Genomic DNA, 57,671 nt, shown 5'->3' with positions numbered 1-57,671 from the left:
TTGTCCTGGAGCCTGCGCAGGTAGCGCAGCATGGCCGTCTCGGAGCGGTGGCGGTGGAAGACCGGGTGGGTGAGGTAGTCGCCGACCCGCGCCAGCGCGCCGGGCAGCGCGTCGTGCGCGGCGGCGTCCAGGTCGGCCAGCACGGTGCCGCTGACCTCGAAGGCGGCCAGGACCTGCTCCAGATGGAGGACCTCGGTCCTCTCGTCGCAGGTGACGCCCACGTGGTCGGCGTCGACCAGGCGCAGGTTGACGCCGTTCTCCCGGGCCGCGGCGACGACTCCGGCGGCATGCCCGGGCACACGGGCGAGCACGGTGTCGAAGAAGGTGTCGTGGACCACCTCGACGCCGCCCTGGCGCAGCCCCTCGGCGAGCACGACGGCGTGCCGGTGGATGCGGCGGCCGATCCTGCGCAGCCCCTCGGGGCCATGGTAGACGGCGTACATGCCGGCGATCACGGCGAGCAGCACCTGCGCGGTGCAGATGTTGCTGGTGGCCTTCTCGCGGCGGATGTGCTGCTCGCGGGTCTGCAGCGCGAGCCGGTAGGCGGGACGTCCCTCGACATCCTGGGAGACGCCGACCAGGCGGCCGGGCAGCTGGCGCTGGAGGCCGTCACGGACCGCCATGTAGGCGGCGTGCGGACCGCCGAAGCCGAGGGGGACGCCGAAGCGCTGCGAGGAGCCGACCGCGATGTCGGCGCCGAGCTCGCCCGGCGCGGCCAGGAGGGTGAGGGCGAGCAGGTCGGCGGCGGCGACCACCTGGGCACCGCGCGCGTGGGCGGCGTCGGCGATGGCGCGGAAGTCGCGAATCCTGCCGCTGGCGCCGGGGTACTGCACGAGCACGCCGAAGCAGTCGGGGAGCCCTCCGGTGAAGTCGCTCTCGACCAGCTCGATGCCGAGCGGCTCGGCGCGGGTGCGCAACACCGCCTTGGTCTGCGGCAGCGCGTCGGCGTCGACCACGAACACCTTCGACGAGGTGCGGCCCGCGCGGCGGGCCAGGGTCATCGCCTCGGCCGCGGCGGTGGCCTCGTCCAGCAGGGAGGCCCCTGCGACGTCGAGGGCGGTCAGGTCGGAGACGACGGTCTGGAAGTTGATCAGGGCCTCCAGCCGGCCCTGGGAGATCTCCGGCTGGTAGGGCGTGTACGCGGTGTACCAGCCGGGGTTCTCCAGGAGGTTGCGGCGGATGACACCCGGGGTGATCGTGTCGTGGTAGCCCAGGCCGATCATCGAGGTGAGCACGGTGTTGCGTCCGGCGAGGACCCGCAGCTCGGCGAGGGCCTCGGACTCCCCTGCCGCCGGGGGCAGACCCAGCCGGGCGAAGGAGCGGATCGCCTCGGGCACGGCCACCGCGACCAGGTCGGCGACGGAGGCGAATCCGACCGCCTCCAGCATGCGGGTCTGGTCGGCGTCGTCGGGCCCGATGTGACGGGTCGCGAACGGCGGAGGGGCGAGTTCGCTGAGCGATGACAGATCGGTCATGAGAAGCCTCTCGGGCGGGGTGGAGACCGGTGCTGGGCGCGGGCGTATGCCGGTTCTCCCCCTCTGTCATCACGACTGTCATCACGACGTGGTCGCTACCTGAGAGCTTCACCTGCCCTTGCCGGGAGGTTTGCACCGTCGGTGAGACGCACCTGGCGGGCGCGCCTGCTTTCCAGAGTTGCCTCGTCCGTGCGGTACAGGGTGCCTGAGAGATTCCGGGGAGGTTGCTCCTTCGGCGCCCCGATCGCGGTCGGGGTCTCTCCCGCACAGGGTCAGTGGCGAGTCCGAGTTTACCCGGTTCGTCGTGCTCTGCGACGACGGGCCAACTCATCGGCCTGATGATCGCCTAAAGGGCCCCCGCCCGACTCCGCGCGTTCGCCGGGAAGATCCGCGAGAGAGCCCTCCACCTCCTGCCACACCCGTCCCAGCGCGATACCGAAGACTCCCTGGCCGCCCTGGAGCAGGTCGATGACCTCGTCGGGCGAGGTGCACTCGTAGACGCTCACCCCGTCGCTCATCAGCGTGATCTGGGCCAGGTCGTTGACGCCACGCTCCCGTAGGTGCTGCACGGCGATGCGGATCTGCTGGAGGGAGACACCGGTGTCGAGAAGGCGCTTGACAACCTTGAGGACCAGAATGTCACGGAAGCCGTACAGCCGCTGGGAGCCGGAGCCGTGGGCGGCTCTCACGGTGGGCTCGACCAGGCCGGTACGTGCCCAGTAGTCGAGTTGCCGGTAGGTGATTCCTGCCGCCGAGCAGGCCGTCGGCCCCCTGTAGCCGATGTCGGCGGGCACTTTCACCGGTTGCCCGTCGAACAGCAGACCCTCTTCACCCGCGCGCTGACGTGCCGACTGGCGCCGTTCCGGGTCATCCTGGTCGGCGTTTCTACCCTCGCCGCTGCTGACCGCCACGCGGACCTCCGGCTTTCTCTCATCCCACGGCCTGATCTGGGGGTTTACGCACGACCGCAGGTTTCACTTGCACCGTAGGACTGGGGCCAAGTCCAGTCAACGACCCCACCCGGCGCGTCGTGAAGCGTAAATGCACCGAAATTCCTACCCCGCGCGGCCGAAGTCCTCGGGCGTGATCGTGTCAAGGAACTCCCTGAACTTCTCCACCTCGTCCTCCTGGTCGTCAGGGATGATCACCCCTGCCTCCTGTACCACGTCCTCACTCGCGAAGATACGTGCGCCGGTGCGAAGTGCCAAGGCGATCGAGTCGGAAGGACGCGCGCTCACCTCGACCCCGTTGGAGAACACGAGATCCGCGAAGAAGATGCCGTCACGTAAGGCGACGATGTTGACAGTGTTCAACCTGACTCCGAGCCCTTCGAGCACGTCCCGGAACAGGTCATGGGTAAGTGGCCGGGGTGGTGGTTCCTCGGCCTGGGCCATGGCGATCGCCGTGGCTTCCGTCATGCCGATCCAGATAGGTAGGTAACGCTCCCCATGCGTCTCTTTCAGCAGGACGATCGGCTGGTTGGAGGGCATTTCAACTCGAACGCCCACGACCTCCATCTGCAACACGGGCTGCTCCGTCTTCGCTGGATTCCGACCGGTTTGTTCAACGTAACACTCGTGGGGGTACGAGTGCCTGGTCAGGCTCTCACCGGCCCAGTGCCCCACGGACTCCGGAACGCAGCAACGAGGCGTGCAATTCCAGCAGGAGACCGGAGATCTCCCTCGCCGTCTCGTCCGCCTGGTCGATCGCGCCGGGACCGCGACGGCGCAGCAGCGGGGCGACGGCCTGTTCCACCAGCCCCGCCTCGCGTTCCGCGGCGGCCTTGACCGCCCGCAGGTGGCGGGCACGCAGGCCGAAGGCGGCCAGGGCGCCCACACTGCGGGCCACGACCAGTGCCTCGGCGTCGTAGTAGCGGGCCACGGCGGCCAGCAGACCGTAGTCCTCCAGCTCCGTGAGGGTCTCCTCGTCGAGCTCGGCGGCGGCGAGGAACTCCTCGCGGGTGAGGCGGACCTCGGGGGGCGCGTCGTCGGGGACGGCGCGCGGCCGGGCCGCCGGGCGCTCCTCGCGGTCGGCCGCCTCCAGATGGTCCTTGATCACGCGCAGCGGCAGGTAGCGATCACGCTGCTCGCTGAGGATGTAGCGGAGCCGCTCGACGTCGGCGTAGGTGAACTTGCGATAGCCGGAGGGACTGCGCTCCGGCTCGATCAGCCCCTCGCCCTCCAGGAAGCGAATCTTGGAGATGCTGACATCGGGGAACTCGCCCTGCAGGAGAGCGAGCACCTCCCCGATGCTCATGTGCGCACGAGCGGCCTGCGAGCTCATCATCCTCCAGCGGCGCCGCGGGTGAGGAAGACGAGGCGGAACTTGCCGATCTGTACCTCGTCCCCGCCGTACAGCGGGACCTCCTCGATGCGCTCACGATTGACGTACGTGCCGTTCAGGCTACCGACGTCGCGGACCGTGAAGACACCGCCGCCGCGCCGGTAGAACTCCACGTGACGGCGCGAGACCGTGATGTCGTCGAGGAAGATGTCGCTCTCGGGGTGGCGGCCCACGGTGGTGAGGTCGCTGTCGAGCAGGAACCGGCTGCCTGCGTTGGGGCCGCGCATCGCGACCAGCAACGCGGTGCCGGCGGGCAACTGCTCAACGGCCTGCCGCTCGGCGAGAAGCGTCTCACCGGTCTCCGCCTCGTAGGCCTCGATCCCGGAGAGGGAGATCGTCGATGTGCTGTCTCCGGGTGTGTCGGACCTGGTAAGCGGCGACCCGCATCGTGAACAGAAACGGGCATCCTCAGGATTGGCATGACCGCACTGCGTGCAGTAGACGCTCGGCATCGATCGGCTCGGCCTCCTACCGCGAAGACGCGGCAACGGTGCTCAGTGATGCGCGCCTCGCTTCTTCGCTTCTCAAGTGTTTTCTCAGACTGCGAATGCCGCAACATACAGTGATGAGGCGCGAAGGTCAAGGTTGACGCTGAACCGCGGGTACGGTCGGTGACAAAGTTACAGGGGACGCTGCCCCTGGTCCATGGCGCCGCGCGGTATTTGTCGTGCGGGCCGCCTCAACCACCGGCGGCCTCCTCCACCACCCGCGCCCAGCGCTCGATCAGGGTCTGGGCGGAGTCGACGTCGAACCCCTCGGCCCACAGGTGGGTCACCGCCTCGGTCGGGTCGGGCAGCACCAGGGTCCAGCTGCCGTCCTCCGCGACGACCCGCACCCCGTCGGTGGTGTCGATACGGTGGTGCTCGGCGGCCTCGATGACCGAGCGCATCACCGCCCCCTTGGCCGCCCACGGAGTCGGCACGGTACGGCGCAGCAGCTTGGCCTCGGGTATCCTGGCGTCGATCTGGCTGAGCGAGAGCCGGGTCCTGGCGACCAGTCCGAGCAGGCGCAGGAACACCGCCAGGCCGTCCACCGTGGGGCCGAACTCGGGCACGATGAAACCACCGCGCCCGTCGGCCGCGAAGATCATCTCCGGCCCCCTGGCGGCGGCGGTGAGCGCGTCGATCGCGGTGGACGTCCACTCGGCCTGGACCCCGTGGAACCTGCAGACCTGTTCGGCCACCCGGGTGGTGGTGACCGGCAGTGCCACCCTGCCGCCGCGGCGCTCGGCCGCGACCAGGTCGAGCACCACCAGCAGGGCGCGCTCCTCGCTGATCAGCTGGCCCATCTCGTCCACCAGCGCGACCCGCTCCCCCACCGGGTCGAAGCGCACGCCGAAGGCCGCCCTGGAGGAGCTGACGAGCTCTGACAGGCGCTGCAGGTCGCGGCGGCGCTCGGCGAGGGTCTCGGTGGGCGAGGCGTCGTCCAGCCGGTTGTTGACGGTCAGCACGTCCACCCCGACCCGGCCGAGCAGGCTGGGCAGCACCAGCGAGGAGGTGCCTCCCGCGCAGTCGACCACGACCTTCATGTCGGCGTCGCGGACCCCGTCGATGTCGACCAGGCGTAGCAGCTCGTGCGTGTAGTCCTCCACCGCCCTGGCGGGGAAGCTCAGCTCGGCGATCTCGCCGGGGAAGGCGCGGCGGAACTCCTGCCGGGAGAAGACCCGGTCCAGCCTGCGCTGGGCCGGCGGCGACAGGTCCGCGCCGTGCTCGTCCATGAAGACGATGTCGACGCTCTGCGGGTCGCCGGGGGTGGTGCGCAGCGCGATGCCGCCTACCGCGTTCTCCCTGGCGGTGTGGAAGCGTGCCACGGGGAGCGGGGAGGCCTCCAGGTCGAGCACGTTGATCGCGCTGGCGTTGAGGGCGCTGATCACGGCCCGCTTCAGTGCCCGCGCCGCGCGGGAGGAGTCGCGGGAGGTGATGACCGAGGCGCCCTTCTTCAGGGTGGTGGCGTAGGCGCTGGCGAGCCGCACGCACAGCTCGGGGGTGATCTCCACGTTGACCAGCCCCGAGACCCCACGGGGGCCGAACAGGTTGCGCTGGGCTCGCGGCTCCCAGATGACGCTGTTGTTGATCACCGCCCCGGCCTCGATGGTCTTGAACGGGTAGATCTTGACGCCGGAGGAGATGTACGCCTCGGCCTCGATGATGCACTCGTCGCCGATGACGGCACCCTCCTCGACCCTGGCCGCGGTCATCAGGTCGGTGTTCTTGCCGATCACACAGCCGCGCAGGTGGGCGCTGGGCCCGATGTAGACGTTGTCGTGGACGACCGCGCGGTGCAGGAAGGCCCCCTCCCTGACCACCGCGTTGCTGCCCAGCACGGTGTACTCGCGCAGCTCGGCCCCCGCCTCGACCTTGGCGTAGTCGCCGACGTAGAGCGGGCCCTTGAGGATGGCGTCGGTGTCGACCGAGGCTCCCTCGGCCACCCAGACGCCCGGCGAGACCTCGAAGGCGTCGATGTCGACCTTGACCCGGCCCGACAGGACGTCGGCCTGGGCCTTAAGGTAGCTCTCGTGGGTGCCGACGTCCTCCCAGTAGCCGTCGGCCACGTAGCCGTACAGCGGGGCTCCGCGCTCCAGCAGCCGGGGGAACACGTCTCCCGACCAGTCGACGGACTCTCCCGCCGCGATCTCGTCGAGGACCTCGGGCTCCATCACGTAGATGCCGGTGTTGACGGTGTCGGAGAAGACCTGGCCCCAGGTGGGCTTCTCCAGGAAGCGCTCCACCCGCCCCTGGTCGTCGACGATGACGATGCCGAACTCCAGCGGGTTGGGCACACGCTTGAGCCCGATCGTGACCATCGCGCCGTTCTCGCGGTGGAAGCGGATCATGTCCGTCAGGTCGATGTCCGTCAGCGCGTCGCCGGAGATGACCAGGAAGCGGTCGTCGCGCAGCCGGTCCGCGGCGTTCTTGACGCTGCCCGCGGTGCCGAGCGGTGTGTCCTCGGTGGCGTAGTACAGGCTCATGCCGAGTTCGTCGCCGTCGCCGAAGTAGTTGCGGACCAGGGCCGCCAGGAACTGCACGGTGACCACCGTCTCGGTGAAACCGTGCCGTTTCAGGAGGCGCAGCACGTGCTCCATGATCGGCCGATTGATCACGGGCAGGAGGGGCTTGGGCTGGTTCGCGGTCATCGGCCGGAGCCGTGTACCCTCCCCGCCCGCCATGACGACGGCCTTCACAGATCACCTCTTAAGGCGTTTGGCCTCGCTTGTCAGCTGACGCACCTGTACCCAATACAGCACTCCGGACCACCAGTACAGGCCTGTGCCCCAGATGGCCAGGGACCAGCCGACGATCCGGGCGGGATCGGCGTACCAGGCGTCGTGGTGGGCGAGGAAGAGCAGGGGGAAGGCGTAGAGGAGGTTGGCGGTGGCGGCCTTGCCGAGGAAGTGCACGGGCAACGCCGGGCCGTAGCCGAGGCGGCGCAGGATGACCGGGATGCCCAGCAGCATCACGTCGCGCAGCGGGACGGCCAGCGCCAGCCACCAGGGGATGATCTCGCGCATGGCGAGGCCGAACAGGGTGGCCAGGATGTAGAGCCGGTCGGCCAGCGGGTCGAGCAGGCGGCCGAGCCGGCTGGTCTGGTTCCAGGCGCGGGCGATCTTACCGTCGAGCCAGTCGGAGAACCCCGCCAGCATCAGCAGCGCGACGGCCCAGCCGTCGGCCTTCGGGCCCAGCACCAGCCAGAGGAAGACCGGCACCCCCAGGAGCCTGGCCAGGCTCAACGCGTTGGGAACCGTCCAGATTCGATCTTCGGCTCCCGATGCTTCCGGATTCACCGGTCTGTCTCCCTCCCCCGTACCTGATGCAGACCCTACCCGTGCGGGGCTCACACGGGCCGTACGGCCATCCGGCGAGGGCACGGGGCGGGGAGCACCAGGGGGCACCCAGGGGCGCGACAGGGCCCGGGGAGGCGGGAGGAGTGCTGGGAACCACGCCGCCGCGGCCGTGCCCTTCCGATCGACGGCGTCACCCGATCCGGGTGACGCCGTCCGGATCAGGAGCGGCGCACGGCGGCGCCGGGGGACCAGGCCCAGACGAGCACGGCGACGGTCATCCCGAACAGGGCCAGCCCGCTGGGGACGTGGGTGCCGAGCGCCTCCCAGCTGAAGTGCTGTGCCATACCGACCAGGAAGAGGCCGACACTGGCCGGCACCGGCCAGCCGGCGCCTCGCCCGGGACGCCAGAGCATGACGGCCACGACGACCTGCAGCAGTGCGATCAGATGCACCACCATCCCGGCCAGTACGTGGGTCTCGGCCAGCGCCTCCCCGCCGCGCACCGCCTGGCCGGCGAACGAGGCGGCGGCGATGAGGCCGACCGCCTGGGCGACGACCAGGATGCGCAGGCCGTACAGCAGGCCCGCGGGGACCGGGCGATCCTCCGCCGGTTTCCGCGGGGAGATGACCTCCTGCATGTGATGTGTCCTTACCTTGGATGACTGGTTCGGAACACATCGTGGCCGCGGGGCATCCACCCGGTCGTCACCCTGGAGGCTGACCTCGCCGTCCGTCTCCTGACGGATCCTCCGCACGGCGCGCGTTCACCCGTCGGGGTACCACCTCCCGCGCGGCCGGAAATCGTATCGGATGACGCGCGCGACGCCCCGGCGCACCCTTTACGCTTCACAGCATGACCAATGACACCACGCTCTTTCTTGGGCAGTGGATTCGCTCGCCGGGCACCGTCGGAGCGGTGGCGCCGAGCTCACGGCGGCTTGCCGAGGCGGTGGCCTCACCGGTCCCCCACCGGGGGGATCCGGTGATCGTCGAACTCGGCCCGGGCACCGGTGTGTTCACCGCGGAGATCCAGCGCAGGCTGGGAGGCCGGGGGCACCACATGGCCGTCGAGATCAACCCCAGGATGGCCGATTTCCTCGCCGCCAGAAACCCCGGGGTGGACGTCGTGACCGATGACGCGGCACGGCTGCCTCAACTGCTGCAGGAGCGTGGTCTCGCCAGGGCCGACGTGATCGTGAGCGGGCTCCCCTGGGCCGCGTTCTCCGAGGAGACACAGGGCCGCCTGCTGGACGCGGTCATCGCGATCATGGGTCCGCACACGGCCTTCACCACCTTCGCCTACAGCTTCGCCAAGCGCCTTCCTCCCGCGCGGCGTTTCAGGAAGCGCCTGATCGACACCTTCGAGGAGGTCGTCGCGGGCCGCACGGTGTGGGGCAACGTACCGCCCGCCTTCGTCTACCACACGCGCAGGCCGCGCCTGGACGCCGTCCAGCAGAACTGATCCCCGCCTCCCGGTGACCCTGGAGGCTTACCGAACTTCGTTCTACGATTGCGCGCGCAACTAGAATGGAGTTGGTCACCGTGGACTTCACACTTCCGGAGAGCGCCCTCGCCGTCCAACGCGGCGTCGGCGACATCTGCGCGCGCTACGACCTGGACTACTGGCAGCGGTGCGAGAGCGAGAAACGCTGGCCGGAGGAGGTCTGGCAGGATCTGGCCAGGGGCGGCTGGCTCGGCCTGGCCGTGCCCGAGGAGTACGGGGGCGGCGGTCAGGGCCTGCTGGAGCTGGCCGTGGCCACCGAGACCCTGTCGGCCTCCGGCTCGGCCGGCGGTTCGGCGTTCACCTACGTGCTCACCCCCGGGTTCGGCGCCATGACCCTGGCCAGGCACGGCAGCCCCTGGCAGCGCGACGAACTGCTGCCCGGGCTGGCCACCGGCGAGCTGGAGACCTGTTTCGCACTGACCGAGCCCGACGCCGGGTCCAACGCCCTGGGCATCTCCACCTCCGCCCGTCGCGACGGGGCGGAGTTCGTCGTCAACGGCCAGAAGATCTGGATCACCGGCGTGCAGCGTGCCACCTGGATGCTCCTGGTCACCCGGACCATCCCGGCCGCCGAGGCCAGGCCCCGCACCAACGGCCTGACCGTCCTGCTGGTGAACGTCCCCGAGGCCGTCGCGGCCGGCCGGCTCTCCTTCCAGCCGATCCCGAAGATGGGCGCCAATACCACCCCGTCCAACATGGTCTTCATAGACGACCTGCGGGTCCCGGAGAGGAACGTGGTCGGTGAGGTCGACCAGGGCGCGCTGGTGCTGTGGGACATCCTCAACCCCGAGCGCGTCCTGCTGGCCGCCTCCGCGCTCGGCGGCGCCGAGGTGGCGCTGCGGGTGGCCGTGCAGTACGCCAAGGAGCGCGAGGTGTTCGGCCGTCCGATCGGCGCCAACCAGGCCATCGCCTTCCCGCTCGCCCAGGTCAAGGCCAAGATTGAGCTGGCCAGGCTGATGCTGTACAAGGCCGCCTGGCTGTTCGACAGGCAGTTGCCCTGCGGCACCGAGGCCAACATCGCCAAGCTGACCGCCTCCCAGGCGGCCTGGGAGGCGGCCGACCACGCGTTCCAGACGCACGGCGGCATGGCCTACTCGCTGGAGTACCCGGTGGCCCGCCTGCTGGCCGACGCCCGCATCGGCAAAGTCGCTCCCGTCACCGAGGAGCTCCTGCTCAACTACCTGGCCACCCAGGTGCTCGGACTTCCCAGGAGCTTCTGACCTGATCGCCGGGTGCGCCCCGCCCGGCTCCGGAGCCGGGCGGGGCGCACCCCCTATTTGAAAGCCTCCGCGAGGCGGGCCGCGGCGTACTCGCGCGCCTCGGTCGCCTGGTCGAAGAATCCCGGCAGGCCGAAGAAGCCGTGGATCGCCCCCTCGTACCTCCTGACCTCGACCGGCACCCCGGCCGCGGCCAGCTGGGCGGCGTATTCCTCACCCTCGTCACAGAGCGGGTCGCACTCGGCGGTGATCACCGTCGCCGGGGCCAGACCGGCCTTGTCGGCCAGCCGGACGGGAGCCAGCCGGGGGTCGACCGGATCACCGCCGTACTGCGCGACGAACCAGGCCATCTCGTCGGCGCCGAGCCCGAAGCCGCCGGCGTAGGCGCGGTAACTCCCGGTGTCCATGGCCACGTCGGCTATCGGGTAGACGAGCAGTTGGTGGGCCAGCCCGAGCCCGGCGTCCCTGGCCTGCCAGGCGGCCACGGCGGCCAGGTTGCCCCCGGCGCTGTCGCCGCAGACCGCGATGCGCTCGGGGTCGACCCCGTAGACGCCGGGGCGGCCGAAGACGTCCTGGACGACGCTCCAGGCGTCGTCGGCCGCCGCGGGGAAGGGGTGGTCGGGGGCGAGCCGGTAGTCGACCGAGATCACCACCGCCCCGTTACGCACCGCGAGGTCACGGCCGAGGGCGTCGTTGCGGTCGACGCTGCCGAAGACCCAGCCTCCACCGTGAAAGTAGACGATCCCCGGGAGGGGGCGGTCGTCCTCCTCCGGCCGGTAGACGCGGACCGGCACGCCCGCGACGACGTCATCCCTGACCAGCGGTAGCGGGATGATCGGACCACGTTGCTCGGCGAAGGCGTCGAGGGCCCGCATCGCGACGATCACCTCGGGGGTGAGTGTGGAGAGCGGGACACCGAGGTCCGTCTGGAAAGTCTTCAGGTAGGCCTCGGCCTGCGGATGCAACGGCATGATCGGCACTTTACCCGCCGGGTCCGGTCGCCCGCGGGAGGCGTTGAGGTGTCGGTGTCGCCACGGCGGAGAGGGTCACACCTCCGGCGACCCGAAACTCCGGAATGACGGAAAACCTCTCGAACGGCGGATCCACCACTCAGAACGAACGTGATTATTATTCGCTTACTTTCCTCGAACCGGATTGTCTGGTCACACAAAATAACTCTCTAATTACGGATAGTTAGATTTCCCGCCATATTGTCGAGAAACGGTTGTGACGCCTACCTGGTGATGGAAGACTTGAATTTCGAGTGATCAGGTGAGCCGGGGCTACCGGTCGCTCGTCACCCGGAGCCGTCAGGGAGGTGGATCTGCGTGATCGGACTTTGAGCCGATCAATTAGGGTGGGTTCGTTAAATGTCTTTGAATCCGCGTCTCGTCAAGGAAAGCTTCGCCGTCGTCGAGCCCGTCGCGGACAAGGCCGCGGCATACTTCTACGGACGCCTGTTCGCCGAGAGCCCGCACCTGCGGACGATGTTCCCTCCGGCGATGGACGTACAGCGCGACCGCCTGTTCGGCGCACTGACCAGAATCGTCTGGAGCCTGGACAGCCCCGACAGCCTGGCCTCGTTCCTGGGTCAACTCGGCCGCGACCACCGGAAGTACGGCGTGCTCGCCGAGCACTACACCGCGATCGGCAACGCGCTCCTGGCCACGGTCAGGCGCTTCGCCGCCGAGATCTGGACCCCCGAGATAGAGGCGGCATGGACCGCCGCCTACACCGCCGCCGCCAATCTCATGATCGAATCAGCCGAGTCCGACGCGGGGGTGTCCCCCGCCTGGTGGCTGGCCGAGGTGATCGACCACGAACTCCGCACCCCGGACATCGCGGTGATCACCTTACGGCTCGACCAGGACCTGCCCTACCTGCCCGGCCAGTACGTCAGCGTGCAGACCGCACGCTGGCCACGCGTCTGGCGCACGTTCTCCATCGCGAACGCACCCCGGGACGACAACACGGTCCGCCTGCACGTCCGCGCGGTCTCCGGCGGCTGGGTCTCCACCACACTGGTTCAGCGCACCCGGGTCGGAGACAACCTGATGCTGGGGCCCCCGATCGGCACCATGGTTCCCACCGACTCCGGACGCGACATCCTGTGCGTGGCCGGCGGCACCGGCCTGGCACCGATCAAGGCCATCCTGGAGCATGTGATCGGCTCCGGGCGCCGCCCCAACATCCACCTGCTCCACGGCGCCCGCACCGCCGGGGAACTCTACGACCTGACCGACCTGCTCCGGATGGCGTCGGCTTTCCCGTGGCTGCGGGTACTCCCCGTGGTCTCCGGACAACCGGGGTACGACGGCATGCGGGGCCAGGTGGCCGAGGTGATGGAGCGGTTCCACTCCTGGTCCGACCACGAGGCCTACGTCTGCGGCCCGACCGCCATGGTCAACGAGACGGTCCACCGGCTCCAGCGGGGCGGAATGCCCCTGGCCCGGATCCACCGGGACATCGTGCAGGGCGAGCCTTGACCGACAATCAGGGTTAATCCCCCAAAGTGATCACGCAAATTCCGTAGAGCCCGGCGGGACACGGTATGGCATGGCAGCATGAGGCCCAATCCGAAAGGAGATGGTCATGCACGACTGCCCCCCTCACAGCCCGTGCCCCCTTCTCGACCACCACCCCCGTTCCCCGCACGTCCCCGCCAGAGCCGTCCGTCCGCACGAATCCGCCCCCGGTCCCCTCCACCGGCGGCGGGCCCTCCAGGGTCAGGGCCACGCCCGCCTCCGGCATGCGGCCGTGCCCGTCCCGCGCCACACGGCGCTCTGAACCGATGGCCAGACCCGTCACGCTGGTGACCTTCATGCTTCCCGCCCCCCTACGGCACTGGGCCGGCGAGAGCACCGAGGTCCGCGTCTTCGCCGTCGCCGATCATGAGGACGGCGACCCCACGCTGGGTTCCGCCCTCGACACGCTCCGCCGTACGCACCCGTCTCTGGAGCAGCGGCTCCGCGACGACTACGGGAGCATCCGCCGCCACATCAGCATGTTCGTCTGCGGTGAGAACGCCCGGCACCTCGGCGGCCTCGACTGCGCGCTGCCCCCGGGGGCCGAGATCCTCGTCCTGCCCACCCTCTCGCGCCGCCAGGAGACCACGAGCTGACCCGCCCGCGCCCCGGACCACGGTCCATGCGAGACCTCAGGCAGCGGGCCGAAGACCCGGCGGGCGACAGGACCTAGGGTGCGACCCTGCCGCCGGCCACGAAGGCCTCGTGCGTGAGGGGCATCAGCGTCGCCCAGGCGGCCTCCATCTTCTCCGCCACCATCTCGATCTCACGCTGCGGGAACGAGGGCACCTTGGCCTGCTCGTTCTTGGTGCGCAGGGAGAGGAAGTGCATGAGCGAACGGGCGTTGCAGGTGGCGTACATCGAGGAGAACAGCCCGACGGGCAGCACCGCCCTGGCCACCTCGCGGGCGATGCCGGCCTCCAGCATCTCCCGGTAGGCGGCGTAGGACTGCCGGTAGGACGCCTCCATCACCTCGGTAACGACCTTGTGCTGCTCGGCGCTGCCCTCGGCGAAGACGTACTTACCCGGCCGGCCTTCCTGAACCAGCTTCCGCTCCATCCCCGGAACATAGAAATTGGGCTGAAGCTCGCGGTAACGCCCGCTTTCTTCGTTATATGACCATCCGACCCTGTGGCGATGAAATTCACGGAAGACGAAGATCGGCGCGCTGACCAGGAAGGTCATCGAGTTGTGCTCGAAGGGGCTGCCATGCCGGTCGCGCATCAGGAAGTTGATCAGCCCCTTGGACCGCGCGGGATCCTTGCCGACCTCCTCCAGGGACTGTTCCCCCGCGGTCGAGACCCGCGCCGCCCAGAGCACGTCGGAGTCGGAGGCGCTGTGCTTGACCAACTCCACGGTCACGTCGTCAAGAAAACGTGCCTCTGCCTCATCGCCCGTCAACTGGATCCCCCTCGTCGCCTCGTCGGTCGCGCATATCGTAAACCGTAACGGCGTGGGGAGCCCCGCCGCCCCGAAGACGGGCACCGCTCACAGCCGGTAGATCCGGCGGGCGTTGCCTGAGCCGATCATCTGGGCCACCCGGACGGCGTCCGAGGCGCTCCACTCGCCGTCGGCCAGTCGCGCGGCGAGCGCCCCGGCTAGCCCTCGCCGGTAGTGCAGGGCTCCAAGGTGACAGGTCTCCGCCACGCCGTGGCCGCCGGAGCCGAACAACTGCTTGTGGAACGGTGCCAGTTCGAGCAGTTCCGCCATGACCGCGGCCGAGCCCGTGGCGCTGCGGGTCAGTGCCGCGCCCACGTCGACGTATACATGCGGGAGCACACCGGCGAGGTAGGCCGCCCGGCGGTGGAACGGGTGACAGTGCAGCAGGACGACGGGCACACCCACCGGCTGCACGGCCATGATGAAGCCGGTCATCGGTGCCGGCCCCGCGCCGTACCGGCCGGGGACCGCGCGGCCTTCGACGGCGTCGGAAGTCCCGAAAGCACCGGCATCCGCGCGACCGCCGTGAACCGCACGACCGCCGCGACCGGCATGGGCCCCCTGGCGCGCGCCGCCGTAGTGGGGGTGACCGGTGTGGAACTGCAGCGGCCGCCCGTACTCCCTGGCCACGTCGACGGCCGTCCAGAGCAGGTGGCGCAGGAGCACCTGATCGATGAGCCGCTCGCCCGGGCAGGCCAGCCGCCGGGTGGCCGCCGCGATCACCGCTCCCCGGCTCGGCCTGGCCGGGTCGAGATGGAGCCCGGATCTGTGGGCCGTGACCGACTTCAGCGCGACGGCGCGGACGGCCCGCGCGGCGAGGCTCTGGGCGAGGGCCGAGATGTAGGAGACCCCCGAGACCGCGGTCCTGGCCACCTCCTCCTCGGCCCGCTCGATGTGGACGACCCGCGCGGTGTCGGCGCCACCCGCCTGGCCCATCTCGGCCGGCGGCAGCACCTCGGGCCCGCCGAGGTCACCTTCGAGATCATTGTCGAGGCCGTCGAGATCACCGTCCAGGCCGTCGAAGCGGTCGAATCCGTCGAACAGGAAGGTGGCTATCCCCGCGGCGCCCAGCAGTCGCCGGTTCACCTCGGTGGCGCCCAACTCCGCCCTGCGGGCCAGGTACACGGCCGGCGGCACGTGCGGGGCGAGACCGAGGACGGGCGCGCACCAGCGACGGACCGCGGTGCCGACGGGGGTGTCGAAGTGGGTGGTGCCCGGGGGCGCCGGAGTTCCCGCGTCGCTGAGCAGCGTCTCGAACCGGGCCCTGGTCAGGTCGTCACGACGCACGCCGTGACAGTTCTGGTCGACCAGCGGCGCCAGCAACGCCTCCCGTACGGCGTCGGGTAACTCGACGGGCAGCACACCGTCCGACCTCATGCCCGCTCCTCCCCCGGTCGCGGGGGCGGCGGCCAGGTCCGGCCGTCACCCCTGCGGTCCCTACGACGGGGAGAACTCCGCGACTCCTCCGCTCCCCGAAGGGAGCGGCCTCTCGCCTCCCTCGGCCGAGGTGGGCGACGGCCGGGCCCTGGCCGTTTCGAACCCGAGAACCGTAGCGGAGAAGCGATTCATCTGCCGGGTGAACCCGGCGATCCCCTCGCTGAACATGATGGTCACCCGAGGTGAGGGCCGGGTTCGAAATACCGCTTCTTTACCCGGACGTGCGGCAGAGCCGGAGAACGTTGGCGATGATCTTCGCTCCCGCGCCTCCCTCCGCGGTGAGGATCGACTCGGGGTGGAACTGCACGGCGAAGCGGCGCCGCTGCACGTCCTCGATCGCCATCACCGCGCCGTCGGAGGTGAGCGCGGTGGCGGTGAAACCGGCGACACCCGACCGCTTGGCGTGGACCGAGTGGTAGCGCGCGGCGGTGAACTCCTCGGGGAGCCCGTCGAGCAGGGCGCTGTCGCCCAGCCGCCGGACCCGGCCACGCTTGCCGTGCTCGGGGTAGGACAGCAACTCCAGCGTGCCGCCCGCCTGCTCCACCATGCCCTGCAGTCCGAGGCAGACGCCGAACACCGGCAGGTCGCGCTCGTAGAGGGCGTCGATCAGGGCGGGGAGCCCGAAGTCGGAGGGCCAGCCGGGGCCCGGCGACAGCACCACCAGGGACGGCGCGATCTCGTCGATCATCGTGACGGGGAAGCCGTGCCGGAGCGTGACGACCTCGGCACCCTGCTGGCGGAAGTAGTCGGCGAGGGTGTTGACGAAGGAGTCCTCGCAGTCGACGAGCAGGATCTTCATCCCGCTCCCCGGCGGCGCCGCGGCCACCTGGGGCTCGGCCTGCTCCTGCGGGGTCACGCCGACCGCCGCCAGGGCGCCCAGCAGGGCACTGGCCTTGAGCTCGGTCTCCCGCTCCTCGGAGGCGGGGTCGGAGTCGAACAGCAGCGTGGCCCCGGCCCTGACGGTGGCGACCCCGCCGCGGATCTGCGCGGTGCGCAGGGTCAGGCCGGTGTTCATCGAGCCGTCGAAGCCGATGTAGCCGACCGCTCCGCCGTACCAGCGGCGGGTGGTGGCCTCGTGGTCCTCGATGAACTGCATGGCCCAGGTCTTGGGGGCACCGGTGACGGTGACGGCCCACATGTGGGTGAGGAAGGCGTCGAGCGCGTCGAACTCCGGCCGCAGCCGGCCCTCGATGTGGTCGACGGTGTGGATCAGCCTGGAGTACATCTCGATCTGGCGCCGCCCGATCACCTGGACCGTCCCCGGCACGCAGATGCGCGACTTGTCGTTGCGGTCCACGTCCGTGCACATGGTCAGCTCCGACTCCTCCTTGACGCTGGACAGGAGGGTGCGGATCGCGTCGGCGTCCTCGACCGGGTTGCTGCCCCTGGCGATGGTGCCGGAGATGGGGCAGGTCTCGACACGGTCGCCGCTGACCCGGACGTACATCTCCGGGGAGGCGCCGACCAGGTGCTCGCCCTCGCCGAGGTTGAACAGGAACTCGTACGGTGCCGGATTGACCTGGCGCAGCTCCCGGTAGAAGGCCGCCGGGTCGGCGCAGGGCGCGTGGAAGACCTGACCGGGAACGACCTCGAACAGGTCGCCACGGACGAACTTCTCCTTGGCCGCAGCCACCACCTGGGCGTAGGAGCCCTTCTCGGGGTCGGCCGGGAGCTCGGACGGCGCGGGGGGCAGCGGTACGACCTCCCCCTCACGGGCGAGCCCGTGGGTGGAGAGGCCGTCCACCGTGAACTCGTAGCGGAACTCCTTGCTGGTCTCCCGCTTGCGGTCGATCACCATCACCCGGTCGGGCAGGTGCAGCACGAGGTCGCGCTGGTCGGCGCCCCGCGGCAGGACCTGCCTGATCGGCTCGAACTGGAAGGCCAGGTCGTAGCCGAAGGAGCCGTACAGGCCCAGGTGCTCGTCCTCGCCCCTGAACACGGCGATGACCTCGCGGATCGCGGTGAAGACCGTGGGACGGCGGCTGCGCATCTCCTCGGGGAGGATGTCCTCGGACTCCGCCACGTGCACCTCGACGAAATCGCCTGTCGGCTCCTCGACGGGCTTGCCCGCCGCCAGCAGGCAGGACACGACGGCGGGCAGCACCACCCTGCCACGGGCGTTCAGCGCGCGGGCGGAGATCCTGCGTCCCCTGGCCACGATCTCCAGGCAGGGATCGACGTAGGCGAGGTGCCATCGGCTGTAGCGGCCGGGATACTCCATCCCGGAGGAGAGCACTCCACCACGGCGCTCGCCGAGCGTCGTGACGACGTCCTCAAGCACCGTCTCCGGCACGTCGGACGCGGTGACCTCGATCCCCACGCCGCCGGCGGTGGTATATCGGCTCGTCTCCACTGCGTTATCGCCCCTTTGATTTCCCTGATGCCCAGAGGGAGCGGACGCAGAAAAGGCCGCCTCCCTGGGCGGCCGTCTGTCTGCTCGCGAATGCGAAACCTGCGCCGCCTAGAAGCGGCGCCACCACCGAAGGGCAACCGGGTATCGCATGTCGCCACAGTACCGGCGACGACCGTGATCATGCAACGTGGCCGCGCGACGGCCTCGCCTCCGGGTCTCGGGCCGGGGCCGAGCGCGAGGATGGCGAGCCTCACAGCGATACGCCCTGGCCGTCAGAGCCATGTTCTGTTACCAGTTAGTAGGTATGGAGCGGCGTGAGGAGAGCACATGCCGACGATCACATGGCCGCGACCGGCCGCGCATCGGGTCGCGATCCAGCGCGACCTGCCGGTACCGATGCCCGACGGGGTCACGCTGCTGGCCGACCGCTACGTTCCGGCCGGCGCCGTGCGGCCGCCCACGATCCTGATCCGCTCGCCGTACGGAAGGCGCGGCGTGTTCGGGCTGGCCTTCGGCCGCGGCTTCGCGCGGCGCGGATTCCAGGTCGTGATCCAGAGCTGCCGGGGCGGGTTCGGCTCCGGCGGCCTGCTCGACCCGCTCGGCGACGAGCACGACGACGGCCTGGCCACGCTGTCCTGGCTGCGAGGCCAGACCTGGTACGGCGGGAACCTGGCCATGCACGGCCCCTCCTACCTGGGCTACACCCAGTGGGCGATCGCCCCTTTCGCCGGGCCCGACCTCAAGGCCATGGCCACCTCGGTGACCGCCTCCCAGTTCCGGGACGCCGCCTACGTGGGCGGGGCGTTCGCCCTGGAGTCGTCGCTGATGTGGACCACGCTGACCGCCGCCATCGACGGCCCTCTCTGCGGGGCGGGCGCGCTGCTCGCCCCGCGCAGGACGCGGCGCGCGGCCCTGTCGGGGCGCCCGCTCGGGGAGCTGGACAGGCTGTCCGCGGGCAGGGGCATGCCGTTCTTCCAGGATCTGCTGGCCCACCACGCCGAGCCCGCGGCCTACTGGGGCAGGCGTGACTTCTCCGCCTCGGTGGGCGGGGTGGAGGCCGCGGTCACCATGACCGGCGGCTGGTACGACGTCTTCCTGCCGTGGCAGATCAAGGACTACGCGGCGATGCGGGCCGCGGGGCGACGCCCGTACCTGACGGTCGGCCCCTGGTATCACGCGGACGTGCGGCACGGCCGGGTGGCAGGCGCCGAGGCGCTCGCCTGGTTTCGGGCGCACCTGCTCGGCGACCCTTCCGGGCTGCGCGAGCAACCGGTCCGGCTGTACGTGACGGGCGCGAACGAGTGGCGCGACTACCCCGACTGGCCGGTTCCCCGGATGCGGGAGCAGCGCTGGCACCTGCGGCCCGGCTTCGCACTCTCCCCCGGCGGCCCCGACGGCCCCTGCGACGCCGAACCCGGCCGTTTCCGCTACGACCCCGCGCACCCGACGCCCGCGCAGGGCGGCCCGGTCCTGCTCGGCAACTCCGGACCGCGCGACAACCGCAGGCTGGAGGCCCGGCGCGACGTGCTCGTCTACACCGGCCCCGAACTACGGCGGGACACCGAGATGATCGGCCCGGTCTCCGCCGAACTGTACGTCCGCACCGGCGGCGAGCACTGCGACGTGGTGGTCCGGGTCTGCGACGTGCATCCCGACGGCGCCTCCTACAACGTGTGCGAGGGCGTGCGCCGCCTGGTTCCCGGCGCTCCGGTCGCCGGGGATGACGGAATCCGCCGGGTCGGGGTGGACCTGTGGCCGATCGGCCACAGGTTCCGCCGCGGCCACCGGATCCGCCTGCACGTCGCCGGCGGCGCCTATCCCCGGATCGCCCGCAACCTCGGCACCGGCGAGCCCCTGGGCGCGGGCGGCACGATGGTCACGAACGACTACGAGATCTTCCACGACCCGGCCCACCCGTCCGCGGTCGTGCTCCCCCTCGTCCCGGACTGACCTCGCCCGGCCTCGCGTCACCCGCCGTCGCGGGCGCGCCGCGGCCGGGCTGATGACCGCCCGCCTTCAACGGGTCCCGCGACGGGACCTCGGAGACGACCTCGGCCCGGTTCCTCCCGGGAAGCCGGTGAGGGTCCCGGCCCGCGCACTAGGGTCGGGGGATGCGCGCGGCCAGGTTGATGTCGTTGGTGCTGCTGCTCCAGGCTCGGGGCCGGATGACCGCGATGGAGCTCTCCCGGGAGCTGGAGGTCTCCGAGCGGACCGTCCACCGTGACGTGCTCGCCCTGTCGGAGGCCGGCGTGCCGGTCTACGCCGACCGGGGGCGGGGCGGTGGCTACCGGCTGCTGGACGGATACCGCACCCGCCTCACCGGGCTGGACCGCGCCGAGGCCGAGGCGCTGTTCCTGTCGGGCGTGCCCGAGGCGCTGCGGGAGATGGGACTGGGCGAGGTGGCCGCCACGGCGCGGCTGAAGGCCTCCGCCGCGCTCTCCCCCGGCCTGCGGGACGCCCCCGCGACCGCCGCGCAACGCTTCCACCTGGACGCCCCCGGCTGGTTCGCGAGCGAGCGGCCTCCCCCTACCGCACTGGCGCCGCTGGCCAGGGCCGTGTGGGGCGACCACCCGGTCACCGCCCGCTACCGGCGCGCCGCCCGCTCCCGCCCGGCCGAACAGACCGGGCAGACCGGAGAGGCCGGGGCCGCCCGGCGGCCTCTGGAGCCGTACGGGCTGGTGCTGAAGGCGGGGGTCTGGTACCTGGCGACCCGGTCCGCGATCTATCGGGTCGACCGCTTCGACGAGGTCGAACTCCAATCCGACCTGCGCTTCGAGCGGGACGGCGCCTTCGACCTGGCCGCGTTCTGGAGCGAGAAGTCGGCACGGTTCGCGAACTCCCTGCTCACCACGGACGTCACCGTGAGGCTCAGCCCCGCCGCCCTTCACCGGCTCCCCTCCGTAGCCGATCGGGCCGCCCTCGACGAGGCGCTGGCCTCCGCCGGCGAGCCCGACGGGCAGGGGTGGGTCACGCTCCGCCTGCCCGTCGAGTCGCTGGAGGTCGCCTACGATCAGATCCTCCGCTTCGGCCCGGAGGCCGAGGTCCTCGGCCCGCCCGACCTCCGTACCCACGTCGCCGGTGCCGCCGCCCGCATGCACGACCTGTACGGCTCCTCGGGCGGCGGGTCAGCCGGGTGACCGCTCTCGGCGCCGGTCAGCGGTAGCCGGCGGCGTCGGCGGGCCTGCCCTTGCTCTCGACCTCCTCTGCCGTGCTTTCGCCGCTCATCAACGCGGGTGCCGGACGGGGCCGGTGCTGCCGCGCGGGGTCAGGGTGGCGGGGCGGTCCTCCACCGAGAGGTCGACCGGTTCTCCGGCGATCAGCGCGAGCAGCTGACGGGCGGCGCGGGCTCCGTAGGCGGGGATGTCCCGGGTGAGCGCGGTCAGCGGCGGGCGCACGACCTGCGAGAGCGGGGAGTCGTCCCAGGCGACGATCGACAGGTCGGCCGGAACGTCCAGAACCATCTCCTGCGCCACCGACAGCCCGGCCACGGCCATTATGTCGTTGTCGTAGACGATGGCGGTGGGCCGCCGGGGCGAGCTGAGCAGCCGCCTGGTCATCCTGGCCCCCTCCTCGCCGGTGTAGTCGGTGTGGACGATCAGATGCTCGACGCGCTCCGGGCCCGCGTCCTGGCACGCCTGAACGAAGGCCTGGTCGCGCAGCGTGGTGTGCACGAGCCTGGGCAGCCCCGCGACCCTGGCGACGCTCCGGTGCCCCAGCGCCACCAGATACTCCACGGTCTCCCGGATGGCCAGGCCGTCGTCCGACCAGACCGCGCTCAGCGGACCCGCCTGCGAGGGGTGTCCGATCACCACGACCGGCATGTTCAGTGACCGCATCGCCTCCACCCGGGCGTCGTCGAGGTGCAGGTCCACCAGAAAGGCGCCGTCGACGCGCCCCTCCCCCCACCAGCGCCGGTACACCTCGATCTCCTGCGCGTGGTCGGTGACCACCTGCAGCATCAGCGCGTAGGACCGGCCCGCGAACTCGGCCTCGATACCGCTGATCAGCTCCATGAAGAACGGTTCCATGCCCAGGGTGCGGGCCGGACGGAACAGCGCGAGGCCGATGGTGCGGGCTCGGGCACCGTTGAGGGCGCGCGCCGCGCTGTTGGGCTGCCAGCCAAGTTCCTTGGAGATCGCGAGGATGTTGGCGCGGGTGGCCTCCGAGACCCCTGACTGCCCGTTGAGCGCGTAGGAGACGGCGCCCTTGGACACGCCGGCACGACGGGCGATATCAGCGATCGTCGGACGTTTCACAGTTCCCCCTGATGAACCGGTTCTTATTAGACAAAGGATAGCGGGTCGGCTCACTGGGGAAAGAAAGGGGATGCTCTTGCTCCCACCCCGGTGGGACGCGTCAACCCTCCGCTGCCAGCAGGTTCCATGAACGAACCGGAGCCGGAGGAGAAAAGGGCAGCACGCCGGTGATGCGACGCCGACACCACCGCCGCCTCGCGCGTAACTTCCCAGTAACTTACTCGGTTCAGTTCACGGGCTCCGCTATTCGGGATCACTCGCGGACAGAACTGCAGAATCGTGGGCAAACATCGTCCACCTTTCAAGTTAACCGATCAATGGAGGTTGACGCCCGTACGGAAAGACCCGGTCGGCGCGCCCCCTCCATCCCCTCAGGAGGGGGCGGGGCGCGACGCGCCGTCTGCCCGCCCCCACTCTCCTGTGATAAGTAATGAGTTACTCGAAGAGGCGAGGAGAACATGGCGAACAACAGCGAGTTCGAGCTACGCGGGATCAACCATCTCGCACTGGTGTGCTCGGACATGAAGCAGACGATCGACTTCTACTCCGGCGTCCTGGGCATGCCCCTGATCAAGACGATCGAGCTGCCGATGGGATGGGGACAGCACTTCTTCTTCGACTGCGGTGGGGGAAACGCGCTGGCGTTCTTCTGGTTCCCCGACGCACCCGAGGGGATTCCCGGCGTCTCGGCGCCGAAGAACCTGCCGGACCGGGGCGAGATGCTCTCCGCGGTCGGCTCGATGAACCACATCGCCCTCGATGTCGCCCCGGACAAGATAGAGGAGTACCGCGACAGGCTCATCGCCAAGGGCGTGGACGTCGGGGTGATCCTCAACCACGACGACAGCGAGTTCGGGGTGGCGCCCACCATGGGAGAGGGCGTGTTCGTCAGATCGATCTACTTCAAGGATCCTGACGGCATCCTGGTGGAGTTCGCCGCCTGGACCAGGGAACTGGGCCTGCCCACCGACGTCCGGCACGAGCCGAGAACCGCCGCGGAAAGGACCGTGTGATGCCGCGCCTGCGCCAGGTCCCCCGCGCGGAGGCCACGGACCCGCTGACGCTCTTCTTCTACGACCGGCTGTTCGGCCCGGACAGGGACCCGGTGGCCGAGCCGGGCACCGCGACCGGCTCCCCCGGCGACTGGTGGACCGTCTTCGCACTGGACCCGGTCATCCTGCGGCACTGCGTGAAGGGCTTCCAGCTGTACCGGGAGAGCAAGATAGACCCGGTGCTGCGCGAACTCGGCCAGTCGCGGGCCGGCTGGGCCCGGGGCAGCCAGTTCGTCTTCTCACAGCACTGCAAGCAGATGCGGGCGCTGGGGGTGCCCGAGGAGAAGGTCCAGGCGGTCGCGCACTGGCAGGTCAGCCCGCACTTCAACGAGCTGGAGCGGGCCGTGCTGGCCTACACCGACGGCCTGGTGCTCGACGGCGGCCGGGTGCACGACGAGATATTCGCGGTTCTGAAGGCGCACCTGCCGGACGAGCAGATCCTGGAGCTGACCTACATCACCTGCCTTTACGAAATGCACGCGACCATGTCAAGGGCACTCCGCCTGGAGTTCGACGACCGGCCGGAACCCGTCGTCGAAGCGGAGGCCCCCGAGGGGTACGGTGCCCGTGACATCGCCGACGACATCGCCGGGCCGGGCTGACCTACCGTTCGTCGCGCCAACCGTTCCACTCGGCGCTCGATGGCCCGCAAGAAACGTCCAGGTAATTACGCTGCCGGTCAACCGATGGGGATGATCCTGCTCGGACGTCCCCTCTCCAGCCACAGGAGACCGCGTTGACCACACCGAACGGGGACCGAAGCGATCGCAGCCCGTGGAACTGGCTGCTTATCGTGCCGATCATCCTACCTTTACTTCCATTTCTCTACAATTCCGATGAACCCCGGCTTTTTGGCTTTCCGCTCTTCTACTGGCTCCAGCTCGCCTTCATCGCGGCCGGCGTGACCTGCACCTCGATCGTCTACCAGATGACCAAGCGGCGGTGACCGGATGGACGCACACCTGACCGAGATCATCATCTTCACCGTACTGTTCCTGCTCGTCAGCGGCATGGGGTTCGTGGCGGCGCGCTGGCGCCGCCCGGACAGCCTGGCCAGCCTCGACGAGTGGGGCCTGGGCGGCCGCAGCTTCGGCTCGTGGGTCACCTGGTTCCTGGTCGGCGGCGACCTCTACACCGCCTACACCTTCGTGGCCGTGCCCGCCCTGCTCTGGGGCGCGGGCGCGACAGGCTTCTTCGCGGTGCCCTACACGATCGTGGTCTACCCGATCGTCTTCCTGGTACTGGTCCGCCTCTGGTCGGTCTCGCACGTGCACGGCTTCGTGACCCCCGCCGACTTCGTCCGGGCCAGGTTCGGCTCGCCCACGCTGGCGCTGCTGGTCGCGATCACCGGCATCGTCGCGACGATGCCCTACATCGCGCTCCAGCTCGTCGGCATCGAGGCGGTGCTGAAGTCGATGGGCGTGACCGGCCACCTGCCGATCATCATCGCGTTCGCGATCCTGGCCGCGTACACCTACCAGTCGGGCCTGCGCGCCCCGGCGCTGATCGCGTTCGTCAAGGACACGCTGATCTACGTCGTGATCCTGGTGGCGATCATCGCGATCCCCGCCCAGCTGGAGGGCGGCTGGTCGGGGATCTTCGACGCCGCCCAGGCCAAGTTCGACGCCAGTCCCGCACCCGGTGACGGCATCCTGCTCAACGCCAACAACCAGCTGCAGTACGTCACGCTGGCCCTGGGGTCGGCGCTCGCGCTCTTCCTCTACCCGCACAGCATCACCGGCGTGCTCGCCTCCCGGAACCGCGGCGTGATCAAGCGGAATATGTCCGCGCTCCCGGCCTACAGCCTGCTGCTCGGCCTGATCGCGCTGCTCGGCTTCATGGCCATCGCGGCCGGGATCAAGCCCATCGGCACGGACAACAACACGATCGTGCCGCAGCTGTTCGACCGGATGTTCCCCGACTGGTTCACCGGCGTCGCCTACGCCGCGATCGGCATCGGCGCGCTGGTCCCCGCGGCGATCATGTCCATCGCCGCGGCGAACCTGTTCACTCGCAACATCTACAAGGAGTACCTGAAGCCGAACGCCACCGACGCCGACGAGGCCCGGGTTTCCAAGATCACCTCGCTGCTCGTCAAGGTCGGCGCGGTGCTGTGCATCCTGTTCCTGGACACCGGCTTCTCCATCGACCTGCAGCTCATCGGCGGCGTCATCATCCTGCAGACGCTCCCTTCCGTGGCGCTCGGCCTCTACACCCGCTGGTTCCACCGTGGCGGCCTGATCGCCGGATGGGCGGCCGGCATGGGGGCCGGGATGCTCATGCTCTACAACATCGGCAACCCGGTCACCGGCAAGCTGCACTTCGCCGGGTCGGCGTTCCCGCTGGAGAAGCTGGGTCTTGACACCAAGATGACGATCTACGCGGGCATCGTCGCGCTGGCGGTCAACCTGGCCGTCGCCGCGCTCGGCACGGTCATCGCGCGCTCCACCAAGGTGGCCGAGGGCGATGACGCCACCCTGCCCGACCACTACCTCGCCGACGAGGGCGATCCCAGGATCAAGGACAAGGACAAGGACAAGGACAAGGACCTGGACCTCACCGCCCACTGACGTCCCCACGCCCGCGTCATCCGCCGGCCGGGGCGCGAAGTTGCGCGATCAGCGCCTCCGCGTCTCGGACGAGCACGGCGCGCACCGCGGCGTCGGTCACCTTGCGCGGGTCGCGGGCGTGTTTCCCGAACTGCTCCAGGGACTTGACGGCGTTCTTCGTCTTGCCATTGTCCGCGTGCTTCCTGGCCTCCTGGAGCTGGTCGTTCAACGAGCCGCCCGTCACCAGGCCGGCCGCCTTGAAACCGTCGAGGAGCTGCTGAAGGTCGGCGAAGGAGGTCGTGACCTCGAACGCGACGGTCTGTTTCGTGACGTGGCCCGCCTTGTCCTTCGCGGTGACGGTCAGCGTGTTCGCGCCGAGCGCCAGCCGCCACAGGTCGACCGGCTTGCCGGAGGTGACCTGCAGGTCACCGATGGCCGCCGTCACGCTCGCCACCCCCGAGGTCGCGTCCGACGCCGGGAAGACGGGGGTGAGGGACGCGGAGTCACCGTACTCACCGGCCTCCACCCCGCTCACGGACAGGACCGGGGCGGTCTTGTCGATCCGCACCGTGACCTTGCCGACCTGCGAGACGTTGCCCGCGTTGTCGGTCGCCCGGTAGAACACCTCGACGGCACCCTCGGCACTCAGCGTGACCGGGTTGTTGGCGTTCGACCACGTGGTACCACCGTTGAGCGAGTACTGCCGGCTCGCCACCGTGCCGTTGTCGGTCGCGGTGACCGTCAGTGTGACGTTGCCGGTGTACCAGCCGTTCTCTCCGCCCGGCTGGGCAGGGGCGAGCGTGGCCGACACGGTCGGGGGCGTCTCGTCCCCGACCCCGGCACCCTGGAAGGTGAACCCGTCGACCTCCACGCCGCCGGTCGAGGTGACGTAGAGCTTCCCGCTGCCGGTCGGAGCATCGGTGAGCGCGGTGTCCACGTTCTGCCAGCCCACTCCGGCGGGCACGGTCACGGTGGCGAACGGATCCGCCGTCGCCGAGTCCCACCGCAGGGACAGCGTTCCCGCACCGGAGGCGCGGGTCCGCACGCCGGTGATGCCGGCGAAGTTCACCGGGTCGTACGCGATCCAGTCCCCGGCGTCGAACGACGTGATCTTCGCCAGGCCGGACGCGCTCTCGTCCTCCACCCTCGTGACACCGCTGCTCGCGTCCGCGTGCTCGGCCTGCAGTTGCTTGGGGTTGAGGATGAGCGTGGCGTCGCCGAGCGCCCCGGGGATGTCGCCGGCGCCGTTGTCCCGGTAGCTCACCACGACGACGCCGAAGATGTTCTCGGTCTCGCCGTGCTCGGGGGCGTCGGCCGGCGTCGGCCACGCGCCTGAGCATCCCGTGCCGAGGGTCTCCGGATGCGCGCGCACGTCGTGGCCGAGCCCGAAGGTCCACTGCACCCGGCCGCACACGGGGTTGTCTCCGTCCTCCTTGTCGGAGACCCTGACCTGGAAGGGCACCGCGTCGCCCCAGTCGAAGAAGGCGCCGTTGCCCGGCGTCTGGATGGTCACCTCGGGCGCGGTGTTGCCCACGGTGATCTCGGTCGAGGTGAGCCCGAACCTGCCCTGCGCGTCGGTCACCCGGAGCCGGGCGGCGTACTGCCCGAGCACGGTGTAGGTGTGCGAGGCCGTGACGCCGGTGGCGTCGAAGGTCCCGTTGCCGTCGAAGTCCCACTCTTGACCTCCTCCCTGGCCTGAAGGCCGGGGATTCTCCCGTCGCGTCGCGGTTAAGCGGCGCGCGGGGGTTGACGCTTCACAGACCGGGTAACCCCGAGGTCTCCACGTCCTGACACCGCTGATCCGTCGGCGTTGTCGATATTGATCGCGGCGTTGGTGTCGGCGTGGCCGACCCACCCACACCCGGGATTGACGCAGGCGAACACGGTTCCGTTACGGCTGGCCGCATCACGGTACGGCTTGGGCGGCCTGGGCGGGCAGCACCGCCAGGAACGGGAAGTCCGCGCGGGCTTGACGGATCGCCTGGTCGGCCTGGGCCAGGGTCGGCCTTTTACCGGAGAAATGCGTCCAATAGGCGTGCAGGCAGTTCCACACGGTGATCGCGGCGGACGCCTGCTCATCCAAGATCGCAGACTGAGCGCGGGTCAGCTCCAGGCGGGCTTTGTGTCCGCGCTGCCGCTTGACCGTCCCCTGCCCGCTCATGACCGTGATCCTATCTGATCCAGCATTGGGTTATGGCTGAATACAGCGATATAAGGACTGGCAGGCACTGTGTTTTCCTGCTCCACGCCCACTTGGTTTTCGTGACCAAGTTCCGGCATCGGGTGTTCACCGACCCCCACCTGATCCGCATGGAAGAAATCATGAGGGATGTGTGCGCCGACTTCGAGACCGAGCTGGCGGAGTTCAACGGCGGGAACGACCACGTCCACCTGCTGGTCAACTTCCCGCCCAAGGTTGCCCTGTCCAAGCTCGTCAACTCGCTGAAGGGTGTGGCGTCCCGGCGGATGCGACAAGAGTTCCCCGAGTTGGCCGCCCACTACTACCGGGCGAACAAACTCTGGTCGGGCTCCTACTTCGCCGGGAGCGTCGGCGGCGCACCGTTGTCGATCGTGCGCCAGTACATCGAGCAGCAAAACCGCCCGGTCCAGAGCACACTCGCGCCCTAGCGAGCACTCACACGCGAGCCTTCACCCCCGGGCTGAAGCCCGGAACACTAGCCCGCATTCCGGTAGCGGCTTCATGGGCGTGTGCGGGCGCGGGCGCGGCGACCAGCACCACCGAGGGGAGCAACAGAGCGGCGAGTGCCCTGCCGACCGTCATGCGGGTACGCTTCAATTTCCTGAGCCTCTTCTTCAGGGGGGTGTCAGGACAGGGCGGACCGCCACTCGCGCCGCGGCAACGGCAGCGATCACGTGGCGGTCCGCCGAACCTCTCGGGTTCTTCGGGCGGGGCGTCAGTGGCGACCGCGGCGCAGGGCGGCCATGTTCTTGTAGCTGAGATCGGCGTACTGCAGCGAGCGGCCCGGCTCCGCCGTTCCTCCGGGCGCGTTGTCCTGCTCGTACATCGGGTTGTGGCGCTTCTCTATGTCCAGCTTGGCGAAGAAGGTGCTGTAGTCGATGTCCCCGGTGCCGAACGGCACCATGTCGTAGCCGTTGGCGGTGGCCTCGTTGGCCTTGCCGTCCTTGGCGTGGAACAGCGGGAAGCGCTTCTCGTTCTGCCGCACGAGCCTCAGGGGGTCGAAGATGTCGGTCTCGGTGGAGCCGTTGCGCGCGGTGTAGGTGCGGTGCTTGAACCGGGCCACGTGCGCCCAGAAGATGTCCATCTCGAGATAGACGTGCCTGCGGCTGGTGATCTTGAGGAAGTACTCCAGCTTCCGGACGCCCGACGAGCGGGTGGGCCGGCCCAGCTCATCGAGCGGGCCCTCGTCGAGAAGGAAGCCGTACGCCGCGTCGTGGTTGTGCGTGTACAACTTGAGACCGGCGGCCGAGGCGATCGAGCCGAGGCCGTTCCATTTCTGGGCGGCGACATCCCAGTCAGCCTGGTAGGCGCTGTTGGTCGGGTCGCCGCCGGTGCCCACGTGCTCCATGCCGAGGATGTCGGCGATCTCCAGGGTCCGCTTGAAGCGATCGAGGTCGGCCTCGGTGAGTGGCCAGGAGCCGGGGATGAAACCGTGGTTGCCCTGTGCCTTGAGCCCGTTGTCGTCGAGCCACCGGCGCAGCAGCCGGGCGCCCTCGACGGTCTCCAGGTCGGCCCCGCCCTCGGCGTTCGCGTGCTGGCGGTAGCCCGCGAACTCCACCTGCTTGTAGCCGATCCGCGAGAGCTCCTCGAACACGCGCCGGAAACCGGCGGGCAGGTTCGTCGCCGGGTCGCGGGAGATCACGTCGCGGACGGTGTAGAGGATGATGCCCCGCTTGGCCTCCGGCACCAGCACGTTCTTGTCGCCGGGAGACGCGTACGCGGCCGACGCGAGCGGGCCGACCGCCGACATGGCGGCCACCGCGGTGACTCCCGTCGTGGCCGCGAGGAACTGGCGACGGTTCAACCCGAGCCTGCGGCGCAACGCGCCGGCGACCTCGTCGATCTCTTCTTCGTGTGCGCTCATCTTTTCCTACTTCCGTGTGGGTGGATGGAGCCCCGTGATCCCCGATGCCTCGACCGAGTGACCACCGATCCCTTTCCGCCGCAGGTCGGCGGTATCGCCCGGCAGATCACCTCCCCGCGGGGACCTGCCGTGGATGCCGCCGACCGACTCACTTCGCCCTCTCGATGCCATGCAGAGAACTTGGCGTGGAAGTTACGCGTCTTTTACCCATTTAGGAAGCACTTTTGTCGTGATCTCTTGAACTTTCTGTTACTCACGACCAAAGTCGCCCCAGCGCACGATCTTGATCATCAGGGCCCGAACGCCCCAAACCCGGGGAGTCTTCCCAGGTAGTCCTGGATGGCCACCCTCCAGGACGCCGAACCCTGCTCCGGTTCGGATGAACCCGAGCAGGTTGATCCGGCAGGCGCCCGCGACCGCTCACATCAACGACACGCGGATCGACCTGCGGCGAAGCGTCGCGCAACCCAGCCGGACGAGAGCTTTGCTTGAAAGCCTCGCGACTTTCGCCCACAATCGGCAGAAGCATCGGGCGACACACGGCCGGCGGGCACCTTGCCGACGGGTCGGACCGAGGCATGACCAGGCCGAGTTCAGAACCGAGACCGTCAGGGGCGGGGCGGGCCGTCAGGGGTCGCGGTGTAGCCGGGGTTCGCCACGGCCAGTTTGTCCCGTACGGTCGCCACCAAGGAGTCGAGAAGATCCGGGCCGTCCAGCCCCTCGCGGATCGCGGCGGCGAGCTCGGCGTCCGAGGCGAAGCCGAGCTCGCCGAGGCGCACGTGGTGGGCGGCGTGCTGCGCGGGGCCGAGTTCGAGCTCCCGCTCGACCATGCTCAGCACGTTGACCGCCACCCGGGCGTGGAAACGGACCCGGCCCTCGACGACCGGGAGCACATCGCTCTCCAGAAAGTCACGGACCGCGGCGACGAGCCGAGCCGCGGACGGCACGTCATGGGGCATGCCCTGCGACATAAGGAACTCCTTATCCGTTGACGCGGCAACGAATCTCCGGTGAGATCATTCCATGAGCTTCGCGGTTCCCGACAGCGTCCGGCCGATTCGTGACGCCGTCCACGCGTTCATGACCGAACGGGTGGAGCCGGCGGAGGCCGTACTCCACGAGGCCGGGCCCGAGGCCGCCTCGCTCCTGCGCGAGCTGCAGGCACAGGCGAAGAAGGAAGGACTGTGGGCCCTCGGGCACCCCCGCGAGCTGGGCGGCGGCGGATTGCCCTTCCTCGACTACGTGTACGTGAACGAGGTGCAGGGCCGCAGCGAGTTCGGGCAGTTGGCACTCGGCACGTTCACCCTGCAGGACTCGCTGATGCTGCGCCTGCACGCCAACCCCGAGCAGCGCGAGCGATTTCTCGCCCCGCTGGTCCGGGCGGAGATCTGGCCGAGTTTCGCGATGACCGAGCCGAACGTCTCCAGCAGCGATCCCACCCAGCTCCAGACCACGGCGGTGCTGGACGGCGACGAGTGGGTGATCAACGGCCACAAGTGGTTCACCACCGGGGCGGACCGGGCCGCGTACACGACGGTGATGTGCCGTACCGAGCCGGACGCCGCCCCGCACCTGGCGTTCTCCATGATCCTGGTACCGACCGACACACCCGGCTACACCATCGTGCGCGACACGCCGGTGCTGGGCATCGACGGCGGTCACTGCGAGGTCCGCTACTCCGACGTGCGGGTGCCCGCCTCCAACCTGCTCGGGCCGCGTGGCCAGGGCTTTGTCATCGCCCAGCAGCGGCTGGGCCCCGGCCGGATCTTCCACTGCATGCGCTGGCTGGGCCAGGCCCAGCGGGCCTTCGACCTGATGTGCCGCCGCCTGCACGAGCGCAGCGCCTTCGGCCGGCCACTGGCGGACAGGCAGCTGATGCGCCAGCACGTGTTCGACTCCTACACCGAGATCCAGTCGGCCCGGCTGCTGACGTTGAGCGCGGCGGAGGCCCTCGACCGGGGTGAGCAGGCGCGGGTGGAGATCGGAGTGGCCAAGGTGGCCGGGGCACGGATGCTGCACAACGTGACCGACCGGGCCATCCAGGTGTACGGTGCCGCGGGGCTGACCCCGGACACCCCGCTGGACCGGATGTACCGGCATGCCCGGGCCGGTCGCGTCTACGACGGTCCCGACGAGGTGCACATCGACTCGGTGGGCCGCCGGATCCTGGGCGAGTACGTGGCGGGGGGCAACTGGGAGTTCGGCCTTCGATGATCGACGACCTCGTCTCGGATGTGTTCGGGCCAGGCTCGGCCATCACCTCGCGGGCCCGGCTACCGGGCGGTGCGTCGCGGGAGACGTGGGCTCTGGACGTCATCGTTCCTGGCGGCGTCACGCATGAGCTGATCCTGCGCCTGGACTCTCCGGGCACCGTCCCGGATTCGGGAATCGGATCGGCCGGGATCGGTCTGGCCGGGGAGGCGCGGCTGATGCGGGCGGCCGGGGCGGCCGGCGTTCCCGTGCCCCGAGTGCTGGCGGCCGGAGAGTCGTACATCCTGATGAGCCGGGTGGACGGGGAGACGATCCCGCGCAGGATCCTCCGCGACGACGCCTTCACGGACGCCCGGCCGCTACTGGCCGCCCAGTGCGGCGAGATCCTGGCCGCGATCCATCGCATGCCGCTGGTCTCGCTCACGCCCAGGATCGAGCTCGGAGTTTCGGCAGGCGCGCAGCCGATCGAGCCGGACGATCCGCTCCGATCGTGGCGGGACATACTGGATCTCACCGGCAGCGCGCACCCGGTCTTCGAGCTGGCCTTCCGCCGCCTTTCCGGCTGCCGCCCCGCGAGCGAGCGGGTGACCGTCGTGCACGGCGACTTCCGGAACGGCAACCTCGTCATCGGCCCCGACGGGGTCCGATCGGTGCTCGACTGGGAGCTCGCCCACGCCGGCGATCCGATGGAGGACCTCGGCTGGTTGTGCGTGAAGTCCTGGCGGTTCGGATCGCCGCTGCCGGTGGGCGGGTTCGGGGAGTACGAGCGGCTCGTCCAGTCCTACGAGCGGGCGAGCGGGTATCCCGTCGACCGCGACGCGCTGCGCTGGTGGGAGACGTTCGGTGTGCTGAAGTGGGGGATCATCTGCGTCACGCAGACCCTGCGCCACCTTGAGGGCGGCGCCCGATCCGTGGAACTGGCCGCGATCGGCCGCCGTGTCTGCGAGACCGAATGGGATCTCCTGGAGGCACTGTCCTGAACCGAGACGCCATCTCCGGGGATAGGCCGAGGTTCCTCGCAGCGCTCGCTTTCGAAACCATCCATGGGGGCGCGAGGAGCCCCCACCGGCCGACCAGAACCCCGGTCTTTCGGAAGACTCCCTGGAAAACACGAAGGCCCCCACCAAAAGGTGAGGGCCCTCAATAAAGATTGTCCGGCGGCGACCTACTCTCCCACACCGTCCCCGGTGCAGTACCATCGGCGCTGAAGAGCTTAACTTCCGGGTTCGGAATGTAACCGGGTGTTTCCCCTTCGCCATAACCGCCGTAACACTATGAAACACACAAACCACTGTTTGCTGTCTCAGAATTGCCTAGTGGACGCGAGCAAGACCTTGATCTGGCGCTGCTCCGGACCCGGCGAAGGGACAGAGCGCTGCACAGATCAAGCATGTTGCTTTGTGGTCAAGTCCTCGGCCTATTAGTACTGGTCAGCTCCACACATTACTGCGCTTCCACCTCCAGCCTATCAACCCGGTCGTCTACCGGGAGCCTTACCCACTCTCGTGGTGGGAGACCTCATCTCAAGGCGAGCTTCCCGCTTAGATGCTTTCAGCGGTTATCCCTTCCGAACGTAGCCAACCAGCCGTGCTCCTGGCGGAACAACTGGCACACCAGAGGTTCGTCCGTCCCGGTCCTCTCGTACTAGGGACAGCTCCTTTCAAGTCTCCTGCGCGCGCAGCGGATAGGGACCGAACTGTCTCGCGACGTTCTAAACCCAGCTCGCGTGCCGCTTTAATGGGCGAACAGCCCAACCCTTGGGACCTACTCCAGCCCCAGGATGCGACGAGCCGACATCGAGGTGCCAAACCATCCCGTCGATATGGACTCTTGGGGAAGATCAGCCTGTTATCCCCGGGGTACCTTTTAGCCGTTGAGCGACGGCGCTTCCACATGCCACCGCCGGATCACTAGTCCCAGCTTTCGCTCCTGCTCGACCCGTCGGTCTCACAGTCAAGCTCCCTTGTGCACTTACACTCGACACCTGATTGCCAACCAGGCTGAGGGAACCTTTGGGCGCCTCCGTTACTCTTTAGGAGGCAACCGCCCCAGTTAAACTACCCACCAGACACTGTCCCTGATCCGGATCACGGACCGAAGTTAGACGTTCAAAACGACCAGAGTGGTATTTCACCAATGACTCCACCACCACTAGCGTGATAGCTTCACCGTCTCCCACCTATCCTACACAAGACGTTCCAAACGCCAATGTCAAGCTATAGTGAAGGTCCCGGGGTCTTTCCGTCCTGCTGCGCGTAACGAGCATCTTTACTCGTAGTGCAATTTCGCCGGGTCTGCGGTTGAGACAGCGGGGAAGTCGTTACGCCATTCGTGCAGGTCGGAACTTACCCGACAAGGAATTTCGCTACCTTAGGATGGTTATAGTTACCACCGCCGTTTACTGGCGCTTAAGTTCTCAGCTTCGCGGAGTAAACCCCACTAACCGGTCCCCTTAACGTTCCAGCACCGGGCAGGCGTCAGTCCGTATACATCGTCTTACGACTTCGCACGGACCTGTGTTTTTAGTAAACAGTCGCTTCCCCCTGGCCTCTGCGACCCCCACCAGCTCAGAACGCAAAGGTTCGTCACCAGCGAAGGCCCCCCTTCTCCCGAAGTTACGGGGGCAATTTGCCGAGTTCCTTAACCACAGTTCACCCGATCGCCTTAGTATTCTCTACCTGACCACCTGAGTCGGTTTAGGGTACGGGCCGCCACGACACTCACTAGAGGCTTTTCTCGGCAGCATAGGATCACCCACTTCGCCACAATCGGCTCGGCATCACATCTCAGACTTAATGTGCTGCGGATTTGCCTACAACACGTCCTACATGCTTACCCCAGGACTACCATCGCCTGGGCTGGGCTACCTTCCTGCGTCACCCCATCGCTTACCTACTACCAGTTCAGGCCAGGCGTTCAGCCTCACCCACACCCCGAAGGGCGTTAGGGGCTTAAGGACCCTTAGTATCACTGGATTCAGTATTGGCGCATCGTAGCGGGTACGGGAATATCAACCCGTTGTCCATCGACTACGCCTGTCGGCCTCGCCTTAGGTCCCGACTTACCCTGGGCGGATTAGCCTGCCCCAGGAACCCTTGGTCATCCGGCGCAGAAGTTTCTCACTTCTGATTCGCTACTCATGCCTGCATTCTCACTCGCACAGCCTCCACAGCTGGATCACTCCGCTGCTTCACCGGCCGCACGACGCTCCCCTACCCATCCACACACCTAAACCACAAAGGCTCAGTTATACGTGTGAATGCCACGACTTCGGCGGTGTACTTGAGCCCCGCTACATTGTCGGCGCAGAATCACTTGACCAGTGAGCTATTACGCACTCTTTCAAGGGTGGCTGCTTCTAAGCCAACCTCCTGGTTGTCACTGCGACTCCACATCCTTTCCCACTTAGCACACGCTTAGGGGCCTTAGTCGGTGGTCTGGGCTGTTTCCCTCTCGACTACGGAGCTTATCCCCCGCAGTCTCACTGCTGCGCTCTCACTTACCGGCATTCGGAGTTTGGCTGACGTCAGTAACCTTGTCGGGCCCATTAGCCATCCAGTGCTCTACCTCCGGCAAGAAACACGCAACGCTGCACCTAAATGCATTTCGGGGAGAACCAGCTATCACGGAGTTTGATTGGCCTTTCACCCCTAAACACAGGTCATCCCCCAGGTTTTCAACCCTGGTGGGTTCGGTCCTCCACGCGGTCTTACCCGCGCTTCAACCTGCCCATGCCTAGATCACTCCGCTTCGGGTCTACAGCATGCGACTCAAACGCCCTATTCAGACTCGCTTTCGCTACGGCTCCCCCACACGGGTTAACCTCGCCACACACCATAACTCGCAGGCTCATTCTTCAAAAGGCACGCAGTCACATCACAAACACTCCGAAGAATGTTTACGCTCCTACGGCTTGTAGGCACACGGTTTCAGGTACTATTTCACGACCCCTCACCGGGGCGCTTTTCACCTTTCCCTCACGGTACTTGTTCACTATCGGTCATCAGGGAGTATTTAGGCTTACCAGGTGGTCCTGGCAGATTCACACAGGATTTCTCGGGCCCCGTGCTACTTGGGATCCCCTCCAACAGTCCAACCAATTTCGCCTACCCGACTCTCACGGTCTACGGCGCCACTTCCCAGAAGCTTCGGCTATCGGAAGGATTTCTTACTGTCTACGGTCTCGGCAGAAACCGTCAGAGGGTCCCACAACCCCGTAAACGCAACGCCTGCCGGCTATCACACGCCTACGGTTTAGCCTGATCCGCTTTCGCTCACCACTACTCACGGAATCACTAATTTGTTTTCTCTTCCTACGGGTACTGAGATGTTTCACTTCCCCGCGTTACCACCAACCGCCCTATACATTCAGGCGGAGGCAACACCACATGACTGGTGCTAGGTTTCCCCATTCGGACATCCCCGGATCAAAGTCTGGTTGGCGACTCCCCGGGGCTTAACGCAGCCTCCCACGTCCTTCATCGGCTCCTGATGCCAAGGCATCCACCGTGTGCCCTAAAAAACTTGGCCACAAAGATGCTCGCGTCCACTATGCAAATCTCAAACAACAAACAGCGACCAAACCCGCCCCGCCACCAACACCCGGCTCCGAAGAACCAGACCGGTATGACAGGAGGATGGTCCCGCATGAGGCTCCAACAGACAGCAAGCCCGCCACAGGCGGGCCCGCCATGATGTCCGTTTCCTCAGGACCCAACAGTGTGTCCAACCAGACCCAGCCCCCGAAACCCCGTTCCCACTCCCTCTCACGAGGGCGGTACTAGCAGTCCCGGCCGACAGACCCGGTTGAGTAGCCAGTGCTCCACTAATGAGCGCGCCGTGTGCAGAACGTACGCCTGCAGACACGACATGAACCACGACCACCCGAAGATGACCGCAGCCGATGCTCCTTAGAAAGGAGGTGATCCAGCCGCACCTTCCGGTACGGCTACCTTGTTACGACTTCGTCCCAATCGCCAGCCCCACCTTCGACCGCTCCCCCCAGACAAGCTGGTTGGGCCACGGGCTTCGGGTGTTGCCGACTTTCGTGACGTGACGGGCGGTGTGTACAAGGCCCGGGAACGTATTCACCGCAGCGTTGCTGATCTGCGATTACTAGCGACTCCGACTTCATGGGGTCGAGTTGCAGACCCCAATCCGAACTGAGACCGGCTTTTAGGGATTCGCTCCACCTCACGGTATCGCAACCCTCTGTACCGGCCATTGTAGCATGTTTGCAGCCCAAGACATAAGGGGCATGATGACTTGACGTCATCCCCACCTTCCTCCGAGTTGACCCCGGCAGTCTCCAATGAGTCCCCACCACCCCCGAAGGAGCGTGCTGGCAACATTGAACAAGGGTTGCGCTCGTTGCGGGACTTAACCCAACATCTCACGACACGAGCTGACGACAGCCATGCACCACCTGTCACCCAGTCCGAAGAGGCACCCATCTCTGAGTGTTTCCGGGCGATGTCAAGCCTTGGTAAGGTTCTTCGCGTTGCGTCGAATTAAGCAACATGCTCCGCCGCTTGTGCGGGCCCCCGTCAATTCCTTTGAGTTTTAGCCTTGCGGCCGTACTCCCCAGGCGGGGCGCTTAATGCGTTAGCTACGGCGCGGAAACCGTGGAAGGTCCCCACACCTAGCGCCCAACGTTTACAGCGTGGACTACCAGGGTATCTAATCCTGTTCGCTCCCCACGCTTTCGCTCCTCAGCGTCAGGTAAGGCCCAGAGAACCGCCTTCGCCACCGGTGTTCCTCCTGATATCTGCGCATTTCACCGCTACACCAGGAATTCCGTTCTCCCCTACCTACCTCTAGCCAGCCCGTATCGAATGCAGACCTGGAGTTAAGCCCCAAGCTTTCACACCCGACGTGACAAGCCACCTACGAGCTCTTTACGCCCAATAATTCCGGACAACGCTTGCGCCCTACGTATTACCGCGGCTGCTGGCACGTAGTTAGCCGGCGCTTCTTCTGCAGGTACACGTCAACTTCGTCCCTGCTGAAAGAGGTTTACAACCCGAAGGCCGTCATCCCCCACGCGGCGTCGCTGCGTCAGGCTTTCGCCCATTGCGCAATATTCCCCACTGCTGCCTCCCGTAGGAGTCTGGGCCGTGTCTCAGTCCCAGTGTGGCCGGTCGCCCTCTCAGGCCGGCTACCCGTCGTCGCCTTGGTAGGCCGTTACCCCACCAACAAGCTGATAGGCCGCGAGTCCATCCCCAACCGAAAAGACTTTCCACACCCACCCGATGCCGGGAGGTGTCGTATCCGGTATTAGACCCAGTTTCCCGGGCTTATCCCAGAGTCAGGGGCAGGTTACTCACGTGTTACTCACCCGTTCGCCGCTCGAGTACCCCGAAGGGCCTTTCCGCTCGACTTGCATGTGTTAAGCACGCCGCCAGCGTTCGTCCTGAGCCAGGATCAAACTCTCCAAACAATGTCTGAACAGTTGCTCCCGGCTGAAAGCACCCATCTCACATGATGGATGTTCAACCAAAGGAATCCGTCCCCCACCCCGATGAAAGGGCAGGTTGGACAGGGTTGTGCTTCATGCACTGGCTTTTAACACACTGTTGAGTTCTCAAGAAACGGACGCGTACACCGTCGTCCCGACCAGTTTCGGCCGGAGAACCAGGGGCGGTTCGTTTTGTTCTGTTCTTTCGTTGTGCCGTTATTCTTTCAGGCCCGCTTTTTCGTGTCAAACCGGCTCGTTTTGAAACGATTGACTTGATCTTGCGGGTCTTGCTGGAATTCGGCGGCTCCGTTTCCAGAGCAACCCTTCTAACCTACTCGACCGTCTGATTCATGTCGAATCAGACCCCTTTGGAGATAGATATCCCCTTGAGGCGAAGATCGCTAGAGAGGTTCCCGAGGCCCCGGCGCCACCGCCGTCTCCCTCGGGTCTGGTGAACTGTACGAACCTCGTCCCGCATCGTCAAATCGGCCACGCCACCAGAGAAAACCGATGGATCACCGTCTTCCTGCCCTGGCAGGTGCTCCAGAAGGCACGGTTCGGTCCGTAGCGAATAGCCCGTGGCAGGCGACGTCAGCGGGAGAGCGTGGCCGACATCGTCGCCACGATGACGCTGACCAGCCCCTCGACGACTTCGGCCCGGTCCACCTCGGGATGCTCCAGCCACCAGTCACCGGTGGCCTGAACCATACCGACGAAGGCGTGACCCAGTACCTGGGCGCGAACCGGATCGGGCACCGCCATCTCGGCGGCGATCACCGTGCCGAGTTCCTCACCGAGGCTGCGCACGATGGCGGTCATCTGGGAGTGGGTCCGGCTGTCCTCCGCACCGGCCCGGTAGAAGAGGAACCGGTAGAGGTTCAGGTTGGCCGCGATCATCTCCAGATAGGCGTCGATCGTCGCCCGGGCGCGACTGCGCAGGTCGGCCCTGGCCCGGTCGAACTCCGGGCGCAGCAGGCCGACCACGGTACGGACATGCCGGTTCGCCAGGGCCTGGTAGAGCCCGCTCTTGTCACCGAAGTGCCGGTAGAGGATGGGCTTGGTGACCCCCGCCTCGGCGGCGATCGACGCCATGGACGCCTCGGGTCCCTCACGCCGGATCACCCGGTCCGCGGCGTCAAGCAGCGCTCGACGCCGATCCGGATCCCGTCCGCCCACCGATGCTCCCCTCACACGGAGAGGAACAGCATAGGCCGGGAGCCCCAGCCGAAAGCGCCGTCAGCTTCTCGGCCCTGAAAGGGACCGAGCTTGCAGCTCCTCGCCATACCTGGCAGATACGGTTCAGGCCGCGTCGTCGGCAGCGTGACACACTGCCCGGCGACCGATATTGATCGCCGCGAAGTAATCCGCCGGGCCAGCGAGCCCGCACAAAACACAACAGAACTCATCCCTGGTGGGACGGTTCCGTTTGTCGAGGTGACCGCACCCGGGGCAGGTGCGGGAGGTGTTGCGCGGATCCACCAACCGCACCGGTACCCCGGCCAGGGCGGCCTTGTACGTCACGAACGTCCGCAACTGATGGAAACCCCACGAGTGCAGGTCGGCACGCTGAGCCTTACGAACCGTGACCCGCTCCCGAATGCCCTGAAGATCTTCCAGGGCGATCCCGGAGCGGGTGTCCTTGGCCTTGCCGACCAGCTTCTTGGCGATGACATGGTTATGGGCGGGGGGCTCTCGGCATGTCGGGGAAGAGCGTGAAGACGCGGCGAGCACGGGTGGCTGTCAGGCGGGCGGCGTTCGGGGTGCTGCGGGCGCTCAACGCGAGGCGGGCGAGGCGCGCTCCGGCGCCCGACACGAGAACCGTCCGGATCCTGCTGCAGCACGCGTACGGAATGGGCGGCACCATCAGGACCGTGCTCAACCTGGCGGGTCACCTGGCGCGCGAGCGCGATGTGGAGATCGTCAGCGTGGTCCGGACGGCCAGGAAGCCGTTCTTTCCTATCCCGCTGGGCGTGCGGGTGTCGTTCCTGGACGACAGGACCCGGCGGCGAGGCCCGGTGGGGTGGCTGCTGTCGCGCCTGCCGAGCATGCTGATCCCGAGGCAGGAGAAGGGTTTCGACCTGCTGGTGAAGGCGTGGAAGCCCGTCGCCGCGGCGCACCCCGACTGGGTGTTGCGCCTCTACGGGCGCGGCAGGCCCGAGGCCGAGCGGAGGCTTCGCGCCAGGATCGAGGAGGCCGGACTGTCGGACACGATGCTGCTCATGGGCAGCTCGTCGGAGATCGGCATGGAGCTGGCCAAGTCATCGATCTACGCCGTCAGCTCGCGCTACGAGGGATTCAGCATGACGATCCTGGAGGCGATGAGCAAGGGGGTGCCGGTGGTGAGCTTCGACTGCCCGCACGGCCTTGGAGAGGTCATCGCACACGAGCACAACGGGCTGCTCGTTCCGCCGAAAAAGCCCGCGGCGCTCGCCGAGGCGCTCTGCCGGCTGATCGAGGACCGGAGGCTGCGTGGCAGGCTCGGCGACAACGCGGCGCTGACGGCAGCCGACTACAACCTCGACGCCATCGGGGCCCGCTGGGACGCGCTTCTGGCGGAGCTCGGTGCCGGACGTTCCGGCGACCAGAAGCGGCACCTGCCGGTATAACGCGTGGTTCGTGGGTGAAACTCCGGTAATCTGCCGCTCGTCTTCAGGAGGTGGCAGGTGGCCGGAGCGGGTGCCGTCGCCGTACCGGGCTACGAGGTGTCCGGGGTGCTCGGCCAGGGTGGTTTCGGAATCGTCTACCGGGCCAGGCAGCTGGCGGTGGAGCGTGAGGTCGCGCTCAAGGTGGACAACCGGGTGCTGGTCTCGGAACGGGACCGGCGCCGTTTCATGCGCGAGGTGACCTCGGCGGGCGCCCTCTCCGGCCATCCGCACGTCGCCCATGTCTACGACGCCGGGGTCCTGCCCGATGGGCGGCCGTACATGGTCCTGGAGCTGTGCCCTGGCGGGTCACTGCTGGACCGGATGCGTGCGGAGGGGCGGCTGCCACCGGTCGAGGTCACCGACATCGGCATCAGGATCGCCGACGCGCTGTCGGCGGCGCACGCCGCCGGAGTGCTGCACCGCGACATCAAGCCTGCCAACATCCTGATCAACCGGTACGGCAATGTGGTGCTCTCCGACTTCGGCCTGGCCACCATGCCCTCGTCGGGCAGCGAGGCATCGGTGACCAGGGAGTCCCTCACCCCGGCCTATGCTCCGCCCGAGGCGTTCGAGCTGACCGAACCCGCCCCCGCGGGCGACGTCTACTCCCTCGCCGCCACGCTGTACGCGCTGCTCTCCGGGCGCCCTCCGCGCTTCCCGGAGAGCGGCGTGGTCAACATCGCGGTCATCATGGCCCTGCACCGCCTGCCCGTCCCCGAGATCCCGGGGGTGCCGCCGGAGCTGACCGCCGTGCTCAGGGATGCCATGGCCGCCGATCCCGCGCGGCGCACCCCCTCGGTGGCCGCACTGCGCGACGCCCTCGCGAGCCTGCGCCCGGGGAGTGACGCCCCGGCCTCCCCGCCTCATGCCCCGCGGCTCGTCTCCCCTCCCCCTGCCCCCTCACCGCCGTACGCCACAACGCTACCGCCGTACGGCACGCCGCCGGTCCAGGGCGGGCCCGGCAGGGAGCCGGTGCGGTCGCATCTGACGTCTCCGGGGGTGAGCGGTACCAAATCGCCCGAGCATCCCGCCTCGTCGAACACGCGGGTCTTCGTCGCGGTGGCGGTAGCCTTCGTGATCCTGCTGCTGGCCGGGGCCGGGCTCATGTACATCGAGGATCGCGACCGGACCCCGACCACCTCGCAGCAGTCGGGCCGGCAGGCGCTCCGGGGCGACGAGAACGCCGGGGACGGCACGGCCTCGGCGCCCGGCGCGTCCGCGGCCCCCAAGGTTCCGGAGGTTGCCACGGTCACGGCGGCCTGCCCCGCCTCGGCGGTCGCGGGTGCGGGGGCCGCGTGCGTGGTGAAGCCCGAGTGCTGGGGCGGCCTCGTCTCGATCGCGGGCGACACCACGGCCAGGCGGATCGGCTGCGAGGAGTCACACGTGTGGGAGACGTACGCGATCGCCCCGCTTCCGCAGGACTCGCTCACCTACGACCTGGCAGCCCTGGAGAAGCATCCGACGGTGCGGAAGGTGTGCTCGGAGCAGGTCATGTTCGCCTCCATGTACGACACCCGCAGCGATCGGTGGAGCAGGTGGCAGGGCACGGTCCTGCCCCCCTCTCGGGAGCAGTTCCAGGGTGGGGCACGGGTCTACCGGTGCCTGGGCGGCCTCATCGGCTTGGAGACCCCGGGAATCCGCTTCGGCCGGTGAGCCCTCTCGGGGATCCGGAGCCGCTCGGAAGCGGCCGGTCCGCCGCTCGGCACGGCGCAGACACTCTCTTCGCCCTTTTAGCCAGGGCGGGTGCGGACTGGCATTCTTGCCGTGAAGAATTGGATGGAAGCGAGGTGTGAACGCTCGCTTCGCGATCTGCGTACGTCACAAACGGTGACGGTGCACGGACCGGGTTCGCTCATTCTTTCGAGAAACCCACTACGTGGCATCCTGTCGTGTTTTCTCTCCCGGTCATGCGGACCGAGGTCTCCGAGCTGGAGGTATTTGATGACTCAGGCACAGATCGGTGTGACAGGGCTGGCCGTCATGGGGGCGAACCTCGCCCGTAACCTGGCCAGGCACGGGCATTCGGTGGCGGTGCACAACAGGTCACACCACAGGACCAAGGCACTGATCGAGGAGCACGGGGACGAGGGGACCTTCGTCCCCTGCGAGACTCCCGAGGAGTTCGTCGCGGCGCTGGAGCGCCCCCGGCGCATCCTGATTATGGTCAAGGCCGGGGCGGCGACCGACGCGGTGATCGAGGAGTTCGCCCCCCTGCTGGAGCCGGGCGACATGCTGGTGGACGGCGGGAACGCGCACTTCCTCGACACGCGCAGGCGCGAGGCCGCGCTGCGCGAGCGCGGCCTGCACTTCGTCGGCGCGGGCGTCTCCGGCGGGGAGGAGGGCGCGCTGCTCGGGCCGAGCATCATGCCTGGCGGCTCGAAGGAGTCGTACGAGACGCTGGGGCCGTTGCTGGAGGACATCGCGGCGAAGGTCGACGGCGTGCCCTGCTGCGCGCACATCGGCCCCGACGGCGCCGGGCACTTCGTGAAGATGGTGCACAACGGCATCGAGTACGCCGACATGCAGCTCATCGCCGAGGCGTACGACCTGCTCAGGCAAGGGCTCGGCCGGACCCCGGCGGAGCTCGCGGACATCTTCGCGGAGTGGAACTCAGGTGAGCTGTCCTCGTACCTGATCGAGATCACCGCCGAGGTGCTCCGCCAGGTCGACGCGACCACCGGCAGGCCGCTCGTCGACGTGATCGCCGACCGGGCGGAGCAGAAGGGCACCGGCCGGTGGACCGTACAGATCGCCCTGGACCTGGGGGTTCCGGTGAGCGGCATCGCCGAGGCGGTGTTCGCCCGCTCCCTGTCCGGCCACGCCGACCTGCGCGCGGCCGCGCGCGGCCTGCCGGGCCCCTCGGGCGTACCGGCCGGCGCCGTCGGCGAGGACTTCGCCGAGGATGTGCGGCGGGCGCTGTACGCCTCGAAGATCGTCGCCTACTCCCAGGGGTTCGACATGATCAGGGCGGGCAGCGCCGAGTACGGCTGGAACGTCGACCCCGGCGTGCTGGCCACGATCTGGCGGGGCGGCTGCATCATCCGCGCCGTCTTCCTGAACCGCATCCGCGAGGCGTACGCGGCGCCGGACAAGCCGGTCACCCTGCTCGCCGCTCCCTATTTCGCCGAGGCGCTGACCCTGGCGCAGGACTCGTGGCGGCGGGTGGTGGCGAAGGCCGTCGAGCTGGGCATCCCGGCACCGGGCTTCTCCACCGCGCTGGCCTACTACGACGGGCTGCGGGCCGAGCGCCTGCCCGCGGCCCTGATCCAGGGCCAGCGTGACTTCTTCGGTGCGCACACCTACCAGCGGGTGGACCGCGAGGGCTCCTTCCACACCCTGTGGTCGGGCGACCGCACGGAGATCGAGAGCTGACGTCCTCGGCGGGCGGCGGAAGGTCCCGCCGCCCCTCCCGCGACGGGCCGCTCGGCTACGTCCGCTGCGGTGCTGGGGGCCGTCCGGGTCCGGACAGTGCCGGCAAGGAAACACTGTTTCCACAGCAGGAACACGTGGAGACGTCTGTCAACGACGGACCGCGCCGGGCCCGCGCTCCGGCGGGGCAGGAACCCTACAGCCACGTCGCCATGATCACCTCGCGACGCCCGCGGGCGTGTCACGGCCGACTCGAAAGGTCACGCCGCACGAGCGCGGCCGCACTCCGCCGGCGCGAGGTCTCCGGCGCGGTGTTCAGCCCGGTTTCGGGAGCAGGGCGAACGCGTGGTCGGCGGCGGCGACGGCCGAGGGGTGGGCCCGCGCGGCCGTCTCCCCCTCCACCAGCCTCAGCCAGTTGCGCCGGGCCAGCACCCGCTGGACGGCCAGGACCTGGCCCGCGACGAGTCGGGCGGTGAGCTCGTCGGTGATCTCGTCGAGCGCGGCGGCGAGGGCCTCCTCGTCCGAGGCCATGTAGTGGAGCACCCGGGCCGCGAGGCTGGGCGTGGAGAAGACCATCCGGTGGTATTCGAGCACCTCGGGGTGGTCGTTGAGCCCCGTCACGGGATCGCGCCGCTCCAGCCCGGCCAGGAAGTGGCGGTGCAGCGCCTCCAGCGGCGCCTCGCCCGCCCCGCGCTCGCGCACGACCCGGGCGGCCTCACCCTGATGGTCGGAGATGCGGTGCAGGACAAGGTCCTCCTTGGTCGGGAAGTACTTGAAGAGCGTCGGTTTGGAAACCCCCGCCGCCGCCGCCACCTCGGCGACCGACACCTCGTCGAATCCCCGCTGGAGGAAGAGCGAGATCGCCTCCGCCGAGATCGTCTCGTGGACCTGCCGCCTCTTGCGTTCACGGAGTCCTGTCACGCGTTCCAACCTAACAGAAGCGCAACTCGGTTAATATCTTAACCCGGTTAAGTTTTTTGAGGGTGAGGTGCGATGACAGGTACCGGACTCGACGACGAGCGGGCCTATCTGAGGGAGTGCAGGGCGGCCATCCGCCGGATGGCCGAGGGCGCGCGGCTGAACGTCGTCATCGGCGAGCGGGTGGCGGGTGACCGCTACAGCGCGGAAAGGCTGGGTTACGACCTGAGGAGCCTTGCCAAGGAGCTGGACGAGCAGCCGGACGGCCCACCGTTCTTCGGCCGCCTCGACTTCGGCCCCGGCTCGGCCGAGCACCACGGACAGCGTTACTACATCGGCCGGCGCCACGTCTCCGGCGGCCCCGGGCGAGCGCCGATGGTGATCGACTGGCGCGCGCCCGTCTCCGCGACGTTCTACCGGGCGAGCGCCCGCGACCCGCGAGGAGTGTCCGTACGGCGCCGTTTCGGCTGGTCGCGGGAGCCGGTCGCATTGACCGGCTTCGAGGACGAGCATCTCGAAGCCGGTCAGGACCTGGGCGTGGCGAGCCGGATCGTGGCCGCCGAGATCGAGCGCCCCCGCGTCGGGCCGATGCGTGACATCGTGGCCACCATTCAGCCCGAGCAGGACGAACTGGTCCGCGCCGGGCTTGAGGGGTCGATCTGCGTCCAGGGAGCACCGGGCACGGGCAAGACCGCGGTCGGGCTGCACCGGGCCGCCTACCTGCTCTACACCCACCGGCAACGGCTCGCACGCGGAGGCGTCCTGATCCTCGGCCCGAACCAGGCGTTCCTCGGGTACGTCTCGGCCGTGCTGCCGGCACTGGGCGAGGTCGACGTCGAGCAGACGACCGTGGACCGGTTGCTGGCGCGCGGGCCGCTCCAGGGCGATGACGGTGAGGCGGCGGCGGCCGTCAAGCACGACGTCCGTATGGCGGAGGTGCTGCGCCGGGCGCTGTACCGGCGGGTGACGGCCCCGCCGGGTCCGATCACCGTCCCCGACGGCTCCTACCGCTGGCGGGTGGGACAGGAGGAGTTCGGTGCCATCGTGACCGCCGCCCTGCGGGAGGCGACCCCGTACGGTGTGGGCCGCGAGCGCGTGCTCTCGCGTATCGTGGCCGTCCTGCTCCGGCGGGCGGAGGCACGTGGCCGGAGCGCGAGCGCCGCCTGGAGGCGCGGGATGACCAGGGCCCTCAGCGCACACGTCGACGCGGTGTGGCCCGCCACCCAGCCGGAGGAGGTGCTGGCGGAGCTGCTCGGCGACCCCGCGTCACTGGCCGGGGCCGCGGACGGGATCCTCACCCCCGGCGAGCAGTCGGCGATCCTGTGGGCCAGGCCGCCGCGCTCGTTCAGGAGCGCCAGGTGGTCGGCGGCCGACGCCGTACTCCTCGACGAGGTCTCGGGCCTGCTGGAGCGCCCACGGGGTTACGGTCACATCGTCGTCGACGAGGCGCAGGACCTGTCGGCGATGCAGTGCCGGGCCGTCGCCCGCAGAAGCGAGCACGGTTCGATCACCGTCCTCGGCGACCTCGCCCAGGGCACCACGCCGTGGGCGGCTCGGGGGTGGCGGGAGCATCTCTCCCATCTCGGTAAGCCGGAAGCGGAGCTGATCGCCCTGACCACCGGCTTCCGCGTGCCCGCGGCCGTCGTCACGCTCGCCAACCGCCTGCTTGAGGTGTTGACGGTGGACGTGCCCAGGACCCGCTCGTTCCGCGCCGACGGCCGTCTCAGGATCCGCGAGACCTCCGATCTCGGCCCTGCCACGGTCGCCGCGGTGCGCGACGCCCTCGGCCATGAGGGCTCGATCGCGCTGATAGCCGCCGACGCCACCCTCGGCCCGCTGGCGGCGACCCTGAGAGCCGAGGGCATCGAGGTCGCCACGCTCGACGACATCGCCTCCGCGGCCCGCGTCACCGCCGTCCCGGCGGCGATGGCCAAGGGGCTCGAATACGACCACGTGGTGGTGGCCGAGCCCGCCGAGATCGTCGAAGCCGAGCCCCGAGGACTCAACCGGCTCTACGTCGTGCTGACCCGGGCCGTCTCGCGACTGGACGTACTGCACACCCGCCCGTTGCCCGCCTGGCTCGCGCCGCCGGCCGGCGTTCAGGGGTGATCGGAAGCGCCGGAACCCTCGGCAACGGTGGGTTTCCGGCGTCCCGGATCCTCCCTGTCTCCCGGTCCTTCCGGCTTCTCCCGCAACTCCCAGCTCAGGGATGTGGCCCTGGAGAGGGCTTCCGGAGTGAGCGGGCAGCCGCCCTGCGGCTGCGCCTGCCCTTCGGGGGATTCGTCGGACGCGGCCGGTGACCCGCAACCGGCGAGAACCAGCGCTCTGGCGGTCAGGAGTCGCATGGCCACGACACCGTCCTTTCGCCTGCCCGCCCGGAACGACCCCGGCGTTTCACGGCGGGCGTACCGAAACCTCGCCGGCGAATGGCACCTCGGCAATACGATCCGAGTTCGCCTTGGACGAGCGATGACAGGTTGACCGCCGGCAGCACACCCGTCAAGGAGCACCGGCGCGGTCACCCGCCCCATCGGGCCGGGGGCGCGGTGCAGGCCGACCGTGACCACGGCGCCGTAGTGGTCGCCGCCGGTTTCGTGGTGGTGACGGGACGCACCACCTATCAGATTCTCCGGACCCGACAGTAGGTTTCGTATTGAATACACCTTTCGCCCCGTTATTGCCGCCCGATGGGCCGCTCTTTAATGCTGGAATTCACTGGAATTCAAGGGAGACCAGTGGGACTCCTGTTACGCTCCGGGCCGTGAGTGATTCACTGGACGCGCTGGAACGGCGAATAGCCGACCTCCGCGCCGAGGTGCGACGGGCGGTCAAGGCGAAGGAGAACTCGCTCGCCCGGTCGCTGCGCGGGGAGTTGCGCAGAGCCGAACAGGCGTGGGACGCGGCGATAACCTCCGAGGCGCCGACGCCCGCGTGCGAGCCCGAGACCTCGCTGCTGCCCATCAGGGAGCAGGTGCACCAGGCACTGGCCATGCTGGGCGTACCGACCTCGGCCAAGCTCATCGTGGCGGTGAACGACGCGTTCTTCTCCCGCGAGCTCCGCGGCTCACAGCTGACCAGCCTGCGCCGAGACGAGGAGCGCTCGTTCCGCGGCGACCCCTACGCCAGGCCGTACTACCTGTGCGCCGCGCTGACCGACCGGCTCTCCCCCGCCCGGGGGCTGCTCGCCGACAGCACCTGGCCGGCCGAGTCGCGGGTGCTGGGACCGCTGAGCCCGCGCGTCGACTTCCTCACCTCGACCATGCGCATCGCCGAGCACCTGGCGCGGCTGGCCGAACCGCCGGCGGGGGCGGTGCGGCTGCTGTCCCGGATGGCGCAGAACATCCCGGGCGCCGTCGAGGGCTTCGCCCCGGCCGACCCCGCGACCGCGATCCGCGCGGCGCGAGCCGAACTGGAGGTGCACCGGGCCGCCGACACCGCGCAGCGGGCCGAGCTGGCGGCGCGGGCGACGAGGCAACTACCGGACGTCGAGCGCCTGTTCGGCGTCACCGCGATGAACACCTTGAGGGGGGCCTGTTGAAGACCAGGCTGGACGGGGGGACCCGCGCATGAACAGCCTTCGGGAGAGGGCCTTCCTGAACAGGCTTGACGAGCTGCGCGGGACGATGCCCGCCCGCCCGCACGACGCACGGGCCATCGCGGCGCTGGCCGCCAACCCCGGCTGCGCGCGCCGGGCGGTGATGGACGCCGCGGGCGTGGACAAGGACCGCACGGCCCGGCACGTCGGTTTCCCCGCCCCGTTCGGCCAGTCCCAGTTCGCGATCACCCGCGGGAACGTCTTCGAGTCGCTGGTCAAGGAGAACGGCTGCGCCGAGCTGCTGCGGCTGCTACGCGAACTGCTCGGCCTGTCCGTCGCCCAGGTCGGCTACCGGGACGTGGAGAGCGTCGGCTCCCACCTGCGCCACTCGCACACCCGGGCGCTGATCGACCGCGCGGCGCGCGAGGACGACGGGACCGCGGTGTTCTACGACCACCCGCTGTTCAGCCTGGAGATCGCCGGGCACACCTCCTACCTCGAACCGGACGTGGTGGCCTTCCAGATCGGCGGGCGCTTCCACATCGTGGAGATCAAGTCGTTCGGCATGATCGACGGCCAGGCCGAGCCTGACAAGGTCGCGGCCGCGGCACGGCAGGCGGCGGTCTACGTCCTGGCGTTGCGCACGCTCATGGCCGACCTCGGGCACGACCCGGAGCGCGTCTCCCACGACGTGGTGCTCGTCTGCCCGGAGAACTTCGCCAACCGCCCGACCGCGGCGCTGGTCGACGTGCGCAGGCAACTGTCGGTGCTGGGCCGCCAGCTCACCAGGATGACCGGGGTCGAGTACCTGCTGGATGGCCTGCCGGACGACCTCACCTTCGACCTGGCCCCCGGCGAGGACGGGGTGCCGACCCGCTCGGCGGACGAGCTGACCCAGGCGCTGCTCCAGGTACCCGCCCGCTACGCGCCCGACTGCCTGTCCACCTGCGACATGTGCATGTTCTGCCGTCACGAGGCCCGCGCCTGCGGATCCACCGACCTGCTCGGGCGTCAGATCCGCGACCAGCTGGGCGGCGTCTCCGGCATGCACGAGGCGCTCGGCCTGGCCGAGGGCACCCGAGAGGTGGCCGAGGGCCAGGAGGAGATCGCCCGACTGCTCCGGCTGGCGGACCGGCTGCGCGAGGAGTCGCTGCGGTGAGGACCGTCGAGAGCGCCGGACCGGCCGCGCCTCCGGCCGCCGCGCCGAGGGCGGACGACAGGTGAGCGCGCTGACGGCGCTGGCGCGACTGCGGGCCGTCAGGGACGGTGTCGCACAGCGGATCACCACGGTCAGGCACTGCCACATCTCCGCCCAGCCGCTGGTGCTCATCCCGCTCAAGCTCGCGGGCGAGGCCGCCGCGCCGCTGGCCGCCATGGTGGGCACCGACCCGGGTCACCCCCGGCTGCTCGTCGTACCCCAGCCCCGCAACCGGGACCTGCGGTTCGCCTTCGCCGCCGGGCTGGCCGAGGTGCTGCTGCCCTACATCGAGGGGTTCGAGAAAAGCACCGAGACGGTCGAGCGCAAGGGCGGCGAGCCGTACGAGCGGTGCCTGGACGCGCCGCAGATCCTCGTGCCGAACCGGTCCGCCGCCTCGTTCACCGGGCTGCTCGGCCGTTCCACCAGGTTCCGCAGGGCCGAGGGCCCCTACCCGGTGCACCCGTCGGTGCCGCTGCTCGGCCGGTGGCTGACCTACTTCGCCGACCGGTCCCAGCAGCCGGGCTCCTCGGTGCTGCTCGCGGCGACCGAGGTACTGAGCCTGCACTGGGCGACCGGGCAGAGCAGCCTGGAGGACGCCAACCTGGCAGCGCTGCTGGGATGGATCGACCCGCCGCCGGGAATGTCCGGGCACCGGGCGGCCGAGGAGGCCGAGGATCCGCTGCTCTGGCCGCCGGCGGGCCCCACCACCGACCCGGGCTTCGACAACGAGGTGCTCGCTCCCGCGATCCGCGCCTACGAGGAGGCGCCGACCGACCGTGCCGTCGACCGGGTCAGCCAGGCGCTGCGCACCCAGCTCGACCCCACCTGGCGGCTGATGTGGCGGGCCGTCGACCTGCTGCGGTCGCTGCCGGAGGGCTCGCGGGTGAAGGACCGCTGGGAGATCGACCGCGGGTCGTTCACCCGGTTCGTCGAGCGGATCGCCGAGGGGGGCCCGCCGCAGGCCCGCAGGGACGGAGCGGTGAGCGCCGCCGCGAGGCTGGCGGGGCTGGAGCGGGCACGGGCGAGCTACGACGTGCAGCGGGCCCACGACGACCCGCTGCTCATGGCCGAGTACCGGCTGACCGGTGAGGCCTTCGCCGGGACGGTGATCGCCGCCGACCCCGAGCACAGCGAGGGCGAGGGCCGCTCGCGCAAGCTCCGGCCCCTGATCACGCTGCGGACCGGCGACCCGGTGCGGCTCACGCCCGGCACCACCGTCGGCAGCCCCGACCGGCGTGGCCACGCGGCCGAGATCGTCGAGATCGTCGACGGGGAGATCACCCTTAAGATCACCAAGGGGATGGGGCGGGGCAGGACCCCGGCTCCGGGTTCGGTGCCCGAACCGGGCGAGCGGGTCTCGTACACCTCACTGACGGACGACTTCCAGTCGTCGGCGGCGCTGCCGGACCCCGAGCAGACGCCGTGGACCCACGGCGGGCCCCCGGAGGAGTACGAGCCCGGCGACGACGACGCGCAGGAGGAATGGCTTTGAGCGTTCACCGGACCCCGCACGGCCGGCCGGTGTCTCTCCCGGCCGTGCGTGCTCCCCGCTCGGCGGCGGCGCCGGAAAACCGGGCCACCGGTGCCGGAGCGGCGGGCCCGTCACCCTGGCACCGTGCCCGGGTGACGGGCCGCGAAACGGACCTGGCGGGCAGTGGCGGAGGCGCGGCATGACGCCGCAGCAGGAGGCGGCGGCCGTGGTGGACGCCGTCCTGGCCGACCTGCCCCGTCACCGAGGCGTGGTCGTGGACTCGCCGCCGGGCGCGGGCAAGTCCACGCTGGTGGTCAAGGCCGCGGGGCACATCGCCGAGACCGGCGAGCCGCTGATGATCGTCGCGCAGACCAACGAGCAGGTGGACGACCTGGTGGAACGGCTCGCGGCCGAGCATCCCGATCTGGGGGTCGGCCGGCTCTCGGCGAGCGGCTACATCACGCCCGGCCGCATCCTCGCCCTGCCCAACGTCTCGGTCGCGGGCAAGCTGCCCGACCTGGGGGACCCGGCCGTGGTGATCGCCACCGCCGACAAATGGGCATGGATCGGCGACCGCACCTGGCCCTGGGCCATCGTCGACGAGGCCTACCAGATGCGTTCGGACAAGTTGCTGCGCATCGCCTCGCTGTTCGAGCGGTCGTTGTTCGTGGGTGACCCCGGCCAGCTCGACCCGTTCTCGATCGTGGACGGCGACCGCTGGGCGGGCCTGTCGTGGGACCCGGTGCAGAGCGCGGTCTCGGTGCTGCTGCGGCACAACCCCGACCTGCCGGTGCACCGGCTGCCGGTCTCCTGGCGGCTGCCCGCCTCGGCCGCGCCCGTGGTCTCCGAGGCGTTCTACCCCTTCACCGGGTTCCGCGCGGGGACGGGCCCCGCCGACCGGTCGCTGGAGTTCACGGTGAACGGCATGCGCACCCCCTTCGATCTGGCGCTGGAGGAGGCGGCCGGGTCTGGCTGGGCACTGTACGAGCTGCCCAGCCGCCACACGGTGCGCACCGACGCGGAGGCCGTGCTGGCGACCGCGAGCCTGGCGACGCGGCTGCTCCAGCGGAGTCCGGTCGCGCACTCCGAGCGCGGCAGCCATCCCGTCACGGCCGACCGGATCGCCATCGGCGCCGCGCACCGCGACCAGGTGTCCGCGATCAGGGCCGCCGGGGTGCCGCCGGAGATCACGGTGGACACCGCCAACCGCCTGCAGGGCCGGGAGTACGACGTGACGATCGTGCTCCATCCCCTCTCCGGGCGCCGCGACGCCACCGCGTTCCACCTGGAGTCGGGGCGGCTGTGCGTGCTCGCCTCCCGGCACCGCCACGCCTGCGTCGTGGTGGCCAGGGCGGGCATTCCCGAACTGCTGGACGCCCACCCGTCGGCCGAACCGGTCCAGCTCGGTGTGCCGGTGAAGTTCCCCGACGGCTGGGAGGCCAACCAGGCGGTCCTGGCCCACCTCTCCAAGCACCGGGTGACTCCTGACGACTGACCTCCCACCGGCTGAGAGCGTCTTCCCCGCTCGACGGCGCCGTACGGCACGGGTCAGATCGTGCGCCGCCAGACGTCGATGGCCAGTACCTGGCGCATGCCCACCGAGAGGTAGAGGTCGAGGGCGGGCGTGCTGTTGTTGGCGTCGACGTGCAGGTAGGTGCCGACCCGCCCGCGACGAGCGTCGTCGGCGAACGCCCCGCGCAGCATGAACCGGCCCAGGCCGCGGCCCCTGAAGGCGGGGAGCACCGCCAGCCGGCGCACGTAGCCGCAGTTCTCGTCCCCGAGGAAGGCGTTGGTCCCCAGCAGCATCGCCACGGGCTCGCCGTCGAGGCGGGCGACCGCCAGTTGCGACCAGTCGGTGTTGACCGAGGAGTTCAGCTCGTCGTACCACTCGTCGTAGTCCTTCGGGGCGAACCCGAAGTGGTCGGCGAAGCCGGCCTGCTCCACGGCGTGGCCCTGGCGGCGCACCTCCTCGGTGAGCCCGTCGTGCACGGTCATCCCGGCCGGCGGGCCGGGGCGGCCGACCGGCCCGGTGTGGTCGGCGCGGAGCCGGATGAAGCTGGTGGCGGCGCTGAAACCACGGGCGGCGGCGACGGCGCGCTTGCCACCGTCCTCGCGGTAGAGACCGATGTCCACCACGGCCCGGTCGTGGCCCAGCTCGGCGGCGATCTGCCTGGCCCGCTCGGTCACGGTGTCCCAGAGCGGGCCGGTCAGCTCCGGCGCGCCGGGGTGCACGACGACGTCGATGTCGACGTTGTCACTGGCGCCCTTGCGGCAGGCCCAGGCCCAGGCCGCCAGGCGCCCGCTCTCGTCGTGGACGAGCCAGCCGTCGGAGTCCACGTCGAAGGACGAGTCGTTCAGCTGGTCGGCGACGTCGTCGAGGGTCATGTCGGCCTTGCCGATCACCTGGGTGTCGCAGAGCGAGATCAGCTCGTGGATCTCGGGCGCGTCGGCGGCGGAAGGCCGCCGGGTGAGGTACCCGGCGGCGGGGATGGTCGTCTTCATGCCCCTCATCGTGGCGGGGGCGGGTTGGGAATCGCTGGGTCAGAACTTGGTGGCTGACCTCACGGCTGAAGCCGGGGTCCGCATCCAAGATCTCCGATCAGTCGAGCACCGGCACCTGGGCCTCGGCCTCCTTGGCGCTCTCGGGGCCGCCGCGCAGCGGGATCTCCTTGATGAAGGCCGCCAGCAGCGGAACCAGGACGGCGAACAGGATCGCCCACCAGAAGACGCCGGAGATGGAGTCGGCCAGCGACTCCAGGAAGCCGATCCGTACTCCCGAGGGCAGCTCGTGCAGGGCTGCCGGGTTGAACTGGGCGCCGCCGGAGGCGAGTTGCTCGCCCGCGGCGCCCAGCTTGCTCTCCAGGTTGGAGGTGAGGCGGTTGTTGAAGATCGCGCCGAACAGCGAGACGCCGAACGAGCCGCCGATGGAGCGGAAGAAGGTCGAGGCGCTGCTGGCGACCCCGAGGTCCTTCTGCTCGACGCTGTTCTGGGCGATCAGCATGGTGGTCTGCATCAGGAAACCCATGCCGAGGCCGAGCACCGCGATGAACACACCGGTCTGCCAGGCGGGTGTGTGAACGTCCATCAGGGAGAGCAGCCACATGCCGATCGCCATGATCACGCCGCCGAGGACCGGGTAGATCTTGTACTTGCCGGTCTGGGTGATGGCGCGGCCGACGAAGAGCGAGATCACCATGGAGGAAGCCATCATCGGGAGCAGCAGCAGGCCGGAGTTGGTGGCCGTGGCCCCCTGGACCGTCTGCTGGAACAACGGCAGGAAGTTGATGGCACCGAACATGGCGAAGCCGAGCAGGAAGCCCACACCCGAGATCAGGCTGAAGTTGCGGTCGCGGAAGACGTTGAGCGGCATGATGGGCTCGGCGGCGCGCCGCTCCACCGGGATGAACAGTGCCAGCGCGACGACGGCGAGGGCCGCCAGACCGAGGATCTGCGGCGAGTTCCACCCGTAGTCGTTGCCGCCCCAGGTGGTGATGAGGACCAGCGCGGTGATGCCGACCGAGAGCAGGGCGGCACCGAGCCAGTCGATGCGGTGCTCGGTGCGGTACCTGGGCAGCTTCAGCTTGATCGCCAGCAGGGCCAGCGCGACGAACCCGATGGGCAGGTTCACGTAGAAGGCCCAGCGCCAGTCGAGGTGGTCGGTGATGAATCCGCCGACGAGCGGGCCGGCGATCATGGCCAGTGACATCACGGCGGCCATGATGCCCTGGTACTGGCCGCGCTCGCGGGGCGGGACGAGGTCGCCGATGATGGCCATGGCGTTGACCATCAGGCCGCCCGCGCCGAGGCCCTGGAACGCGCGGAACGCGATGAGCTGCATCATCCCGTCGGACGGGCCGCCGAGCATCTCCGAGCCCGCCATGCCGCAGAGCACGGAGCCGATCATGAAGATGACGATGGAGGCGAGGAAGATGTTCTTCCTGCCGTACAGGTCACCGATCTTGCCCCAGATGGGGGTCGAGACGGTGGCGCCGAGCACGTAGGCGGTCACCACCCAGGACAGGTGCGTCAGCCCGCCGAGCTCGCCGACGATGCGGGGCATGGCGGTGCCGACGATCATGTTGTCGAGCATGGCCAGCACCATCGCGAGCATCAGGCCCGGTAGCACTACCATGACCTCACGGCGCCGCGCCGGTACGGCCGCGGTCTCCTTCACTTCGCCCCCTAGAAGAGATCTTGCTTACCTGCCGACCGGCTAGTGTCGGATATGCTGGAAATGTAGGCCGCTTACTTTCCGGCCGTCAAGCTGATTTCTCGGTAAGGGAACCATGAGGGAACACGCCGATACCCGGACGCGCATTCAGGACGTCGCCCTGACTCTTTTCGTCGAGCAGGGCTACGAGGCCACCTCGCTCCGCGAGATAGCCGAGGCCCTCGGCGTGACCAAGGCGGCCCTCTACTACCACTTCAAAACCAAGGACGACATCGTCGCCAGCCTGGCCGAGGACCGGGTGCGCGCGGTCGAGGAGCTGATCGCCTGGGCCTCGTCCCAGCCGCGCACCGAGGAGACGCGCCGCGAGCTGATCCGCCGTTACGCCGACGACCTGCACCGTGGCCGGCACCGCGAGATCATGCGATTCTTCGAGCGCAACCAGACCTCGCTCAAGAACCATCCGACGATGGAGAAGACCCGCAGGCGAATGTTCGAACTGATCAGTTTTCTCGTCGAGCCGGACGATCCCGCCCCCGCCCGGCTGAGAAACTCCATGGCCCTGTTCGCACTGCACGCCGCGTGGTTCATGCTCGGGGACGACACGCTCTCCGACGAGGAGCGCCGGGCCGCCGCCCTGGAGGTCGCGCTCGACCTCGCCCGGCGGTGAGCGTGCTCATCGACCCGCCCAACTGGCCGGGTCCACACGGTCTGTTCTGGTCGCACCTGGTCAGCGACAGCTCGACCGGGGAGCTGCACGCCTTCGCGGAGCTGCTGGGCGTGCCGCCCCAGGCGTTCGACCGCGACCACTACGACGTTCCCGAGACCTTCTACGAGCGGGCCGTCGCGCTGGGCGCGGAGGCCGTCTCCTCGCGCGAGCTCATCATCCGGCTCATCGGCTCCGGCCTCCGCCGTCGCAAGGTTCGTCCTGGAATCAGTAGCTCTCGCATAGATTCCGGAACCCCGGGCATGACGCCCCCCTGAGGCGGACGTGGTACGCGGGCGCACGGTCACCTCCTGGCCGAGCCTCGCGACCGACCTGCGCAACGCCGGCGCGAGCTGGGCGGACCACGAGGTCGTGATCTGCACCTCGGGCCCGAACACACTGATCACCAGCCGCAGGCCCGACGACCTCAAGGCCTTCTGCCAGGCCGCGATCGACGCATTCTCGGGCTGAGGCGAAGAGTAGCGGGACAGCCGGCCGCCTGAGGCGGTTGCCATGTTTTTTCATTCACCGAACTTTGCCGCGACTTTCCGACATCCAGAGTCACGATCAACCATCTCCGGTTAGGACGGAGCGTGCCGGGCAAGCCTTTAGGAGACCGGCTGCGAAAGGAGGACACCGTGGAGGCCACCATCGCGTTGCGTCTGCCGCGTGACGCCGCCAGCGTTCCCGTGATCAGGCAACTTCTCGACGCCTCGCTCCGCGCCCTTGGCGTGGTGTCCCAGATCCGCGAGGACATCCAGCTCATGCTCTCGGAGGCGTGTTCCAACGTCATCAAGCACGCCACACCCAGTGACGACTACATGGTCAGCACCGAGCTGTCCAGGAACCGTTGCGTGATCAAGGTGGTGGACGCCGGCGACGGCTTCGACTTTTCGGGCCCCGCCTCCCCCGCCCCCACCTCCGAACACGGCCGGGGCCTGCTGATCATGCGCGCCCTGGCCGACGACATCCGTTTCGTCAACAGGAACGAGCGGGG

49 protein-coding genes, 3 rRNA genes, 1 pseudogene and 1 riboswitch (2 of these 54 only partly in view) are annotated in these 57,671 nt (G+C 68.8%); of the genes and pseudogenes, 25 read left to right on the top strand and 28 right to left on the bottom strand.

Annotated features, from left to right (window positions below):
• The 8 genes from gcvP to ACQP0P_RS21695 all read right to left on the bottom strand — a co-directional run.
• Positions 1-1,475, bottom strand: partial view of an aminomethyl-transferring glycine dehydrogenase gene (gcvP, locus tag ACQP0P_RS21730; protein ID WP_433379946.1) — the 5' portion only. It extends 1,381 nt beyond the left edge of the window; 1,475 of the gene's 2,856 nt are visible here — the first part of the coding sequence; it begins with the start codon at positions 1,473-1,475; the stop codon falls past the left edge of the window.
• Positions 1,476-1,657: 182 nt separating this feature from the next.
• Positions 1,658-1,750: riboswitch (glycine riboswitch) on the bottom strand.
• A gap of 15 nt (positions 1,751-1,765) precedes the next feature.
• Positions 1,766-2,386 (bottom strand): MerR family transcriptional regulator, encoded by a 621-nt coding sequence (locus ACQP0P_RS21725; RefSeq protein ID WP_350929010.1) that lies wholly within the window; start codon positions 2,384-2,386, stop codon positions 1,766-1,768.
• A gap of 144 nt (positions 2,387-2,530) precedes the next feature.
• The gene (locus ACQP0P_RS21720; RefSeq protein ID WP_433379943.1) at positions 2,531-3,001 is read right to left on the bottom strand and encodes a bifunctional nuclease family protein; all 471 of its coding nucleotides are present in this window, start codon (positions 2,999-3,001) and stop codon (positions 2,531-2,533) included.
• Between the two features lie 79 nt (positions 3,002-3,080).
• Positions 3,081-3,731: a transcriptional regulator FtsR gene (ftsR, locus tag ACQP0P_RS21715; RefSeq protein WP_386271103.1), complete on the bottom strand. Its 651-nt coding sequence runs from the start codon at positions 3,729-3,731 to the stop codon at positions 3,081-3,083.
• Positions 3,732-3,757: 26 nt separating this feature from the next.
• A complete protein-coding gene (locus ACQP0P_RS21710; RefSeq protein ID WP_343978377.1) occupies positions 3,758-4,270 on the bottom strand; it encodes an FHA domain-containing protein in 513 nt (170 codons plus the stop codon).
• 227 nt (positions 4,271-4,497) lie between these two features.
• The gene (locus ACQP0P_RS21705; RefSeq protein WP_433379938.1) at positions 4,498-6,999 is read right to left on the bottom strand and encodes a sugar phosphate nucleotidyltransferase; all 2,502 of its coding nucleotides are present in this window, start codon (positions 6,997-6,999) and stop codon (positions 4,498-4,500) included.
• A gap of 3 nt (positions 7,000-7,002) precedes the next feature.
• Positions 7,003-7,599: a CDP-alcohol phosphatidyltransferase family protein gene (locus ACQP0P_RS21700; RefSeq protein ID WP_433379935.1), complete on the bottom strand. Its 597-nt coding sequence runs from the start codon at positions 7,597-7,599 to the stop codon at positions 7,003-7,005.
• A gap of 218 nt (positions 7,600-7,817) precedes the next feature.
• The gene (locus ACQP0P_RS21695) at positions 7,818-8,237 is read right to left on the bottom strand and encodes a hypothetical protein (RefSeq protein ID WP_433379932.1); all 420 of its coding nucleotides are present in this window, start codon (positions 8,235-8,237) and stop codon (positions 7,818-7,820) included.
• A 215-nt stretch (positions 8,238-8,452) separates the two neighbouring features.
• Here ACQP0P_RS21695 and ACQP0P_RS21690 point away from each other — a divergent pair, with 215 nt between their 5' ends.
• Both ACQP0P_RS21690 and ACQP0P_RS21685 read left to right on the top strand, forming a co-directional pair.
• Positions 8,453-9,061, top strand: a complete 609-nt coding sequence (locus tag ACQP0P_RS21690; protein ID WP_433379929.1) for a class I SAM-dependent methyltransferase — start codon at positions 8,453-8,455, stop codon at positions 9,059-9,061.
• An 80-nt stretch (positions 9,062-9,141) separates the two neighbouring features.
• Complete coding sequence (locus ACQP0P_RS21685; RefSeq protein WP_433379926.1) at positions 9,142-10,323, top strand: acyl-CoA dehydrogenase family protein; 1,182 nt, start codon at positions 9,142-9,144, stop codon at positions 10,321-10,323.
• A gap of 53 nt (positions 10,324-10,376) precedes the next feature.
• On the opposite strand, the gene ACQP0P_RS21680 is transcribed toward ACQP0P_RS21685, so the two are convergent.
• Positions 10,377-11,291 carry an alpha/beta hydrolase gene (locus ACQP0P_RS21680; protein WP_433379923.1) on the bottom strand — a complete coding sequence of 305 codons (915 nt, stop codon included), beginning with the start codon at positions 11,289-11,291 and terminating at the stop codon, positions 10,377-10,379.
• Between the two features lie 399 nt (positions 11,292-11,690).
• Here ACQP0P_RS21680 and ACQP0P_RS21675 point away from each other — a divergent pair, with 399 nt between their 5' ends.
• Positions 11,691-12,806 carry a globin domain-containing protein gene (locus tag ACQP0P_RS21675; RefSeq protein ID WP_433379920.1) on the top strand — a complete coding sequence of 372 codons (1,116 nt, stop codon included), beginning with the start codon at positions 11,691-11,693 and terminating at the stop codon, positions 12,804-12,806.
• Positions 12,807-13,111: 305 nt separating this feature from the next.
• Positions 13,112-13,441 (top strand): hypothetical protein, encoded by a 330-nt coding sequence (locus ACQP0P_RS21670; RefSeq protein WP_355562674.1) that lies wholly within the window; start codon positions 13,112-13,114, stop codon positions 13,439-13,441.
• A gap of 73 nt (positions 13,442-13,514) precedes the next feature.
• Here the strand turns inward: ACQP0P_RS21670 and thyX are convergent, their stop codons facing one another.
• From thyX to ACQP0P_RS21655, 3 genes are all read right to left on the bottom strand, one after another.
• Positions 13,515-14,246 (bottom strand): FAD-dependent thymidylate synthase, encoded by a 732-nt coding sequence (gene thyX / locus ACQP0P_RS21665; RefSeq protein ID WP_433379917.1) that lies wholly within the window; start codon positions 14,244-14,246, stop codon positions 13,515-13,517.
• An 87-nt stretch (positions 14,247-14,333) separates the two neighbouring features.
• The gene (locus ACQP0P_RS21660; RefSeq protein WP_433379914.1) at positions 14,334-15,662 is read right to left on the bottom strand and encodes an amidohydrolase; all 1,329 of its coding nucleotides are present in this window, start codon (positions 15,660-15,662) and stop codon (positions 14,334-14,336) included.
• A gap of 271 nt (positions 15,663-15,933) precedes the next feature.
• The gene (locus tag ACQP0P_RS21655; protein ID WP_433379911.1) at positions 15,934-18,075 is read right to left on the bottom strand and encodes an anthranilate synthase component I; all 2,142 of its coding nucleotides are present in this window, start codon (positions 18,073-18,075) and stop codon (positions 15,934-15,936) included.
• Between the two features lie 327 nt (positions 18,076-18,402).
• On the opposite strand from ACQP0P_RS21655, the gene ACQP0P_RS21650 reads away from it, so the two are divergent.
• The gene (locus tag ACQP0P_RS21650) at positions 18,403-20,025 is read left to right on the top strand and encodes a CocE/NonD family hydrolase (protein WP_433379908.1); all 1,623 of its coding nucleotides are present in this window, start codon (positions 18,403-18,405) and stop codon (positions 20,023-20,025) included.
• Between the two features lie 161 nt (positions 20,026-20,186).
• Positions 20,187-21,212 (top strand): helix-turn-helix transcriptional regulator, encoded by a 1,026-nt coding sequence (locus ACQP0P_RS21645; protein WP_433379905.1) that lies wholly within the window; start codon positions 20,187-20,189, stop codon positions 21,210-21,212.
• Positions 21,213-21,299: 87 nt separating this feature from the next.
• On the opposite strand, the gene ACQP0P_RS21640 is transcribed toward ACQP0P_RS21645, so the two are convergent.
• Positions 21,300-22,331: a LacI family DNA-binding transcriptional regulator gene (locus ACQP0P_RS21640; RefSeq protein WP_433379902.1), complete on the bottom strand. Its 1,032-nt coding sequence runs from the start codon at positions 22,329-22,331 to the stop codon at positions 21,300-21,302.
• A gap of 458 nt (positions 22,332-22,789) precedes the next feature.
• Here ACQP0P_RS21640 and ACQP0P_RS21635 point away from each other — a divergent pair, with 458 nt between their 5' ends.
• From ACQP0P_RS21635 to mctP, 4 genes are all read left to right on the top strand, one after another.
• Entirely contained in the window at positions 22,790-23,344 is a 555-nt protein-coding gene (locus ACQP0P_RS21635; RefSeq protein ID WP_433379899.1) for a VOC family protein, read from the top strand.
• Positions 23,344-23,985, top strand: a complete 642-nt coding sequence (locus tag ACQP0P_RS21630) for a carboxymuconolactone decarboxylase family protein (RefSeq protein ID WP_350928978.1) — start codon at positions 23,344-23,346, stop codon at positions 23,983-23,985. The genes ACQP0P_RS21635 and ACQP0P_RS21630 overlap by 1 nt, the downstream gene beginning before the upstream one ends.
• 134 nt (positions 23,986-24,119) lie before the next feature.
• The gene (locus tag ACQP0P_RS21625) at positions 24,120-24,329 is read left to right on the top strand and encodes a DUF3311 domain-containing protein (RefSeq protein WP_433379895.1); all 210 of its coding nucleotides are present in this window, start codon (positions 24,120-24,122) and stop codon (positions 24,327-24,329) included.
• 4 nt (positions 24,330-24,333) lie between these two features.
• Positions 24,334-25,953 (top strand): monocarboxylate uptake permease MctP, encoded by a 1,620-nt coding sequence (gene mctP, locus ACQP0P_RS21620; RefSeq protein WP_433379892.1) that lies wholly within the window; start codon positions 24,334-24,336, stop codon positions 25,951-25,953.
• A 16-nt stretch (positions 25,954-25,969) separates the two neighbouring features.
• Here mctP and ACQP0P_RS21615 read toward each other — a convergent pair whose 3' ends face one another.
• The 4 genes and pseudogenes from ACQP0P_RS21615 to ACQP0P_RS21600 all read right to left on the bottom strand — a co-directional run bounded on the left by ACQP0P_RS21615 (position 25,970) and on the right by ACQP0P_RS21600 (position 28,093).
• Positions 25,970-27,544 carry an OmpL47-type beta-barrel domain-containing protein gene (locus ACQP0P_RS21615; protein ID WP_433381999.1) on the bottom strand — a complete coding sequence of 525 codons (1,575 nt, stop codon included), beginning with the start codon at positions 27,542-27,544 and terminating at the stop codon, positions 25,970-25,972.
• A pseudogene (locus tag ACQP0P_RS21610) lies at positions 27,545-27,733 on the bottom strand (hypothetical protein); the annotation flags it as partial.
• Positions 27,661-27,954: a zinc ribbon domain-containing protein gene (locus ACQP0P_RS21605; RefSeq protein ID WP_433381996.1), complete on the bottom strand. Its 294-nt coding sequence runs from the start codon at positions 27,952-27,954 to the stop codon at positions 27,661-27,663. The gene ACQP0P_RS21605 and the pseudogene ACQP0P_RS21610, both read right to left, overlap by 73 nt.
• Complete coding sequence (locus ACQP0P_RS21600; RefSeq protein ID WP_433382560.1) at positions 27,839-28,093, bottom strand: hypothetical protein; 255 nt, start codon at positions 28,091-28,093, stop codon at positions 27,839-27,841. The genes ACQP0P_RS21605 and ACQP0P_RS21600 overlap by 116 nt, the downstream gene beginning before the upstream one ends.
• A 32-nt stretch (positions 28,094-28,125) precedes the next feature.
• Between ACQP0P_RS21600 and tnpA the strand changes: the two genes are divergently transcribed.
• A complete protein-coding gene (gene tnpA / locus ACQP0P_RS21595) occupies positions 28,126-28,560 on the top strand; it encodes an IS200/IS605 family transposase (protein WP_433379889.1) in 435 nt (144 codons plus the stop codon).
• 287 nt (positions 28,561-28,847) lie between these two features.
• Here the strand turns inward: tnpA and ACQP0P_RS21590 are convergent, their stop codons facing one another.
• Positions 28,848-29,996 (bottom strand): sugar phosphate isomerase/epimerase family protein, encoded by a 1,149-nt coding sequence (locus ACQP0P_RS21590; protein ID WP_433379886.1) that lies wholly within the window; start codon positions 29,994-29,996, stop codon positions 28,848-28,850.
• Between the two features lie 608 nt (positions 29,997-30,604).
• Positions 30,605-30,967 (bottom strand): DUF6285 domain-containing protein, encoded by a 363-nt coding sequence (locus ACQP0P_RS21585; RefSeq protein WP_433379883.1) that lies wholly within the window; start codon positions 30,965-30,967, stop codon positions 30,605-30,607.
• Between the two features lie 52 nt (positions 30,968-31,019).
• Here ACQP0P_RS21585 and ACQP0P_RS21580 point away from each other — a divergent pair, with 52 nt between their 5' ends.
• Positions 31,020-32,210, top strand: coding sequence for an acyl-CoA dehydrogenase family protein (locus ACQP0P_RS21580; RefSeq protein ID WP_433379880.1), 1,191 nt, complete (start codon positions 31,020-31,022; stop codon positions 32,208-32,210).
• Positions 32,207-33,187: a phosphotransferase family protein gene (locus ACQP0P_RS21575; protein ID WP_433379877.1), complete on the top strand. Its 981-nt coding sequence runs from the start codon at positions 32,207-32,209 to the stop codon at positions 33,185-33,187. Before ACQP0P_RS21580 ends, ACQP0P_RS21575 begins: the two co-directional genes overlap by 4 nt.
• A 172-nt stretch (positions 33,188-33,359) precedes the next feature.
• Here the strand turns inward: ACQP0P_RS21575 and rrf are convergent.
• The 5 genes from rrf to ACQP0P_RS21550 all read right to left on the bottom strand — a co-directional run bounded on the left by rrf (position 33,360) and on the right by ACQP0P_RS21550 (position 40,395).
• Positions 33,360-33,476: ribosomal RNA gene (rrf, locus tag ACQP0P_RS21570) — 5S ribosomal RNA — on the bottom strand.
• Between the two features lie 131 nt (positions 33,477-33,607).
• Positions 33,608-36,737 (bottom strand): 23S ribosomal RNA (locus ACQP0P_RS21565).
• A 384-nt stretch (positions 36,738-37,121) separates the two neighbouring features.
• Positions 37,122-38,646: ribosomal RNA gene (locus ACQP0P_RS21560) — 16S ribosomal RNA — on the bottom strand.
• The 16S, 23S and 5S rRNA genes sit together here, the layout of an rRNA operon.
• A 609-nt stretch (positions 38,647-39,255) precedes the next feature.
• Positions 39,256-39,840, bottom strand: coding sequence for a TetR/AcrR family transcriptional regulator (locus tag ACQP0P_RS21555; RefSeq protein ID WP_433379874.1), 585 nt, complete (start codon positions 39,838-39,840; stop codon positions 39,256-39,258).
• Positions 39,841-39,963: 123 nt separating this feature from the next.
• Complete coding sequence (locus tag ACQP0P_RS21550) at positions 39,964-40,395, bottom strand: zinc ribbon domain-containing protein (protein ID WP_433379871.1); 432 nt, start codon at positions 40,393-40,395, stop codon at positions 39,964-39,966.
• Here ACQP0P_RS21550 and ACQP0P_RS21545 point away from each other — a divergent pair.
• The 3 genes from ACQP0P_RS21545 (at position 40,377) to gndA (ending at position 44,681) form a co-directional block, all read left to right on the top strand.
• Positions 40,377-41,270: a glycosyltransferase gene (locus ACQP0P_RS21545; RefSeq protein WP_433379868.1), complete on the top strand. Its 894-nt coding sequence runs from the start codon at positions 40,377-40,379 to the stop codon at positions 41,268-41,270. The genes ACQP0P_RS21550 and ACQP0P_RS21545 overlap by 19 nt on opposite strands.
• A 57-nt stretch (positions 41,271-41,327) precedes the next feature.
• A complete protein-coding gene (locus ACQP0P_RS21540) occupies positions 41,328-42,962 on the top strand; it encodes a serine/threonine-protein kinase (protein WP_433379865.1) in 1,635 nt (544 codons plus the stop codon).
• Between the two features lie 288 nt (positions 42,963-43,250).
• The gene (gndA, locus tag ACQP0P_RS21535) at positions 43,251-44,681 is read left to right on the top strand and encodes an NADP-dependent phosphogluconate dehydrogenase (RefSeq protein WP_433379862.1); all 1,431 of its coding nucleotides are present in this window, start codon (positions 43,251-43,253) and stop codon (positions 44,679-44,681) included.
• 312 nt (positions 44,682-44,993) lie between these two features.
• On the opposite strand, the gene ACQP0P_RS21530 is transcribed toward gndA, so the two are convergent.
• The gene (locus ACQP0P_RS21530; protein ID WP_433379859.1) at positions 44,994-45,599 is read right to left on the bottom strand and encodes a TetR family transcriptional regulator; all 606 of its coding nucleotides are present in this window, start codon (positions 45,597-45,599) and stop codon (positions 44,994-44,996) included.
• Between the two features lie 72 nt (positions 45,600-45,671).
• On the opposite strand from ACQP0P_RS21530, the gene ACQP0P_RS21525 reads away from it, so the two are divergent.
• On the top strand, positions 45,672-47,705 hold the full coding sequence (locus tag ACQP0P_RS21525; protein ID WP_433379856.1) for a HelD family protein: 2,034 nt from the start codon (positions 45,672-45,674) through the stop codon (positions 47,703-47,705).
• Here ACQP0P_RS21525 and ACQP0P_RS21520 read toward each other — a convergent pair.
• Entirely contained in the window at positions 47,696-47,947 is a 252-nt protein-coding gene (locus ACQP0P_RS21520; RefSeq protein WP_433379853.1) for a hypothetical protein, read from the bottom strand. The two genes, ACQP0P_RS21525 and ACQP0P_RS21520, sit on opposite strands and share 10 nt — an antisense overlap.
• Positions 47,948-48,357: 410 nt before the next feature.
• Here ACQP0P_RS21520 and ACQP0P_RS21515 point away from each other — a divergent pair, with 410 nt between their 5' ends.
• From ACQP0P_RS21515 to ACQP0P_RS21500, 4 genes are all read left to right on the top strand, one after another.
• Positions 48,358-49,134, top strand: coding sequence for a hypothetical protein (locus tag ACQP0P_RS21515; protein ID WP_433379850.1), 777 nt, complete (start codon positions 48,358-48,360; stop codon positions 49,132-49,134).
• A 28-nt stretch (positions 49,135-49,162) separates the two neighbouring features.
• The gene (locus tag ACQP0P_RS21510; RefSeq protein WP_433379847.1) at positions 49,163-50,290 is read left to right on the top strand and encodes a hypothetical protein; all 1,128 of its coding nucleotides are present in this window, start codon (positions 49,163-49,165) and stop codon (positions 50,288-50,290) included.
• Between the two features lie 61 nt (positions 50,291-50,351).
• Positions 50,352-51,821, top strand: coding sequence for a hypothetical protein (locus ACQP0P_RS21505; protein ID WP_433379844.1), 1,470 nt, complete (start codon positions 50,352-50,354; stop codon positions 51,819-51,821).
• A gap of 178 nt (positions 51,822-51,999) precedes the next feature.
• On the top strand, positions 52,000-53,295 hold the full coding sequence (locus ACQP0P_RS21500) for an AAA family ATPase (RefSeq protein WP_350963972.1): 1,296 nt from the start codon (positions 52,000-52,002) through the stop codon (positions 53,293-53,295).
• Positions 53,296-53,348: 53 nt separating this feature from the next.
• Here ACQP0P_RS21500 and ACQP0P_RS21495 read toward each other — a convergent pair whose 3' ends face one another.
• Entirely contained in the window at positions 53,349-54,302 is a 954-nt protein-coding gene (locus tag ACQP0P_RS21495; RefSeq protein WP_433379840.1) for a GNAT family N-acetyltransferase, read from the bottom strand.
• 97 nt (positions 54,303-54,399) lie between these two features.
• Positions 54,400-55,974, bottom strand: coding sequence for an MDR family MFS transporter (locus ACQP0P_RS21490; RefSeq protein WP_433379837.1), 1,575 nt, complete (start codon positions 55,972-55,974; stop codon positions 54,400-54,402).
• Positions 55,975-56,086: 112 nt separating this feature from the next.
• Between ACQP0P_RS21490 and ACQP0P_RS21485 the strand changes: the two genes are divergently transcribed.
• The 4 genes from ACQP0P_RS21485 to ACQP0P_RS21470 form a co-directional block, all read left to right on the top strand.
• Positions 56,087-56,638, top strand: a complete 552-nt coding sequence (locus ACQP0P_RS21485; protein ID WP_433379834.1) for a TetR/AcrR family transcriptional regulator — start codon at positions 56,087-56,089, stop codon at positions 56,636-56,638.
• Positions 56,635-56,952 (top strand): DUF4031 domain-containing protein, encoded by a 318-nt coding sequence (locus ACQP0P_RS21480; RefSeq protein ID WP_433379831.1) that lies wholly within the window; start codon positions 56,635-56,637, stop codon positions 56,950-56,952. The genes ACQP0P_RS21485 and ACQP0P_RS21480 overlap by 4 nt, the downstream gene beginning before the upstream one ends.
• A 7-nt stretch (positions 56,953-56,959) precedes the next feature.
• Positions 56,960-57,145, top strand: coding sequence for a DJ-1/PfpI family protein (locus ACQP0P_RS21475; protein ID WP_433379828.1), 186 nt, complete (start codon positions 56,960-56,962; stop codon positions 57,143-57,145).
• A gap of 167 nt (positions 57,146-57,312) precedes the next feature.
• Positions 57,313-57,671: the 5' portion of an ATP-binding protein gene (locus tag ACQP0P_RS21470; RefSeq protein WP_433379825.1), read on the top strand. It continues 169 nt past the right edge of the window; 359 of the gene's 528 nt are visible here — the first part of the coding sequence; its start codon is at positions 57,313-57,315; its stop codon lies off the right edge, out of view.

The organism is Streptosporangium sp. CA-115845 (genome assembly GCF_050943795.1).
GTDB lineage: Bacteria > Actinomycetota > Actinomycetes > Streptosporangiales > Streptosporangiaceae > Streptosporangium.
Note: the sequence above shows the minus strand (reverse complement) of the source record. Positions and strands in the feature narration are given on the sequence as shown.

Coding starts and splice junctions, on each gene's coding strand:
- ftsR (WP_386271103.1), bottom strand. CDS start 3,731: ATGAGCATCGGGGAGGTGCTCGCTCTCCTGCAGGGCGAGTTCCCCGAT.
- ACQP0P_RS21710 (WP_343978377.1), bottom strand. CDS start 4,270: ATGCCGAGCGTCTACTGCACGCAGTGCGGTCATGCCAATCCTGAGGAT.
- ACQP0P_RS21695 (WP_433379932.1), bottom strand. CDS start 8,237: ATGCAGGAGGTCATCTCCCCGCGGAAACCGGCGGAGGATCGCCCGGTC.
- ACQP0P_RS21690 (WP_433379929.1), top strand. CDS start 8,453: ATGACCAATGACACCACGCTCTTTCTTGGGCAGTGGATTCGCTCGCCG.
- ACQP0P_RS21680 (WP_433379923.1), bottom strand. CDS start 11,291: ATGCCGTTGCATCCGCAGGCCGAGGCCTACCTGAAGACTTTCCAGACG.
- ACQP0P_RS21675 (WP_433379920.1), top strand. CDS start 11,691: ATGTCTTTGAATCCGCGTCTCGTCAAGGAAAGCTTCGCCGTCGTCGAG.
- ACQP0P_RS21670 (WP_355562674.1), top strand. CDS start 13,112: ATGGCCAGACCCGTCACGCTGGTGACCTTCATGCTTCCCGCCCCCCTA.
- ACQP0P_RS21660 (WP_433379914.1), bottom strand. CDS start 15,662: ATGAGGTCGGACGGTGTGCTGCCCGTCGAGTTACCCGACGCCGTACGG.
- ACQP0P_RS21650 (WP_433379908.1), top strand. CDS start 18,403: ATGCCGACGATCACATGGCCGCGACCGGCCGCGCATCGGGTCGCGATC.
- ACQP0P_RS21645 (WP_433379905.1), top strand. CDS start 20,187: ATGCGCGCGGCCAGGTTGATGTCGTTGGTGCTGCTGCTCCAGGCTCGG.
- ACQP0P_RS21635 (WP_433379899.1), top strand. CDS start 22,790: ATGGCGAACAACAGCGAGTTCGAGCTACGCGGGATCAACCATCTCGCA.
- ACQP0P_RS21630 (WP_350928978.1), top strand. CDS start 23,344: ATGCCGCGCCTGCGCCAGGTCCCCCGCGCGGAGGCCACGGACCCGCTG.
- mctP (WP_433379892.1), top strand. CDS start 24,334: ATGGACGCACACCTGACCGAGATCATCATCTTCACCGTACTGTTCCTG.
- ACQP0P_RS21600 (WP_433382560.1), bottom strand. CDS start 28,093: ATGAGCGGGCAGGGGACGGTCAAGCGGCAGCGCGGACACAAAGCCCGC.
- tnpA (WP_433379889.1), top strand. CDS start 28,126: ATGGCTGAATACAGCGATATAAGGACTGGCAGGCACTGTGTTTTCCTG.
- ACQP0P_RS21590 (WP_433379886.1), bottom strand. CDS start 29,996: ATGAGCGCACACGAAGAAGAGATCGACGAGGTCGCCGGCGCGTTGCGC.
- ACQP0P_RS21585 (WP_433379883.1), bottom strand. CDS start 30,967: ATGTCGCAGGGCATGCCCCATGACGTGCCGTCCGCGGCTCGGCTCGTC.
- ACQP0P_RS21580 (WP_433379880.1), top strand. CDS start 31,020: ATGAGCTTCGCGGTTCCCGACAGCGTCCGGCCGATTCGTGACGCCGTC.
- ACQP0P_RS21575 (WP_433379877.1), top strand. CDS start 32,207: ATGATCGACGACCTCGTCTCGGATGTGTTCGGGCCAGGCTCGGCCATC.
- gndA (WP_433379862.1), top strand. CDS start 43,251: ATGACTCAGGCACAGATCGGTGTGACAGGGCTGGCCGTCATGGGGGCG.
- ACQP0P_RS21525 (WP_433379856.1), top strand. CDS start 45,672: ATGACAGGTACCGGACTCGACGACGAGCGGGCCTATCTGAGGGAGTGC.
- ACQP0P_RS21510 (WP_433379847.1), top strand. CDS start 49,163: ATGAACAGCCTTCGGGAGAGGGCCTTCCTGAACAGGCTTGACGAGCTG.
- ACQP0P_RS21500 (WP_350963972.1), top strand. CDS start 52,000: ATGACGCCGCAGCAGGAGGCGGCGGCCGTGGTGGACGCCGTCCTGGCC.
- ACQP0P_RS21495 (WP_433379840.1), bottom strand. CDS start 54,302: ATGAAGACGACCATCCCCGCCGCCGGGTACCTCACCCGGCGGCCTTCC.
- ACQP0P_RS21485 (WP_433379834.1), top strand. CDS start 56,087: ATGAGGGAACACGCCGATACCCGGACGCGCATTCAGGACGTCGCCCTG.